Origin of the sequence: Rubrivirga sp. S365 (assembly GCF_032248475.1) — a bacterium.
Lineage (GTDB): Bacteria > Bacteroidota > Rhodothermia > Rhodothermales > Rubricoccaceae > Rubrivirga > Rubrivirga litoralis.
This window is the reverse complement of the sequence record NZ_JAVTTN010000001.1, coordinates 3,462,092-3,516,495: the sequence shown is the minus strand read 5'-3', so window position 1 is coordinate 3,516,495 and position 54,404 is coordinate 3,462,092. Positions and strand designations below refer to the sequence as shown.

At 74.1% G+C, this 54,404-nt stretch carries 43 protein-coding genes (1 of these 43 cut by a window edge); 22 read left to right on the top strand and 21 right to left on the bottom strand.

Annotation, left to right across the window (positions count from 1 at the left end):
• Nucleotides 1–431: 431 nt before the first annotated feature.
• Nucleotides 432–3,671 carry a carboxypeptidase regulatory-like domain-containing protein gene (locus RQM47_RS15400; protein WP_314009430.1) on the bottom strand — a complete coding sequence of 1,080 codons (3,240 nt, stop codon included), beginning with the start codon at nucleotides 3,669–3,671 and terminating at the stop codon, nucleotides 432–434.
• A 171-nt stretch (nucleotides 3,672–3,842) separates the two neighbouring features.
• Between RQM47_RS15400 and RQM47_RS15395 the strand changes: the two genes are divergently transcribed.
• Nucleotides 3,843–5,174, top strand: coding sequence for an ectonucleotide pyrophosphatase/phosphodiesterase (locus RQM47_RS15395; protein WP_311662327.1), 1,332 nt, complete (start codon nucleotides 3,843–3,845; stop codon nucleotides 5,172–5,174).
• 139 nt (nucleotides 5,175–5,313) lie between these two features.
• Here the strand turns inward: RQM47_RS15395 and RQM47_RS15390 are convergent, their stop codons facing one another.
• The 4 genes from RQM47_RS15390 to thyA all read right to left on the bottom strand — a co-directional run bounded on the left by RQM47_RS15390 (nucleotide 5,314) and on the right by thyA (nucleotide 9,395).
• Nucleotides 5,314–6,486 (bottom strand): dipeptidase, encoded by a 1,173-nt coding sequence (locus tag RQM47_RS15390; protein ID WP_311662326.1) that lies wholly within the window; start codon nucleotides 6,484–6,486, stop codon nucleotides 5,314–5,316.
• A gap of 209 nt (nucleotides 6,487–6,695) precedes the next feature.
• Nucleotides 6,696–7,601 (bottom strand): SDR family oxidoreductase, encoded by a 906-nt coding sequence (locus tag RQM47_RS15385; RefSeq protein ID WP_311662325.1) that lies wholly within the window; start codon nucleotides 7,599–7,601, stop codon nucleotides 6,696–6,698.
• A 165-nt stretch (nucleotides 7,602–7,766) separates the two neighbouring features.
• Entirely contained in the window at nucleotides 7,767–8,321 is a 555-nt protein-coding gene (locus RQM47_RS15380) for a dihydrofolate reductase (protein WP_311662324.1), read from the bottom strand.
• A gap of 120 nt (nucleotides 8,322–8,441) precedes the next feature.
• Nucleotides 8,442–9,395 (bottom strand): thymidylate synthase, encoded by a 954-nt coding sequence (gene thyA / locus RQM47_RS15375; protein WP_311662323.1) that lies wholly within the window; start codon nucleotides 9,393–9,395, stop codon nucleotides 8,442–8,444.
• A gap of 188 nt (nucleotides 9,396–9,583) precedes the next feature.
• Here thyA and RQM47_RS15370 point away from each other — a divergent pair, with 188 nt between their 5' ends.
• Together RQM47_RS15370 and lysA are read left to right on the top strand one after the other, a co-directional pair.
• The gene (locus RQM47_RS15370) at nucleotides 9,584–9,847 is read left to right on the top strand and encodes a hypothetical protein (RefSeq protein ID WP_311662322.1); all 264 of its coding nucleotides are present in this window, start codon (nucleotides 9,584–9,586) and stop codon (nucleotides 9,845–9,847) included.
• 61 nt (nucleotides 9,848–9,908) lie between these two features.
• The gene (gene lysA / locus RQM47_RS15365; RefSeq protein ID WP_314009429.1) at nucleotides 9,909–11,150 is read left to right on the top strand and encodes a diaminopimelate decarboxylase; all 1,242 of its coding nucleotides are present in this window, start codon (nucleotides 9,909–9,911) and stop codon (nucleotides 11,148–11,150) included.
• Between the two features lie 238 nt (nucleotides 11,151–11,388).
• Here lysA and RQM47_RS15360 read toward each other — a convergent pair whose 3' ends face one another.
• The 3 genes from RQM47_RS15360 to RQM47_RS15350 are packed head-to-tail and all read right to left on the bottom strand — an operon-like array spanning nucleotide 11,389 to nucleotide 12,949.
• Nucleotides 11,389–11,763, bottom strand: a complete 375-nt coding sequence (locus tag RQM47_RS15360) for a hypothetical protein (protein ID WP_314009428.1) — start codon at nucleotides 11,761–11,763, stop codon at nucleotides 11,389–11,391.
• Between the two features lie 23 nt (nucleotides 11,764–11,786).
• The gene (gene apaG / locus RQM47_RS15355; RefSeq protein ID WP_314009427.1) at nucleotides 11,787–12,170 is read right to left on the bottom strand and encodes a Co2+/Mg2+ efflux protein ApaG; all 384 of its coding nucleotides are present in this window, start codon (nucleotides 12,168–12,170) and stop codon (nucleotides 11,787–11,789) included.
• The gene (locus RQM47_RS15350; protein ID WP_314009426.1) at nucleotides 12,170–12,949 is read right to left on the bottom strand and encodes a BtpA/SgcQ family protein; all 780 of its coding nucleotides are present in this window, start codon (nucleotides 12,947–12,949) and stop codon (nucleotides 12,170–12,172) included. Before RQM47_RS15350 ends, apaG begins: the two co-directional genes overlap by 1 nt.
• Nucleotides 12,950–13,176: 227 nt before the next feature.
• Here RQM47_RS15350 and RQM47_RS15345 point away from each other — a divergent pair, with 227 nt between their 5' ends.
• The 4 genes from RQM47_RS15345 to dut all read left to right on the top strand — a co-directional run bounded on the left by RQM47_RS15345 (nucleotide 13,177) and on the right by dut (nucleotide 19,065).
• Nucleotides 13,177–15,075 carry a 2-oxoacid:acceptor oxidoreductase subunit alpha gene (locus RQM47_RS15345; protein WP_311662317.1) on the top strand — a complete coding sequence of 633 codons (1,899 nt, stop codon included), beginning with the start codon at nucleotides 13,177–13,179 and terminating at the stop codon, nucleotides 15,073–15,075.
• Nucleotides 15,076–15,603: 528 nt separating this feature from the next.
• A complete protein-coding gene (locus RQM47_RS15340) occupies nucleotides 15,604–16,641 on the top strand; it encodes a 2-oxoacid:ferredoxin oxidoreductase subunit beta (RefSeq protein ID WP_349256296.1) in 1,038 nt (345 codons plus the stop codon).
• 281 nt (nucleotides 16,642–16,922) lie between these two features.
• On the top strand, nucleotides 16,923–18,548 hold the full coding sequence (locus RQM47_RS15335; RefSeq protein ID WP_314009425.1) for a peptide MFS transporter: 1,626 nt from the start codon (nucleotides 16,923–16,925) through the stop codon (nucleotides 18,546–18,548).
• 64 nt (nucleotides 18,549–18,612) lie between these two features.
• Complete coding sequence (dut, locus tag RQM47_RS15330) at nucleotides 18,613–19,065, top strand: dUTP diphosphatase (RefSeq protein WP_314009424.1); 453 nt, start codon at nucleotides 18,613–18,615, stop codon at nucleotides 19,063–19,065.
• Here the strand turns inward: dut and RQM47_RS15325 are convergent.
• Nucleotides 19,062–19,817, bottom strand: coding sequence for a class I SAM-dependent methyltransferase (locus RQM47_RS15325; protein ID WP_314009423.1), 756 nt, complete (start codon nucleotides 19,815–19,817; stop codon nucleotides 19,062–19,064). The genes dut and RQM47_RS15325 overlap by 4 nt on opposite strands.
• A 134-nt stretch (nucleotides 19,818–19,951) precedes the next feature.
• Here RQM47_RS15325 and RQM47_RS15320 point away from each other — a divergent pair, with 134 nt between their 5' ends.
• Entirely contained in the window at nucleotides 19,952–20,995 is a 1,044-nt protein-coding gene (locus tag RQM47_RS15320; RefSeq protein WP_314009422.1) for a hypothetical protein, read from the top strand.
• Nucleotides 20,996–21,011: 16 nt separating this feature from the next.
• Here the strand turns inward: RQM47_RS15320 and RQM47_RS15315 are convergent, their stop codons facing one another.
• From RQM47_RS15315 to RQM47_RS15280, 8 genes are all read right to left on the bottom strand, one after another.
• Nucleotides 21,012–21,971, bottom strand: coding sequence for a class I SAM-dependent methyltransferase (locus RQM47_RS15315; protein ID WP_311665805.1), 960 nt, complete (start codon nucleotides 21,969–21,971; stop codon nucleotides 21,012–21,014).
• 47 nt (nucleotides 21,972–22,018) lie between these two features.
• A complete protein-coding gene (locus RQM47_RS15310) occupies nucleotides 22,019–23,140 on the bottom strand; it encodes a glycosyltransferase (RefSeq protein WP_314009421.1) in 1,122 nt (373 codons plus the stop codon).
• 23 nt (nucleotides 23,141–23,163) lie between these two features.
• Complete coding sequence (locus RQM47_RS15305) at nucleotides 23,164–24,384, bottom strand: glycosyltransferase (RefSeq protein WP_314009420.1); 1,221 nt, start codon at nucleotides 24,382–24,384, stop codon at nucleotides 23,164–23,166.
• Nucleotides 24,371–25,273, bottom strand: a complete 903-nt coding sequence (locus RQM47_RS15300) for a glycosyltransferase family 2 protein (RefSeq protein ID WP_311665811.1) — start codon at nucleotides 25,271–25,273, stop codon at nucleotides 24,371–24,373. The genes RQM47_RS15305 and RQM47_RS15300 overlap by 14 nt, the downstream gene beginning before the upstream one ends.
• 25 nt (nucleotides 25,274–25,298) lie before the next feature.
• A complete protein-coding gene (locus RQM47_RS15295) occupies nucleotides 25,299–26,729 on the bottom strand; it encodes an oligosaccharide flippase family protein (RefSeq protein WP_311665813.1) in 1,431 nt (476 codons plus the stop codon).
• An 84-nt stretch (nucleotides 26,730–26,813) separates the two neighbouring features.
• A complete protein-coding gene (locus tag RQM47_RS15290; RefSeq protein WP_311665815.1) occupies nucleotides 26,814–28,256 on the bottom strand; it encodes an O-antigen ligase family protein in 1,443 nt (480 codons plus the stop codon).
• Nucleotides 28,256–29,506: a Wzz/FepE/Etk N-terminal domain-containing protein gene (locus RQM47_RS15285; RefSeq protein ID WP_311665817.1), complete on the bottom strand. Its 1,251-nt coding sequence runs from the start codon at nucleotides 29,504–29,506 to the stop codon at nucleotides 28,256–28,258. Before RQM47_RS15285 ends, RQM47_RS15290 begins: the two co-directional genes overlap by 1 nt.
• 128 nt (nucleotides 29,507–29,634) lie before the next feature.
• The gene (locus RQM47_RS15280) at nucleotides 29,635–31,221 is read right to left on the bottom strand and encodes an SLBB domain-containing protein (RefSeq protein WP_311665819.1); all 1,587 of its coding nucleotides are present in this window, start codon (nucleotides 31,219–31,221) and stop codon (nucleotides 29,635–29,637) included.
• A 107-nt stretch (nucleotides 31,222–31,328) separates the two neighbouring features.
• Here RQM47_RS15280 and RQM47_RS15275 point away from each other — a divergent pair, with 107 nt between their 5' ends.
• Nucleotides 31,329–32,312 carry a 4-(cytidine 5'-diphospho)-2-C-methyl-D-erythritol kinase gene (locus tag RQM47_RS15275; protein WP_314009419.1) on the top strand — a complete coding sequence of 328 codons (984 nt, stop codon included), beginning with the start codon at nucleotides 31,329–31,331 and terminating at the stop codon, nucleotides 32,310–32,312.
• 159 nt (nucleotides 32,313–32,471) lie between these two features.
• On the opposite strand, the gene RQM47_RS15270 is transcribed toward RQM47_RS15275, so the two are convergent.
• From RQM47_RS15270 to RQM47_RS15260, 3 genes are all read right to left on the bottom strand, one after another.
• Complete coding sequence (locus RQM47_RS15270; protein WP_311664448.1) at nucleotides 32,472–33,743, bottom strand: exonuclease SbcCD subunit D; 1,272 nt, start codon at nucleotides 33,741–33,743, stop codon at nucleotides 32,472–32,474.
• A 134-nt stretch (nucleotides 33,744–33,877) separates the two neighbouring features.
• Nucleotides 33,878–36,646: a penicillin-binding protein 1A gene (locus tag RQM47_RS15265; RefSeq protein ID WP_311664445.1), complete on the bottom strand. Its 2,769-nt coding sequence runs from the start codon at nucleotides 36,644–36,646 to the stop codon at nucleotides 33,878–33,880.
• 15 nt (nucleotides 36,647–36,661) lie between these two features.
• Nucleotides 36,662–37,498 carry a UDP-2,3-diacylglucosamine diphosphatase gene (locus RQM47_RS15260; protein ID WP_311664443.1) on the bottom strand — a complete coding sequence of 279 codons (837 nt, stop codon included), beginning with the start codon at nucleotides 37,496–37,498 and terminating at the stop codon, nucleotides 36,662–36,664.
• A gap of 316 nt (nucleotides 37,499–37,814) precedes the next feature.
• On the opposite strand from RQM47_RS15260, the gene RQM47_RS15255 reads away from it, so the two are divergent.
• From RQM47_RS15255 to RQM47_RS15235, 5 genes are all read left to right on the top strand, one after another.
• Nucleotides 37,815–38,528: a rhomboid family intramembrane serine protease gene (locus RQM47_RS15255; RefSeq protein ID WP_311664441.1), complete on the top strand. Its 714-nt coding sequence runs from the start codon at nucleotides 37,815–37,817 to the stop codon at nucleotides 38,526–38,528.
• 98 nt (nucleotides 38,529–38,626) lie between these two features.
• On the top strand, nucleotides 38,627–39,511 hold the full coding sequence (locus RQM47_RS15250; protein ID WP_311664438.1) for a rhomboid family intramembrane serine protease: 885 nt from the start codon (nucleotides 38,627–38,629) through the stop codon (nucleotides 39,509–39,511).
• Nucleotides 39,504–40,682 carry an endonuclease/exonuclease/phosphatase family protein gene (locus RQM47_RS15245; RefSeq protein ID WP_311664436.1) on the top strand — a complete coding sequence of 393 codons (1,179 nt, stop codon included), beginning with the start codon at nucleotides 39,504–39,506 and terminating at the stop codon, nucleotides 40,680–40,682. Before RQM47_RS15250 ends, RQM47_RS15245 begins: the two co-directional genes overlap by 8 nt.
• Before the next feature lie 373 nt (nucleotides 40,683–41,055).
• Nucleotides 41,056–42,393, top strand: a complete 1,338-nt coding sequence (nhaA, locus tag RQM47_RS15240) for a Na+/H+ antiporter NhaA (RefSeq protein ID WP_311664434.1) — start codon at nucleotides 41,056–41,058, stop codon at nucleotides 42,391–42,393.
• Nucleotides 42,394–42,616: 223 nt separating this feature from the next.
• Complete coding sequence (locus RQM47_RS15235; protein WP_311664432.1) at nucleotides 42,617–43,471, top strand: hypothetical protein; 855 nt, start codon at nucleotides 42,617–42,619, stop codon at nucleotides 43,469–43,471.
• Here the strand turns inward: RQM47_RS15235 and RQM47_RS15230 are convergent.
• On the bottom strand, nucleotides 43,460–43,840 hold the full coding sequence (locus tag RQM47_RS15230; protein WP_311664430.1) for a cation:proton antiporter: 381 nt from the start codon (nucleotides 43,838–43,840) through the stop codon (nucleotides 43,460–43,462). The two genes, RQM47_RS15235 and RQM47_RS15230, sit on opposite strands and share 12 nt — an antisense overlap.
• 208 nt (nucleotides 43,841–44,048) lie before the next feature.
• Between RQM47_RS15230 and RQM47_RS15225 the strand changes: the two genes are divergently transcribed.
• The 8 genes from RQM47_RS15225 to floA all read left to right on the top strand — a co-directional run.
• Nucleotides 44,049–45,011, top strand: coding sequence for a calcium/sodium antiporter (locus RQM47_RS15225; protein WP_311664428.1), 963 nt, complete (start codon nucleotides 44,049–44,051; stop codon nucleotides 45,009–45,011).
• A 354-nt stretch (nucleotides 45,012–45,365) separates the two neighbouring features.
• Entirely contained in the window at nucleotides 45,366–46,343 is a 978-nt protein-coding gene (locus tag RQM47_RS15220; RefSeq protein ID WP_311664426.1) for a L,D-transpeptidase, read from the top strand.
• Between the two features lie 153 nt (nucleotides 46,344–46,496).
• A complete protein-coding gene (locus tag RQM47_RS15215; RefSeq protein ID WP_314009418.1) occupies nucleotides 46,497–48,581 on the top strand; it encodes a cation:proton antiporter in 2,085 nt (694 codons plus the stop codon).
• Nucleotides 48,582–48,853: 272 nt separating this feature from the next.
• The gene (locus tag RQM47_RS15210; protein WP_311664422.1) at nucleotides 48,854–50,584 is read left to right on the top strand and encodes a DEDD exonuclease domain-containing protein; all 1,731 of its coding nucleotides are present in this window, start codon (nucleotides 48,854–48,856) and stop codon (nucleotides 50,582–50,584) included.
• A 177-nt stretch (nucleotides 50,585–50,761) separates the two neighbouring features.
• A complete protein-coding gene (locus RQM47_RS15205; protein ID WP_311664420.1) occupies nucleotides 50,762–51,637 on the top strand; it encodes a hypothetical protein in 876 nt (291 codons plus the stop codon).
• A gap of 87 nt (nucleotides 51,638–51,724) precedes the next feature.
• The gene (locus tag RQM47_RS15200) at nucleotides 51,725–53,266 is read left to right on the top strand and encodes a transglycosylase SLT domain-containing protein (protein ID WP_311664418.1); all 1,542 of its coding nucleotides are present in this window, start codon (nucleotides 51,725–51,727) and stop codon (nucleotides 53,264–53,266) included.
• Between the two features lie 116 nt (nucleotides 53,267–53,382).
• On the top strand, nucleotides 53,383–53,592 hold the full coding sequence (locus RQM47_RS15195) for a hypothetical protein (RefSeq protein WP_311664416.1): 210 nt from the start codon (nucleotides 53,383–53,385) through the stop codon (nucleotides 53,590–53,592).
• A 481-nt stretch (nucleotides 53,593–54,073) separates the two neighbouring features.
• Nucleotides 54,074–54,404: the 5' end (the start) of a flotillin-like protein FloA gene (gene floA, locus RQM47_RS15190; protein ID WP_311664414.1), read on the top strand. It continues 644 nt past the right edge of the window; the window shows 331 of its 975 coding nt (coding positions 1–331); the start codon lies at nucleotides 54,074–54,076; the stop codon falls past the right edge of the window.

The window sequence follows — 54,404 nt, the reverse complement described above, 5'->3', positions numbered from 1 at the left end:
GGGCCGCGTCGACGCCATCCGCGTCCGCTACGGCGGGGCCGACGAGACGGTCGACCCGTCGGGCCTGGACACGATCCGCGCCGCCCGCGCCGGCCGCGTCTACACGGGCGGGGCGGACCCGCGCGGTCAGGACGCGGCGGTCGGGTACTAGCCGCCCCGCCCAGGGAAAGGGGGCGGGGTGGGGGAAGGGCGTGCGCCCACCCCGCCCCGCTGCCGTTCGCAGACCGCCCACCGCGCCGCGGGCGGGGCGGGGGCGCCTGTCGTTTCGCCCCGCCCCGCGCCGGGCACGCCGCCCCGCTCTGCCGCCGTAGGGGCGACCGGCGGTCGCCCAAGCCTGACCGCCCCGCCCGGACGTAGCGCGGCCCCGCCAGACGTGCTGACGGGGCCGCGCCGGTCCTACCTGCCGAGGCGTACGCCTCGGGCGGGGCGGTCTAGAACGTGTACCGGACGCCGAGCTGGAGCTGCCAGCGGCTCGCGATGTTCGACCGCGAGAACAGGTCGTCCCGGTCGATCTCGCCGTCCGCGTTCTCATCTTCGAGCTCGTTGAACGCGACGACCGGCTTGCCCAGATCGGCTTCTGTAATCGTCACGCCGTTCACCTCCGTCCCGATGTCGTCTTGGTCGACGTAGCCGAAGAAGTCGAGGAATCGGTAGTTGTTGAACGCCGGGAACAGCACGTGACCCCACTCGCTGTTGAACAGGTTGAGCACGTTGAGCAGGTTGGCCGTCAACTCCACCTTCTGGCCACGCACGGTCTCGATCTCCTGCGTGAGCTGGAGGTCGAGGATGTTCCGCCACGAGGAGCGCGCCGAGTTCCGCTCGGCCACCGTCCCGCGGTTGTCGGCCAGCGACGGCTCGCCTTCGATAAACGCGTCCAAGGCATCGTAGTTATTCGTCACCAGGACGATGTCGCTCGGCGACGCCGGGATGTAGGCGAGGTCGTTGTCGTCGCGGGTGTCGGCGTTCGCGTTCCCGTCGTAGATCCACGAGAACGGCTCGCCCGAGCGCCCGTCGTAGACGAGCCCGATCGTCGTCGCGAAGCGGTCGGCGTAGGCCGCCCGGTAGGCGAGGTTGCCGAGCACGCGGTGGCGGACCTCGAAGTCCGCCGTCCCAACCTCCTGGGCGTTCGGGTTGAAGCTCTCGTTGTACTGGAAGTTCGAGATCGCCCGGCTGGACGACCCGTTGTTCACGTTCGTCGCGCGGCCGTAGGTGTACGAGAGGCCGGCGTCGAGGCCTTCAGACCGCTTCCGCAGCGCGGCCGTGAGGAAGTACTCGTACCCCTCCGACGTGTTTTCGAGCAGGATCACGTTCGTGAACCGATCGTCCACGAGGCTTGTCCGGCCGCGGATGGGGCGGCCAGGCGTGAAGCCGTCGAACTCAGCGGTGCCGAAGACCGGGCGGCCGTCGAAAGCCGTCCCCGTCTGTTCCAGGTTGAGGTTCCTGAACGCGACATCGTTGATGTTCTTGGTGTAGAGCCCTTCGAGCGTCGCGACCACATCGCCTGGGAGCCGCTGGTCGAACGCGAGGTTCGAGCGCCACACCTGGGGGAACTTGAAGCCGTCGGCGAGCAGGTTGATCTCCGACGTGTCGCCAATCGGCAGGTTCTGCGCCGCGCCCTGCTGCGCCGAGGGGTCCGCCGAGGGCACGAAAAAGCCGGCGTCCCGGGTGTCGACGCGCGCAAAGTCGACGCCCGTGTTCGAGTAGACGTTCGAGACCCACACGAAGGGCGCGCGGCCGGAGAAGATGCCGGTCCCGCCGCGGACTTGCGTCGACCGCGTCTCGTCGACGGCGTAGTTGAACCCGACGCGCGGCGAGAACAGGACCTGCCCGTTCGGGACGTCCGTCGTGCTCAGCCCAAAGGCGTCGACCGAGGCGGGGTTGTCGAGCGGCGTGTCGAGGAAGACAGGGAGATCGACGCGGAGCCCGCCTGTGAGCGCGAGCGTCGGCGAGACCTGGTACTCGTCCTGGGCGTAGAGCCCGAACTGGAGCGCCGAGAACGCGGCCCGCGGCTGCTCGTCGTCGAGGAGCGAGTAGCTGAGGTTGAACCGGGCCGGGTCGCCCGCGGCGAAGTCGTTGATCGAGTCGAACTCGTACGCCCCGTAGTAATCCTGAATAAACAGGTTCGAGAAGCGGTAGTACTGGTTGCTCGTCCCCAGCGTGACCGTGTGGGCGCCGCGCGTAAGCGTGAGGTTGTCGGTGAACTCCAGGATGTCCTGGTCGAGCGCGTTGGCCTGACTAAAACGGTCGATCCCGAGGTTGACGGTCCCGCGGTCGGGCTGGTCCGGGTCGCCCGACGGCGACGTCACGTCGATCTCGACCTGGGGGAACGGGTTGGACTGGACGTCGCGGCTGTCGCGGATGCGGGTGTAGACGAGGCGGGCCTCGTTGTACGCGTCGGCCCCGAAGTTCGAGCGGAGCTCGGCGACGCTGGAGAGCGTCTTCGAGGCGAAGTTGTACTGGCGGTTCGAGAGGTCGAAGCTCCGCCGGCCCCGGCCGACGCCGGCCTCGTCGGTCGCGTCGACGTAGTTGACGCGGAAGCTGGCCCGGTTGGCGTCGCTCACGTTCCAGTCGAGCTTGCCGAGCAGCTTGAGGTTGTCGGTGTCGGCCGAGAAGGCGTCGAAGGTGCCCGGGTCGTAGCCGTACTGGTTCTGGGCGATGTCGATGATCCGCTGGAGCGAGTCGGCCGCGATCGGGAAGATGTTCGACGAGGACGACCCGAGGACGCCTGCATCGAGCGGGGTCGTGATCGTCTGGACCTCGGCGTTGGCGAAGAAGAACAGCTTGTCCTGGATGATCGGGCCGCCGAGCGTCCCGACGAAGAACTGGTTGCTGAAGTCGCCGAACTCGTCGGTCTCCCCGATGGCGTCGGTGCTCGGAAGGCTGCCGACGAGCGCCTCGTTGCGGCCGAGGTAGCGGACCGAACCGGAGAAGTTGTTCGTCCCGCTCTTCGTGACCGCGTTGATCTGGGCGCCCGTGAACCCGTTGTACCGGACGTCGAACGGCGCGATGTCAACGTTGAACGTCTCGACAGCGTCGAGCGAGATCGGCTGCGCGTTGGCCTGACCGCCCGGGGCGCCTGTGCCCGAGAGCCCGAACACGTCGTTCAGCGTGGCCCCGTCGACCTGGATGTTGTTGTAACGGTTGTTCCGCCCCGCCACCGAGACCTGGTCGTCGGTGCCCGTCGCCGCCTGCGGCGTGAGGCGGGCAAAGTCGGCGAGCGAGCGGTTGATGGTCGGGAGCCGTTCGATCTGCTCCTCGTCGACCGTCGTCCGGGCGCCGGTCCGGCTCCCGCTGAGAATCGGGTCGTCGATGGCGATGACCGAGACCTCCCCCAACTGGGCCGTGTCCTCGGCGAGCTCGAAGTCGACCGTCTCAGTCTGGCCCAGCGTGAGCTGGAGGCCCGTGACCGAGGTCGCCCCGTAGCCGACGAACCGGGCCGTGACCGTGTACGGCCCGCCGACGCGGAGGCCGCGGATGCTGTACCGGCCGTCGGCCTGCGTCGCCGCGCCGTACGGGGTGCCCGAGGGCTCGTGGACGGCGACGACGTTGGCGCCTGGGATCGGGACGCCAGCGACGTCGGTGACGGTGCCCGTCAGGGTCGACGTCGTGGTGCCCTGGGCCATCGCGGCGGCCGGGGCCAGCACGAGGAGAGCGAGTAGCAGGTTGCGCATGGAAGGAGGTGGGTGAGGAGGCCGCCGCGAAGCTAGGAGCGGGGTCCGTGGAGTTGGGTAAAACCCCGATGCAGACACACTCGCTTAATGCGAAGGATGCGCCCCGCCGCGTCCTGCGCGGGCGTCCGCATATTTTTGCCCTTCCTGCCCCGCCCGCCCTTCCCGCTCCCCATGCGCCACCCCGCCCCGGCCTTACCGACCCGACTTGGGTTCGCCGTCCTCCTCGCCGCCGCCCTCGCCGCGTGCGCGCCGACCCGCCCCGCCCCCGACGCCGCCCCGCCCGAGCGGGGCGGGGTGGAAGCCGTTCCGTCCGCCGAGCACGCCCTCGTGCTCGTCTCCATCGACGGGTTCCGCTGGGACTACCTCGACCGCGGCGACGTCGCCGCGCCCACGCTCCGGCGGTTGGTAGCCGAGGGCGTCCGCGCCGAGCGCCTCGTCCCGGTCTACCCCTCGAAGACGTTCCCCAACCACTACTCGCTCGTGACGGGCCTGCACCCCGAGGACCACGGGATCGTGAACAACACGATGCACGACGCGGCCGTGCCCGATTCGGCGGGCGGGGCGGGGCGGTTCTCGCTCTCGGACCGGGCGGCCATCGCCGACGTCCGGTGGTGGGGCGGCGAACCCATCTGGGTGACGGCCGAGCGCCAGGGCGTGCGCGCCGGGACCGTGTTCTGGCCCGGGTCGGAGGCCGCGATCGGGGGCGTCCGCCCGAGCGACTGGCTGGTCTACGACGGCGACCTGCCGTACGCGGCGCGCGTGGACTCGGCGCTCGTGTGGACGGGCCGCCCCGCTCCGCGCCGCGACCGCTTTGTGACACTCTACTTCGAGGGCGTCGACACGGCGGGCCACCGCTTCGGGCCGGACGCGCCCGAGACGGCGGCGGCCATCGAGGAGGTCGACGCCGCGCTCGCGCGCCTCGTCGCCGGCCTGGAGGCGCGCGGCGCGCTCGACCAGACCGACCTCGTGATCGTCAGCGACCACGGCATGACGGCGCTGGCGCCCGACCGCGTCGTGGTCCTGGACGACGTCGCGGACCTGGAGACCGAGGTCGAGGAGGCCGTCTGGGGCCAGACCGCCGGCGTCTGGCCCGCGGCCGGCGTCGACGTGGACGAGCTCGTGGCCCGGATCGACGCCGTCCCCCACGTCCGCGCGACCCGCCGCGAGGCGACGCCGGAGCGGTTCCGTTACCGCGCGAGCCGCCGTATCCCGCCCGTCGTCATCGTCCCCGACGAGGGGTGGACGGTTTCGTCGCGGGAGTACGTCGAGCGGTACCCGGACCGCCCGTCCGGCGGCGGCCACGGCTACGACAACGAGCTGGCCGACATGGGCGCCCTGTTCGTCGCGCGCGGCCCGAGCTTCGCCCGCGGCGTGACGGTGGCGCCGTTCTCGGCCGTCGACGTGTACGACGTGCTGGCCGAGGCGCTCGGGATCCGCCCCGCCCCCAACAGCGGCGACCCGGCCGTGGCCGACCGCGTGCTGCGGGCGCCGGCCGAGCGGTAGGACCCGATCGCTGAGCTGTTGCGACGTCGTCCACCCCGCTCTCAGTGTCACTACGAGGTCCCCTCTCCTTCTGGGAGAGGGACAGAGTGAGGGCGGGGTGGCGCACAACCCTTCAGAACCGGTACAAAGGCGGGGCGTCCTACTGCTCGGCCACCCGCTCCGCCGCCTCCAGCACGCGGAGCGCGTTCTCGCCCAGGATCTTGCGGACGTCGGCCTCGGAGAAGCCGCGCCGGAGGAGGCCGTACGTGACCCAGGGCAGCCGCGTCACGTCCTCCAACCCCTCGGGCAGCGTCGGGACGCCGTCGAAGTCGCTCCCCAGCCCGACGTGGTCGACGCCGGCCACGCGGGCGATGTGCTCGATGTGGTCGAGGACGTGGCCGGTCGTGACGCGGCCGCTCCCCACGTACTCCGGGTAGAAGTTGACGAGGACCACGCCGCCGTTGTCCGCGACGGCCCGGAGCATGTCGTCGGTCACGTTGCGGACGTGGTCGTGGAGCGCCCGCGCGGACGAGTGGCTGAGAATGACCGGCGCCTCCGTGGTCTCCAGGGCGTCGTAGAACGCCTCGTCGCTCACGTGCGAGAGGTCGACGAGCACGCCCAGCCGGTTCATCTCGCGGACGAGCGCCCGCCCGGTCTCGTTCAGCCCGCCCCACCGCGCCGAGTCGGTCGAGGCGTCGGCCCAGGCGTTCGTGTTCGTGTGCGTGAGCGTGACGTAGCGGACGCCCCGCCCGACTAGCGCCTGCAGCACCTCGGGGCTCGCCTGGAGCGCGTGGCCGCCTTCGAGCCCGAGCAGAACGGCCGTCCGCCCCGCCCGCGCGAGGCGGCGGACGTCGGCGGCCGTGCGCGCGACCTCGGCGCCGTCGAGAGCCGCCACCTGGCGCTCGATCTCGTCGGCCTGGAGGAGCGCTCGCGCCGTCGCCTCCGGCCCCTCGCCGAAGGTGCGGCTGACGTAGAGCGCGAAGAACGCGGCGTCCAGCCCGCCCTCGACCATCCGCGGCAGGTCGACGTGCGCGCGCCCAGCCTCGGGCGCGTGGCGCTCGCCGAACGCGTACCCCTCGTCGACCATGAGCGACGGCGTGTCGACGTGGCCGTCGACCACGACGGCGTCGTAGTGGATGCGGAGGGCGTCGGCCCACAGCGGGTCCTCGGCGACGAGCCGGCGGACGGCCGCGTCGGGGAGCCGAATGGCCGCGCTCGGGCGCGCGGGCGGGGCGGAGGGGGCGGGGCGGGGCGCGTCGGCGCACGCAGCACCGGCGAGGGCGGCGGTCAGGAGCACGGCGGCGCGGAGCCAGGGGGGCGACGCGGTCGGCATCGGCGACGGGGAGCGGGCGGGCAGTGTACGCCGACCGCCCCGCCCTCAGCCGTGGGCGGGGAGCATCGGGCGGGGCGGCCCACCCCGCCCGTTCAGCGTCCGCCCCGAAGCGCGCCTAGATCATCCTTCGGGTGGATACGGGGTACGAGGTATGGCTCACTCTGAGCTGGGCGCCCGTACCTCGTACCGAGTACCCGTACCCCCTTGCTCTAGGTCGTCGGGTTGCCGCCGGTCACGCCGAACACCTCGCCCGTGATGTAGCCGGCCTCCTGGGTGGCGAGGAACACGTAGGTCGGCGCGATCTCGGCCGGCTGTCCCGGGCGCCCGAGCGGGACCTCGGACCCGAACTGCTCGACCTTGTCCTGCGGCTGGCCGCCCGACGGCTGGAGCGGCGTCCAGAACGGGCCGGGCGCGACCGCGTTGACGCGGATGCCCTTTTCGGCGAGCTGCTTGGCGAGCGACTTCGTGAACCCGATGATGGCCCACTTGGTCGAGGCGTAGTCGAGCAGGTTGTCGGACGGCTTGAACCCCTGGATCGAGGTCGTGTTGATGATCGACGCGCCGGCCGGGAGCAGCGGGATGGCCTCCTTCGACAGCCAGAACATGGCGTAGACGTTCGTCTTGAACGTCCGGTCGAACTGCTCGGTCGTGATGTCCGCGATCGACGGCTGCGACGTCTGCTTGCCCGCGTTGTTGACGAGCACGTCGAGCCCACCCAGCGCCTCGTGGGCGTCGTGGATCAGCTTTTTGCAGAACGCCTCGTCCGTGAGGTCGCCGGGGAGCGTGACGATCGTGCCGCCCTCGCCCTCGATCAGGTCCACGAGCGAGCGGACGTCGGGCGCCTGCTCCTCCGACAGGTAGTTGATGGCGACGGCCGCGCCCTCGCGGGCGTAGGCGATCGCCGCCGCCCGGCCGATGCCGGAGTCGCCGCCGGTGATGAGCGCCTTGCGGCCCTCCATGCGCCCGAACCCGCGGTAGCTCTCCTCGCCGTGGTCGGGGCGGGGGTCCATGTCCGCGATCGACCCCGGCGCCTCCTGCGGCTGGCGGGGGAAGGGCGGGCGGGGGTACTGCGTGAGCGGGTCCTGGATCGCGTACTGGTTCGGCGTGTCGGCCATGGGGGTGAGGGGGCGGGGTGGAAGGGGACGCGTCCGACGGCGCGGCGGCGCGGCGGGTTCGGCCCCCACGCGCGCTTCAGGGAACGCACGGCCCGCCCCGCCCCCGCTTCCGCACAGAGTCCGGGCCTGAGCCGCCCCGCCCTCGGGGCTGCACGGGCGGGGTGGTCAGGCGCGGACGTAGGTCTCGAACCGGAACGCGGGGCGGTCGCCCTCGGCCGCGTGCCGCTCCGAGGCGTCGAGCCGGAACGGGCCGCCCTCGGCCTCCAGGAGGTGCCGGTAGGGCGGGAAAAACGTGTCGCCCTCGAAGGCGCCCTCGACGAGCGTGAGCTCGAGGCGGTCGGCGAGGACCGGGCCGCCGCCCTCGCCCAGAACCTCGCCGTAGACCGACGCCCCGCCCCCGACGAACACGCGCTCGCGGTCGGCGAAGGCGTCGAGCGCCAGGTCGAGCCCGCCGTAGACGTGGATGCCCGGGTGGTCGACCTGGGTCGGGTGCCGCGTGAGGACCACGTTCTCGCGGTCGGGGAGCGGGCGGCCAAACTGGTGCAGCAGGCTCTCGAACGTCCGCCGCCCCATCACGAGCGGCGAGCCGACGGTGAGCGCCTTGAACCGGCGGAGGTCGGCCGGCAGGTGCCACGGCAGGTCCATCCCGTCGCCGATGAGCCGGTCGGACGGGGAGCCGGGCGCCTCGGCGACGGCGGCGATGACGACGAGTTCGGACATGGGCGGGGTACGGGGTACGGGGTACGGGGTACGGGCAAGATGACCGCCCCGCCCCGCTCGCGCCACAGGCCGCTCCGCCCTCGGCCCGTCCCTGTCCGTATTTCCTGCGCGCAGCGCGCCCTACACCGCGACCGGGAAGCGGATGGCGGGGGCGGGGCGGTAGCCCTCGACCGAGAAGTCCTCGAAGGCGAGGTCGTCCAGGCCCTTGGGGGAGCCGTCGGCGTGGCGGGCGATGGAAAGGCGCGGGGCGGGGCGGGGCGTGCGCGACAGCTGCTCCTCCAGGCCCTCGACGTGGTCGACGTAGACGTGGGCGTCGACGAGCGTGTGGGCGAAGCGGCCCGGCGCCATGCCGACGATCTGGGCCAGCGCCTGCGTGAGCAGCGCGTAGCAGGCGAGGTTGAACGGGACGCCCAGCGCGAGGTCCGCGCTCCGCTGCGTGAGGTGGCAGTGGAGCCGGTCCGCCCCGCCCTCGACCGGCTCGACGTTGAAGCAGAACGTGTAGTGGCACGGCGGGAGCCGGCTGACGGCCGCGTTCGCCGGGTGCCACGCGCTCACCACGAGCCGCCGGCTCATGGGGTCCGTGCGCAGCGTGTCGACGACGTAGCCCAGCTGGTCGAACGCGAGCGCCCCGCCCGACTCGCGGCGGACGTTCGGGTGCTCGGCGTCGGCCCAGACCTCCCCGCCCACGGTAGCGCCCGCGTCGGGGACTGGGAAGCGGCGCCAGAACCGGCCGTAGGCCGTCTGGAGGTCGCCGGCGTCGTCGGCCCAGGCGTCCCAGATCTTCGTGTGCCGCTGCAGCTCGCGGACGTGCTCGGCGCCGGAGAGGTACCACAGGACCTCGCGGAGCATGGAGTCGAAAAAGACCTTCTTCGTCGTGAGCAGCGGGTAGCCCTCGGCCAGGTCCACGCTGTAGTGCTCGGCGAAGAGCGAGAGCGTGTCGGTCCCCGTCCGGTTCGCCTTACGCACGCCCCGCTCCAGCACGCGGCGGACCACGCCGAGGTACGCCTCCTCGGCGGCCGTCGTGGTCGCGTCGGTCGACGGGGGCGGGGCGGCGGCGGGCGGGGCGGCGGGCATCGGGTACGGGGTACGGGGTACGGGAAGATGGCCACCCCGCCCCGACGGCGCCACCGGGAGTGCGGCGAGTTGTTCAGGAGTTGTCCACCCCGCCCCGACGGCCGGGACCTTTCCGCCCCGCCCGGCCATTCCCCCTTCGCCGTTGGCGCCTCCGGCCTTCGGCTCATCGCTCGTCATTCCGCATACTCATGGATCCTGGCCTCCACGTCAAGCAGGCGATCAACCACCTCAACAAGGTCCTCGCCTACTACCCCTACGTCACCGAAGGCGGCGAGGCCGTCGTCGCGCTGACGCCCGAGGACTGGGGCGTCGTCGCCGACGCCCTGTTCCACATGGGGACCCCGCCCGAGGTGTTCCCCGACGCGATCGCGTCGTACGGGCAGAGCGACGACGGCCGCGAGATCCTGCTGACGGCCAACGACGGAACGCTCATCCACGTCCAGGCGGGGTAGCCGGCGGCGTACACTGGGGCGGGGCGGCTCTTCTCCCGCCCCGCCCGCCGGGTCTGCCCGCATGGACGCCACCCCGCCCCCCAAGCCCGCGCCCCACGCCGACGCCCTCCGCGAGGCCGCCGAGCGGTTCGGGACGCCGACCTACGTCTACGTCGAGGCGACGGTGCGCGAGCGGTGCCGGGCGCTCGTGGACGCGCTCGACGGGCTCCCGACACGGCTGCTCTACGCGCTCAAGGCCAACCCGACGCCCGCGCTCCTGCGCGTGATCGCCGACGAGGGGTTCGGGTTCGACGCCGTGTCGCTGGGCGAGGTGGCCCTGCTCCGGGCGCTCGGCGTGGCGCCGGACCGCGTCCTGTTCACGACCACGAGCACGACCGACGCCGAGCTCGACGCCGCCGCCGAGGCCGGCGTGCTCCTCAACCTCGACGACGCCGAGCGCGTGGCCACGTTCGGCGACCGCCACCCGGGCGCCGAGGTGTGCGTCCGGTTCAACCCGGGCGTCGGGGCCGGCCACCACCGGCACGTGGTCACGGGCGGGGCGGCGTCCAAGTTCGGCGTGGCGCTGGGCCAGGCCGAGGCGGTCGCCGAGGCCGCCGCGCGGCGCGGGCTCCGGGTGGCCGGCGTGCACCAGCACGTGGGGAGCGGCGTGCGCTCGGCCGCCGAGCTGTGGCCGGCCGTCGATGCGCTGCTCGGCGTGGTCCCGCACTTTCCCGACCTCCGGTTCGTCGACGGCGGCGGCGGCATGGGCGTGGCGTACCGGCCGGGCGAGGCCGGCTTCGAGCCGGCGGCCCTCCGCGACCGCGTCGCCCGCCCCGCCCTCGACCGCCTGGCGCGGGCGGGGCGGGGCGACGTCGACGTGTGGTTCGAGCCCGGCCGCTACCTCGTCGCCGAGGCCGGCGTGCTGCTCACGCGCGTGCACACGCTCAAGGACACGGGCGAGCGCGTGTTCGCGGGGACCGACTCGGGGTTCAACCACCTCCTGCGGCCGGCGCTCTACGACGCGTACCACGCGCTCGTCAACCTCTCGAACCCGGGCGGGCCGCCCCGCCCGTACGACGTGGCCGGCAACGTGTGCGAGTCGGGCGACCTGTTCGCGCGCGGGCGCGAGGTCCCCGAGATCCGCCGCGGCGACCTGCTCGCGGTCCTCGACGCCGGCGCCTATGGGGCGTCGATGGGGTCGACGTACAACCTCCGCCCGCCGCCGGCCGCCGTCGTCCTCCGCCCCGACGGAGCGCTCCACCTCGTGCGGCCGCGGCGGACGCCCGAGGACGTGGCCCGCGACGTCCTCGGCGGGGCGGGGTGACGGGCCGCCCCGCCCCCGTCGCGCGTGGGCGGGGTGGGCGCTGCGGTCGGCCGGGGAGTCCCCCTCCTGGCCACCGCGAAGCGACGGCGCAGCCAGGAGGGGACAGGGGTGGTTGTCGACGCGGGCGGGGCGGTCCAGACCTGCGCCGCCCCGCTCCCCCCGCCCCGCCCGAGGTGCGGGCGGGGCGGTCCAACCTCGCGCCACCCCGCCCCCGACGACCGCCCCGCCCTGATGGCCGCTACGGGAGCCGAGCCTGCAAGACCTCAATCCGCTCGTGGACGTCGAACGGGACCGCCCCGCCCGACGCCAGCACCGCCTCGTAGAGCCACAGCGCCCGCCGCTGCCCGGCCGCGGAGTCCGTCTCCCGGAGGAGGTCCGCGACCGCGACGGCTCTTTCGTCCGAGCGCGCGCCGTCGGGCAGGCACAGCGCGAGCACCTCCTCGCGCGGGAGCCGGCACAGCACCTCCAGCTCCAGCCCCAAGGCGCTCTCCAGGCCGGCGGCGAGAGCCCCCTGAGCCTGCTCCGACTGGTCCGCCCGCTTGTGGAAGAGCGCCTGCGCAAGCGCCTGCGCGAGCTGCTGGACCTGGCGGAGAACGAAGTCTTGCTGGACCACGAGGCCTTCGGGCAGGGCGGCGCCTAGTTGGCGAGCGCCCGCAGGTGGAACCGCGGGATCTGCGCGTGGAACCGGGCGCCGTTCTCGCGCTGCATGAGGTACGACCCGTGCATGGTGCCCCCGAACGTCGGGAGCACGCAGAACGACTGGTACTCGTGGTCGCCGCCCGGCGCGATCGTCGGCTGGACCCCGACCACGCCCGCCCCCTCAACCTCCTGGACGTGCCCGCGCCCGTCGGTGATCACCCACCGCCGGCGGAGGAGTTGGACCTCGTCGGCGCCGCCGTTCTCGATGCGGACCACGTAGGCGAACACGAACCGCCCCGCCAGCACGTCGGACTGGTCGTCGAGGTAGGCCGGGCGGACGGAGACGGTGACCGCCTCGGTCGTGGCGTCGTAGGAGAACATTACTGGCGGACCTCCTGGCCTCGGGCGTATTCGGCGGCGCCGACGAGCGCGCGCACGCGGGGCTCGCACACCGGCCCCTGCCAGCGGCCCCGCTCCTTGAGCCCGCTCCCCACGAGGAACCCGTCGGCCAAGTCGACGACGGCGGGGAAGGCGTCGGCGTCCACCCCGCCCCCGAAGAACAGGGGGAGCGCCGCGTGCTCGCGGGCCGCCTCGACGACGCCCGGGCGGGGCGGCACGCCGACGCGGGGGCCGAGCACGAGGAGCACGTCGGGCCGCCCGGCCTCGACGGCGGCGACGACGGCGGCCACGTCGTCGAGCCCGTCCGGGCGGACGTCGGCGAGGGCGGGGAGGTCCGTCTGGAGGAGCGCGCGGTAGCGGTGGAAGCGGGCGGGCTCGCCCGGGTCCTCGGCCCACCCGTCGACGCGCACGAAGTGGCAGCCGGCCCCGTGCGCGACGGCCAGCGCGGCCCGCGACGAGTGGAGCACGCGGACGCCGACCGGCAGACGACCGGCGTGGCGGCGGACGCCGGCGGCCACGCGCGTCAGGAAGGCGACGACCTCAGGGCCGACCTCGTCGCCCGTCAGCGCCGGCGCGTCGTGGGCGTTCTCGACCAGGAGCCCGTCGACGCCCAGGTCCACGAGCAGCCGGGCCTCGGCGACCGCGCGGTCGACCGCCGCGCTGACGCCGCGGCACCCCGGCACGCCCGGCGACGGCCCCACGTGGAGGACCGCCACAACCGGCTTGGGCCGGGGGAACAGGTCGCAGAAAGGGTGGGGCATGGGGCCGGGACCCGCGGGGGACCCCTGACGGGGACCGTGGTACCCGACGGCGCCCCCACCCTGTTCCCCCCGAGCGGGGCGGGCGCAGCGAATCGCCCCGCCCCGCCCGAAGACGTTGCCGCCAAGGCGCCGTTAAAAGGGCGCGAAACGGGCGCCACGGGCGCCCTCCCCCCTCCCACCCCGCCCGCGCCGTGAATCTCCGGGCGGCGCGGCGCGGTACCGGACCCATGACCGACACCGACTCCGCCCCGCCCCCCGAGGGCACGCGCCCGACCGAGAGCCGCGACGACGTGGTCGTCCTGTTCGCCGGCGACTCGGGCGACGGGATGCAGCTCACGGGGTCCCAGTTCACGCTCGCGACGGCCCACGCGCGCAACGACCTCGCCACGCTCCCCGACTTCCCGGCCGAGATCCGCGCGCCGGCCGGGACGCTCTACGGCGTCTCCGGCTTCCAGCTCCACTTCGGGTCCACGCCCGTCCTCACGCCGGGCGACGCCGTCGACCTGCTGGTCGCCATGAACCCGGCGGCGCTCAAGGTGAACCTGCCGCGCGTGCGGCCGGGCGGGGCGGTGCTCGTGAACGCCAACGCGTTCGGCGACCGCGACCTGGGGCTGGCCGGCTACGACCAGAACCCGCTGGAGGACGGCACGCTCGACGGCTACGAGCGCCACGACGTCGAGCTCACGCGGCTCACGCACGAGGCGCTCGCGGACACCGGGCTGAGCAAGCAGGAGATCGACCGGGCCAAGAACATGTTCGCGCTCGGGCTCGCGCTCTGGCTCTACACGCGGCCCGTCGAGCCGGCGCGGGCGTGGATCCGGTCCAAGTTCTCGAAGGTCCCCGCGATCCGCGACGCCAACCTCCGCGCGCTCGACAAGGGCTACCACTACGGCGACGTCTCGGAAAGCTTCGTCGCGCGCTACGAGGTGGCGCCGGCCGACCTCCCGCCCGGGACCTACCGGGCCATCACAGGCAACGAGGCGCTCGCGCTCGGGCTCGTGGCGGCGTCCGTGAAGTCGGGCCGCGACCTGTTCTACGGGACGTACCCCATCACGCCGGCGTCGGACGTGCTCCACGCGCTCGCCAAGTACAAGAGCTTCGGCGTGCGGACGGTCCAGGCCGAGGACGAGATCGCGGCGGTCGGCAGCGCGGTCGGCGCCTCGTTCGGAGGGGCGCTGGGCGTGACGGCGACGTCGGGGCCGGGCATGGAGCTCAAGAGCGAGTTCATGGGGCTGGCCACGATGGTCGAGCTCCCGCTCGTGGTCGTCGACGTGCAGCGGGCGGGGCCGTCGACCGGGATGCCGACGAAGACGGAGCAGTCGGACCTCCTCATGGCCCTCTACGGCCGCAACGGCGACGCGCCGACGCCGGTCCTGGCGCCGAAGACGCCGGGCGAGTGCTTCTACGCCGCCTTCCACGCCGCCCGCATCGCCCTCCGCTACATGACGCCGGTCGTCCTGCTCTCGGACGGCTACCTGGGCAACGGGTCCGAGCCGTGGCTCGTCCCCGACGCCGCCGCGCTCCCCGACATCGACGTCGCCTTCGCCGAGCCCGACACGGCGGCCCGCGCCGAGGACGGCGCGTTCCTCCCCTACGTCCGCGACGAGGCCACGCTCGCGCGCGGCTGGGCGCCGCCGGGCACGCCGGGCCTGGAGCACCGGATCGGCGGGCTCGAAAAGGACGCGCGCACGGGCGGCGTCAGCTACGACCCCGAAAACCACCAGCGGATGACCGAGACGCGGGCGGAGAAGGTGGCCCGGATCGCCCGAGACTTCCCGCCCGTCGAGGTCGAGGGCGACCCGGCCGACGACGGCGCCGGCGACGTCCTCGTGGTCGGCTGGGGCTCGACGTACGGCGCCATCAAAAAGGCCGTCGCGAGCGCGAACGCCGACGGCCTCCGCGTGGGGCACGTCCACCTGCGGTGGCTCAATCCGCTCTCGCCTGGGCTGGAGGAGGCGTTCGGCCGCTACCAGCACGTCCTGGTGCCCGAGCTCAACAACGGCCAGCTCGTCCGCGTCCTCCGCGACCGTTTTCTGGTGGACGCCCAGAGCCTCGCCAAAGTGCAGGGGCTGCCGTTCCAGGCCCGCGAGATCGAGGCGGCGATCCGGGCGATGGGTGAGGTGTAACGAGTAACGGGCGACGGGTAATGAGCAAGAGGCTCTCCACCCCGCCCGCAGTGCTTGTCACCCCGCCCGCAGCGCTTGCAGGGACGGGCGGGGCGGTGGACCGACCGCGCGCCCGCCTCGCCCTGTACCGCCCCGCCCGAAGCTTTACGCAGTTGCCCATCACCCGTCACTCATCACCCTTTACCCATGACTGACGACCCCCGCCCCGGTGGCGAGCCGCCCCAGCCGCGCGGACAGAAAGGCGCCCGGCCCGACACGCCCGAGCCCGCCGGCAAAGAGTACCCCGTCGAGGCGCCGGCTTCGCCCTCGGCCGGCGACGGCCCGGACCTCCCGGCGATCCCCGAGACCGGCCCCGACGACGCCACCCCGCCCACGACCGAGGGCGGGGCGGGCCGCAAACCGGCGGACCGCAAACCGACGCTCCCGCCAGGGGCGGGGCGGGGCGGCGCCAAACCTGCGGGGCCGCCCGTGCGGAAGCCGGCGCGACCGCCCGGGGCGCCGCGGCCCGCCGCCCCGCCCGCGGCGCGCGTGGTCGATCCCGAGGGCGACGGCGCGGCGCTCGGGCTCCCGGTGCTGTCGCGGAAGGACTTCGTGAGCGGGGCGGACGTCCGGTGGTGCCCCGGCTGCGGCGACTACGCCGTGCTGGCCGCCGTGCAGCGGGCGCTGCCCGAGCTGGCCGAGCGCAAGGAGGACGTCGTGTTCCTGTCGGGCATCGGGTGCTCGTCGCGCTTCCCGTACTACATGGACACGTACGGCTTCCACTCCATCCACGGCCGCGCGCCGGCCGTCGCGCTCGGCCTCAAGTCGACGCGGCCCGAGCTCGACGTGTGGGTCGTCACCGGCGACGGCGACGCGCTCTCCATTGGGGCTGGCCACACGGCGCACATGCTCCGCCGCAACGTGGACCTGCAAGTCCTCCTGTTCAACAACCAGATCTACGGGCTCACCAAGGGCCAGTACTCGCCGACGTCCGAGGTGGGCAAGGTCACGAAGTCGAGCCCGTACGGGTCGCTCGACCACCCGTTCAACCCGGCCGCCCTCGCGCTCGGCGCCGACGGCACGTTCGTCGCGCGGACGCTCGACCGCGACCCGAAGCACATGCAGACGGTCCTCAAGGCGGCCCACGCCCACCGCGGCACGTCGTTCGTCGAGGTCTACCAGAACTGCAACATCTTCAACGACGGCGCCTTCTTCGACTTTACCGAGCGCGACTCGAAGCCGCTCAGGACGGTCTTCGTCGAGGACGGTCAGCCGATGACGTACGCGAACGGCGACAAGGGGATCGTGCTCGACGGCCTCCGCCTGCGGTCGGCGGACCTGGGCGGGGCGGTGACGGCCGACGACTGCGTCGTCTACGACTCGACCGACAAGGCGCTCGCGCTCCTCGTCACGAGCCAGATGTTCTGGGACCCCGACCTGCCGCGCCCGTTCGGCGTCCTCTACCGCGAGGACCGGCCGACGTACGACGCGCTCCTCAACGAGCAGGTGGCGGCGGTGACGGCCGAGAAGGGGCCGGGCGACCTCGCCGCGCTCCTGGCGTCGGGCGAGACGTGGACCATCGAGTAGGCTAGGCGGCGCGGGGCCAGCCGGCGCCACCCCGCTCGGGCGGGGTGGGGCAGAGTGCGGTCGCCCTGCCCGTGGTCCGGCCGAGCGCGGGCGGGGTGGAGGCGCCGCCCCGCCCCAACTTCACCGGCCGCTCCGGTGGAGCGGGGCGGCGGCGGGTGGCGAACGAGGCGGACCGGCTCGGGGCGTGACGCCGCGGCCGGGCGGGGCGGCTGGGGGAGCAGCCTACCCCGCCCCGCCTCTATCTTCACGCCCTAGGAACGCCACCCCGCCCCACCGACAACATGAGCAAAGGACCCGACGCCGAGGCCTCGACCGACCTCGCGGCCCACGAGATCGCCGCCGCCGGCGGCGCGGCGGCCGCCCCGGTCGCGATCGGCGCGAACGACACGCGCTTTTTCGGGCACCCGCTCGGCCTCTCGAACCTGTTCTTTACGGAGCTCTTCGAGCGGTTCTCGTACTACGGGATGCGGGCGCTCCTCGTCCTGTTTATGACGGCCCAGACGGTCGACGGCGGGCTGGGCTACGACGTGGCGACCTCGGCGCTCATCTACGGGTTCTACACGTCGCTCGTTTACCTCGTCAACCTCCCCGGCGGGTGGATCGCCGACCGGCTCCTGGGCCAGCGGCGGAGCGTGCTCATCGGCGGGACGGTGATCGCCCTCGGCCACTTCACGATGGCCGTACCGACGACGGCGTTCTTCTACGCCGGGCTCGGGCTGATCGTGCTCGGGACCGGCCTGCTCAAGCCGAACATCTCGGTCATGGTCGGCCAGCTCTACCCGGCCGAGGACGCCCGCCGCGACGCCGGGTTCACGATCTTCTACATGGGGATCAACATGGGCGCGTTCGCCGCCCCGCTCGTCTGCGGCGCGCTCGCGGTCAACTACGGGTGGCACTACGGGTTCGCGGCGGCCGGCGTCGGGATGGCCGTCGGGATGATCGTCTACGTCCTGTTCGGGAAGCAGCTCGGCAACGTCGGCGCGCTGACGGCCGAGGCGGTGGCCGAGAAGAGCGCGGCGCGCGGGTCGTTCCTGAAAGGGCTCGGGGCCGTCGTCGTGCTCGTCGCCGTCCTGGGCGGCCTGATGGCGGCGGGCGTCATCGCGCAGACGGCCGAAGCCATCACGACGGTCTACACGGTCGTCCTGCTCGCCATCGTGCTCGGCCTGTTCGGGTGGCTGTTCTCGCGCGACTACTGGACGGAGGCCGAGCGGAAGCGGCTCTACCTCATCGGCCTCCTGTTCGTCGGCGCCGCCATCTTCTGGGCCGCCTTCGAGCAGGCCGGGACGAGCCTCAACCTGTTCGCGCAGGAGTCGACCGACCGCGTCCTGCCCAGCTGGCTCGCGTGGATCCCCGGCCTCGAGCTCCTGCCGTCGGGGCTCAGAGCGGTCCCGGCGGCCTGGTTCCAGTCGGCCAACGCCTTCTTCATCTTCACGATCGCGCCCGTCGTGGCCGCCATCTGGGTCTCGCTCGGGCGGCGCGGGAAGGACCCGGCGAGCCCGACCAAGTTCGGGATCGGCCTCGTGCTCCTCGGGCTCGGGTTCGTGGTCATGGTCGGGGCCGGGATCGCGGCCGGCAGCGGCGCCCAGGTCTCGCCGTGGTGGCTGGTCCTGACCTACCTCCTCCACACGCTCGGCGAGCTCACGCTCTCGCCGGTCGGCCTGAGCGCGATGACGAAGCTGGCCCCGGCCCGCGTGTCGTCGCTCATGATGGGCGTGTGGTTCCTGGGCGCGTCGGTCGGCAACTTTATCGCCGGCTTTATCGCGTCGTTCTACGAGACGATGGAGCTCCCGTCGTTCATGGGCCTCGTGGCCGCCATCGCGATCGCCGCCGGCGTCGTGTTCTTCTTCGTCGCCGGCCCGTTCAAGCGGATGATGGCCAAGGCCGAGTCCGCGTCCGTCGCCGCCTAACCACCCCGCCCGCGCCCCCTCCGCCCCGCCCGTGCGGTTGGGGCGGGGCGGGGTGGAGACTCCGATGACCGACGTTTCTGTGACCGTCCTCCCCCACGGCGAGGGCCTCGACCTCCCCGCCCACGCCGAACCGGGCTCGGCGGGCCTCGACCTCCGCGCGGCCGTCCCCGAGGGCGAGCCGATCACGCTGGCGCCGGGCGCCTTCGCGCTCGTCCCGACCGGGCTCCAGGTCGCGCTCCCGGAGGGGACCGAGGGCCAGGTCCGCCCGCGCTCGGGGCTCGCGTTCCGCCACGGTGTGACGGTCCTGAACAGCCCGGGCACTCTCGACAGCTCGTACCGCGGCGAGGTCGGCGTGCTCCTCGTCAACCACGGGCCGGAGCCGTTCCGGGTCGAGCGGGGCGAGCGGATTGCCCAACTCGTCGTGGCCCGCTACGAGCGCGTCCGCCTCGTGCGCGCCGACGCCCTCGGCGCGACCGCGCGCGGGGCCGGCGGGTTCGGCTCGACGGGGACCGCCTAGCGCCGGCCGACGCGCCGCGCGACCGCGTTCCGCACCGCGTGCGGGAGCGCGGCGAGCACGCCCCGGAGCGGCTGGCGCCGCGGGTCGTTGGCCTCGGCCCACTTCCGCGGGTGGACCCGGTCGAGCGTCGGGTCGGCGGGGTCCACGACGAACGGGGCGAGGGCGGGGTGGTCGCCGAGCGCGCCCTCGCGGACGAAGAGGAAGGCGTTCTGGGCGTAGTAGTACGCCACGCGGTCGTCGTCCCAGAACGCGGGGCGGAGCCGGTCGACCGTGAGGTAGCCCTCGTCGGCGAACCGGCGGGTCCAGTACCTCGGCCACTGCTCGTTGACGTGGTCGGTGCCGCCCTGGTGCGGGATGGCCGCCGAGAACAGGACGACGGGCGCGCGGGCCGTGAGCGAGCGGACGAGCGTCCGCGCGGCGCGGGCGGGGAGGTGCTCGCCCACCTCCATCGACACGGCGAGGTCGAACGTCTGGGGCAGCCGGTCGGGGAGCGCGAGCGGCCGCGTGAGGTCGGCCGCGACGAAACGCTCGGCCGGGACCAGGAGCCGGCCCGCGTCGACGTAGGGGCCGTCGACGCCGACGAGCGCCTCGGCGCCGGCGTCCCCGAACGCCCGGAGCCAGGTCCCGATGCCGCACCCGACGTCGAGGACGCTTCGCGGCCCCAGCTCGCCCGCGAGGAGCGCGGCGAAGGCGGCGGCCGAGCGGGCGGACTCGCCGCGGTAGGTGTCGTAGAACGGGCCGTCGTAGGGCATGGCGGGGCGGGGTGGGGGCGCGCGAACCTAGCGCCGCCCGTTACCTTCCCGCTCTCCGCCCCGCCCGCGGCCGCCCCGCCCGGGCCACCGGCGTGGGCCGCCCCGCCCGCTCTCCGCCGCGGCCGCCCCGCCCGATGCTCACGCTCACGACCTGGCTCTACGCCGAGCCGCCGGGCGAGGAGAGCGTCTACCCGCAGGTGGTGGGGCAGGGGGCGCCGTCGTCGACGCGGTTCCAAGCCGTCTACTGGCGGTGCGTGGCCGTCTTCTTCGCGTCCGCCCGGCGGTGGGCGCCCGACGCGCGGCTCGTGCTGGCGACGAACGTGGAGGCGGTCCCGGCGGTCGACGGCCGCGATCTGGGCACGTTCCTCGACCGGCTGGGCGTCGAGGTCGTGCGGCTGCCGTACACGTTCCGGCCGCCGCCCGGCTACTACGGGGCGTGGCGCAACCAGTTTTACGTGTTCGACGTGGTCCGCTGGCTGGCGGCCGAGGTGGAGCCAGGCGGCGTAGGCATGGTCCTCGACTCGGACTGCGTGTGGGCGCGGCCGCCCGACCGCATGGCGGCCATGACGCGCCGCCACGGAGCGCTGACGTACGACCTCGGGCTGCCTGAGGGCGGCGAGCAAAACGGGCTCACGCTCGCCCAGATGGGCGCGCTCTACGCCGACCTCGCGCCGACGCTGGGCGGGGAGGCGCCCGAGACCGCCCCGCCCTACGTCGGCGGCGAGCTGGTGGCGGCGACGGGCGACGTGCTGGGCCAGATCGACGCGCTCGCCGCCCGGCTGTGGCCCGAGATGCTCCGCCGGCACGGGGCGGGGCGGCCGCACTTTAACGAGGAGGCGCAGGCGCTGAGCTGGATCTACCACCGCCTGGGGATCGCCTACGGGACCGCCAACCCGTTCCTCCGCCGCATCTGGACGACGCTCCTCCAGGGCGACGACGCCCGCGCGCCGGACCTCGACCTCACCGTGTGGCACGTGCCGGGCGAAAAGCGATACGGGCTCCGCCGCGCGTTCGCCGAGGCCGTCGACCCGGGCTCGCGGTTCTGGACGCTCGGCGGCGACGCCTGGCGCGGGCACGTCGGCGGGCAGCTCGGGCTGCCGGGGCGGTCGCTCCGCAAGCTGGCGCTCGACGTGCCGGTGGCGGTCCGCGACAAGCTCCGCGGTCGGCTCGGGCGGTAGCCGCCCCGCCCGCGCGCTAGCGGGCGGGGCGGGCGAGGGTGAAGCACGCCTGATCGCCGTGGCCGGCCCGGTTGAGCGCAGCGGCTTGGCGCTCGAAGGCCTCGACGTCGGCCGGCGAAAAGGGCGAGGCGGCGGGGTCGACCTCGTAGGACCGCGGGTCGCGGAGGGCGATGTCCTGCCGGTACTGCTCGCTCCCCCACAGCCCGAACGCCGACGAGTCGCAGGTCACGGCGCGCACCTCCAGCCCCGCCCCGGCGGCCAGTCGGCCGATGCTGTCGCGGGTGTGGAGGAACAGGTGGCGCGGGGCGTCGAGCTGGACCCAGGCGGCCCCGTAGGTGCGGAAGGCGTACGAGTCGGCCACGGGAATGCGCAGGAGCACCTGCCCGCCCGACCGGAGGAGCCGCTCGGCCGACGCCAGCGTCTCGGCAGGATCCGCGAGGTGCTCGAACGTGTGGTGGAGCATGACGAGGTCGAACGTTCCCTCGACCTCGTGGATGCTCTGCTGGAGGATCCGCACCCCGCCCGAATCCACCTCGTCGGGCGCGTATGGGTCGGCCCCGGTCAGCGACGTGAAGCCGGCGTCGCGGAGCTCGAAGAGGACGTGCCCCGCCCCGCTCCCCACGTCCAGGATGCGGCTGTCGAGGGCGGGGCGGAGCGGGGCCAGCCACCGCCCGACGTAGGGCGCGCCGTAGCGCCGCGTGAGGAGCGCGCCGCCGAGGCTCGGGAGCCCGAGCGCGTGCCGGAGCCGCTGCCGCTTCGCGAGCCGACGGAGCGGCCCAGGCGCCTCGGCCCCGAACGAGTAGTAATCGGCCGGGTAGTACGCCGACAAGTCCGCCGGGACGTGGGCGATCTGGAGGCACCCGCACACCGCGCACGCGAAGTACTCGAACCGCTCGCGCGTCCCGTACATCATCTCGCGGGCGACGAGGGCGGGGTGGGGGCCGGGGGCGCCGCAGACGCGGCAGGCTGCGCTCATAAATCCAAACCTACGGCCGCACGCGCCTCGGCCGGGGCGGGGCGGCGTCAGGGGAGCCGAGCCAGGAGCGCCCGCCACCGCGCGCCGACGACGGCCGGGCTGAACTGGCGCTCGAACCGCGCCCGCGCCGCCGTCGACGCCGCCGCCCACGTCCCGCCCCGCCCGAGCGCCTGGACCGCGTCGGCGATCTCGGCCGGCGCTCCGGCGCGGACGAACCGGCCGCCCCGCCCCTCGTCGACCATCTCGGGCAGCCCGGCGTGCCGCGTGACCACGACCGGCGTCCCGGCCGCGAGCGCCTCGATCACCGTCAGCGGCTGGGCCTCGACCGGGTACGCTGTCGGGAGCACGAACGCGTCGGCGTCGAGGTACAGGCGGCGGACTTCGGTTCGGTCGGACACGCCGCCCAGGACGCGCACCGCCCCGCCCACGCCGAGCGCGTCGACCCGGGCGCGGAACGCGGATTCGGCCGCGCTCGACGGCCACCGACCGGCAAACGTGGCCGAGGCGTCGACGCCCCGCCCGCGGAGCACGGCGAGCGCGTCGAGCACGTCGGCGTAGCCCTTCGACGGGATCATGCCCGACAGGTAGAGGAGGCGGACACCAGGCCGCCCCGCCCGGTCCGCCCGCGCCGCCTCGACCTCGGGCGGGGCGGGGATGGCCGCGTCGTCGATCGTGTTGGGGACCACCCAGCGCTTGGCCGCCGGGACGAACGGCGCGCACCGCGCAGCCAGCCCCTCCGTCAGAAACACGACGCCGGCGAGGCGGCGGACGAGCGCGCGCCCGGTGGCGGCCGTCAGCGGCGACCGGAACAGGCGCTCGACGTCGCCCCGGTGGACGACGGCGACGACCGGCCGCCGGCCGAACGCGGGCGCCACCGTGAGCAGGTCGCGCGCGTGGCCGAGCGGCGACGGCGACACGGACGGCCACAGGACCGGCGCCCCGGGCCACGCCGCGAGCGCCCGTCGCAAGCGGGCGGGGAGGCGTAGGAAGTGGGCTGCCCGCGCCACCCCGCCCCCACTCGTCACGAGCGCCTCGCCCTCGGGCGCGCCGACGTCGACGCGTCCCACGTCGGCCGCCCCGCCCAGCGGGCTCGCCAGGAGGTCGGCCAGGCGCGCCGTCGCCAGGGCCTGCCCGTCGAGCGGCGGCGGGAACCGGCCGACGACGACCACGGGGGGCGGGGCGGGGCGCATCCTTAGGCCTCGACAGAGTGGAACGCGTGGTGGTCTCGGCCCGCGACCGCGAGGGCGCCGAGGACGGCGCGGGCGGCCGGGCTCAGCGGCCGCCCCGACCCCGGCCGCCCCGCCCGCACCGCGTTCCACAGGCCGTCGGCGAACGCTTCGGGCGTGTACGACGCGATGATGGATTGCGATGCCTGGCCCATCGCGTCCCGGTCCGTCCGGTCCGACGCGACGTGCGCCAGGAGGTCGGCCAGCGCGCCCGGGTCGTCAGGGGCGAACCGGAACCCGTTCTCGCCCTCTCGGACGAGGTCGCGCGCGCACCCCGCCCCGCTCGACACGAGCACGGGCAGCCCGCTCGCCATCGCCTCGTTCACGACCAGCCCCCACTGGTCCGCCCGGGCGGGGTGGACGTAGGCGCCCGCCGCGCCGTAGTGCGCCGGGAGCGCCTCGATCTGGGCGAACCCGGCGAACGTGACGCCCTCCCCAGCCGCCCGTTCGAGGGCGGGGCGGAGCGGGCCGTCGCCCACCAGGACGAGCGGCCACGGTGCCTCGGCGGCGGCCCGGTAGCGCCGGTACGCCTCGACCAGGAGCCCGACGTTCTTGCGCTCCGTAAAGCGGTTGACGCTGAGGAAGCCCACCCCGCCCCGCCCGCGCTCCCGGGCGGCGCCGTCGCGGAAAAACGCGTTGTCGACCACGTCGAGCGGCGTGAACACGCGCCGCCGCGGGACGCCGAGCGCGACGGCGTAGGCGGCCTGCGGCGTCCCGGCGACGAGCGCCGCGTCGTACTGCGCGACGAGCGTACGCTTGACGCGCTCGCGCCACGGCGAGCGCTCGGCGTCCTCGGCGCGGCTGTCGAAGAGGAGCACGGCCACGCGGCTGCGGCGGCGGCACCACGCGAGCGCGGCGTGGGCGTCGGGCGTGCTGTAGCTCGTGATGGCGACGGCGTCGGCGTCGATCCGGTCGAGCGCCGAGGTCACGGCCCGGCGCGTCTGGACGGGCGGGGTGGCCGCCATCGACCGGCCGGGGAGGGCGCACACGCGGTCGTACGGCGTCGGCCCCGCCTCCTCGCGCCACGCGTACGTCGTGTCGACGGTGGCCGTCTCGAGCGCCGTCAGCGCGACGCCCTCGGCGCCGAGGCGCGCGTGGAGCGCCCGGAGCCGCGCCAGGTGGTACGGCCCGAGGCGCGGCCACTGCACGCACACGCGGCCGATGGGGCGGGGGCTAGGAGTAGTCAAAGACGGCCCACGTCCAGATGGCGGCGGCGGCGTCGCCCCGGCGGCGGTAGTCGGCGGCCCGCGCCGGCCGGAGCCGGGCCAGCGCCCGGAAGGCGACCGCGCGCGCGCCGTACCCGACCGCGCTCCCCGCCCGGTGGAACCGGGCGAGCGCCGGCGACCCGTGGCGCCGCAGGAACGCGGCGTGGCTCCTCGACGCCACCACCTGCTGCTCGGCGTACCGCCCGGCGCTCGCGGCGCCGCCGATGTGCGTGACGACGGCGTCGGGCACGAACGCATTCTGCCGCCCCGCCCGCGCGAGCGCCAGGCACAGCTCGTTCTCCTCAGCGTACATGAAGTACCGCTCGTCCCACCCGCCGACGGCGTCGAACACCTCGCGGCGGAGGGCCAGCGCGCACCCCTTGACCACGTCAACGGGGGCGGGGCGGTCCAGCGGCGGGCGCGGGGCGGGCAGCGCCAGCAGGTGCCGGGCGATCGACTGGGCGGTGTCGAAGGGGCTCGTGCTCACCTGGTCCGTCCCGTCGCCGTTGAGCACGCGCGGGCCGACGGCCCCGGCCTCGGGGTGGCCGTCGAGGTAGGCCACGAGCCGGGCCACGGCGTCGCCGTGCACGACGGTGTCGGGGTTGAGGAAGAACAGGACGCGCCCCGACGACCGCCCCGCCCCCACGTTGTTGGCGGCCGCGAAGCCGACGTTCCCCCCGCTCTCGACGACCCGGACGCGGGCGTCGCCGGCGAACGCCGCGCGGAGACGGGCGGCGCTCCCGTCCGGCGAGTCGTTGTCGACCACGACGACCTCGTGGCGCAGCCCAGGCGCCGCCTCCAGCGCCGACCGCACGGCCTCGCGCGTAAGGTCGAACGTGTCGTAGCTGACGATGATGGTCGAGCAGTCCACGGGGCGGGAGGGTCCGCTGACAGAGCTACGCGGCCCCCGTCAGGGGCTTGATGAGCGGCCGGAGCTGGACGTACCCCGTCCATCCCGCGACGGCGAACAAGGTCGCGCCGAGGACCAGCGACGGGGTGAATCCCAGACCGAGAACGGCGACCGCGAGGGCCGCGGCGACCAACGCCCCTGCGCCGAACACGCTCCGTATCGTGCGGGCCGGGACCCTGCTCAGCACGCTCAGGACCACCGTGTCCACGATCGCGCGGGCGCTCCACGCGGCGGCGGCCCCGGCGGCTCCGTACTCGTGGAGGGCCAGCCAGAGCAGGAGGAGGTACGGCACCAGCTCCGCGGCGTGGACCTTTGCGACGAGGTCTGGCCTGCCGCTGCCCTGGAGCATCGCGAACGGGACGTAGGCGAGGCAGTTGAACCAGACGCCGGGGAGGAGAAGGATGCCCACCAGCCCCGCCGCCTCCGCGAAAGCCGGGCTGATCCACCACGCGATCAGCGGGTCCACGAGGAGCAGGCTGGCCACGACCGCCGGCGTCACGACGGCCGCGACGCTCCGCATCCCCTTGGCCTGGAGCGCGTGCTGCTCGCCAAGCGCCGCCCGCGCCGAGAACCGGGGGAACAGGGCGTTTGTCAGGCTGCCCGGCACGAGCGTGATCTGGGTCACGACGCCGAACGGAACCGTGTAGTACGACACGGCCCGGACGCCGGACACGGCCCCGATGACCACGCGGTCGAGCGTCGAGAGCAGGGGGTTGATCGCGCTCGTCACCGTCACCCACCCCCCGTAGACGAAGAGCGGGCGGACCTCGCGCCGGTCCAGGCGGGGGTGGAGCCCGACGGGCAGGCGACGGACGCACAGGGCGAAAAGGGCGAGACTGCTCGCGGTCCGAACGGCGAGGACGGCCAGGACGAGCCCCGACAGCTGCGGACCCGCGGTGAGGGCGACGGCGAGGGGCACCAGCTGCACCAGCGCGCCCTCCCCAACCCGGACCACGTTCTGGCGGAGAAACTCCTCCCGTCCCATGAGCGCACCGGCCATCACGCTCGACGCGAGGAGGAGGGGAAAGGCCAGAGCCAAAAAGGGGAGGGCCGCCTTCACCTCGCCAGCGAGAGCGCTGGGTACGTCGACAACGAGCCCGAACACGAGCGTCGCCGCCGCCCACAGAGCGAGGCCGGCGCCGAGACCGAGGGCGAGGTTGAGGAGGAGGGCCGTCCAGAACACGGCTTCACGCCGCTCTGCAGAGGCACCGTGCAGTGCCGCGACGCGGTTCGTGACCGCCCGGCCCAGCCCGAGGTCGAACAAACCGAAGTACCCCAGCAGCGTCCAGAGCACGGCCAGGACCCCGTATCGTGCCTCCCCGATTGCGGCCAGGTACGGCGGAACAGCGAGGACCATCACGGCCAGCGGGACCGCGGACCCTACGGCGTTGTAGGCCGTGTTGCGGGGGACGCTCACAGCCGCGGCCCCCCGACCGCCCCGCCCGCCCCCCACGAGACGGGAGCCCGAGCGGGGCGGGGCGGGTGCTCCCCAGGGGACGGGCTACTGTGCTGCACTACGCCGGGACGCCGCATCGGGCGGGGCGGACAGCGCCCGCGCCCGGTCGGCCACGCCGTGGGCAAGCGCGAGCGTGAGCGTGACGACGAGCATCTGGTCCAGGATCGAAAACGGTCCTGACGTGATGGCCGCAAGTGAAAAGGCCACGAGCGTCGCCATCGCCCCCAGCGCGCACGCGCGCTCGCGCGCCGCAAGCCGGGGCGACCGGCCCGCCGCCGCCCCGCGGACCACCCCGCCCGTCCAGACGGTCATCATCAGGAGGAGGCCCCACAGGCCCGTCTTGTACCACAGCGAGACGTACCCGTTGTGCAGGAACGCCCAGGTAATGGTCTCGTGGGAGATCAGCCCGTAGTACGAGAACTGGACGCCCCACCCGTACCCGAGCACGGGGTTCGCCCGGATGCGCTCCCACGCCGCGTCGGTTTCGGCAAAGCGGTTCAGGAGCGAGATGTCCTGCCCGGCCGTCGCGAGCGTCGCGAGCCGGTTGAGCGACCCGTCGACGATGAGCGAGATCTGGTCCGCGAACAGGAGGAGGCTGAGGGCGACGAGGGCCGTCGTGCCCAAGACGGCGGCCAGGACCAGCCGCCTCCGGTCCGCCGAGCGGCCGACGACTCCGAGGGCCACGAGGCCGAGAACGGCGGCGACCCAGAACCCCCGGGACTTCGACAGGATGAGGCCTCCGAGGAGCCCGCCCGCGAGGGCGAGAGCCACCGCTCGCGTGGTCCGACCTCGCGCCGTGGCGAAGGTGGCGACGCTGAGCAGGAGGCCCGCCGTCACGGATGTCTCGCTCGACGCGAACCGGGCGTCAGCGATCTCCCACACGGCGGTAGCGCCCGTGACGACCTCGCGCAAGAAGAGCGCGCTCTGCACCGACGCGATGACGCCGTACGCTACGAGCGCGCCGGCCAGCAGCAGCGACCCATAGCGGTGGCGGGCGCACAGGTCCTTGGCAGGCAGGTAGAGGAGGAACGGGATCGTCGCGAGCACGTCGGCTCGGAAGTCGTAGGCGCTGGCTCCGAACAACTGCCCGAGCACCATGCCCGCCACCAACCCGCCCGCCCCCCAGGTGAGAGCAGCCACGTCGAACATCGACGTGACCACGCGCCGCCGGTAGAGCCACACGTCGACGTACCAGTGGGCGAGGTACACGACGAGCGCGAGCCCAGAAACCACTTCCAGCGCCGTCGTCCCCTGCTCGCCGCGGAACTGGAAGGTGAGCAGAACGAGAACGGCCGTGAGCCGGGCGAGCGGGGTGGGCCGTGCGACGGCCAGCCACAAGCCCACGGCGATCACCACCGGCACGGCCCACACCGCCAGCGACCCGATGGCGGCGAGCCAGACGGCGAGCCCGAGGACGGCCGCCCCGCCCGCGAGGACGGCCGCCGACGCGAGAGGCGTCGGGGGCGGGGCGGGGCGGGCCGCCTGCACTACGCCTCTGCCCGGAGCCGCGCGAGCACCGACGGCCCGCCCCGCCCGAGCGCCGCGAGCAGCAGCGTCACCGCCACGGCGACGAGGAACGCCGAGAGCGTGGCCCCGATGACCAGGAGCGACCGCCGCGGCTCGGCCTTCCGCGCGGGCGGGGTGGCCGGGTCCAGGACCTGCACGGCGTCGGCGTCGCGCTGCTCCTGGAGCCGGGCCTGCTCGTAGAGCGGCTGCACGGTCTCGATCACGGCCTGCTGGATCGTCACCTCCTGGAGCACCTGCGCGTACTCGCGCTGGACGCGCGGGAGGTCGCGGAGCGGGAGGGGGAGGGCCGCCTCCGCCCCGCCCGCGAGCCGCGCCACCTGCTGGCGCGCGGCCTCGACGGCCGCCGCTGCGGCCCGGACGTCGGTGTTCTCGGGGCCGTACTGCGACAGGAGCGCCTGGTACTGGACCTCGGCGCCGGCCGCCTCGGCTTGGGCTGAGGCCAGCGCTTCGAACAGGGCCGAGGCCTGGGCCTCAGGCTGGACCACGCCTGACCGCTCCTGGAGCGCCTGGAGCACGGCCTGCGTCGAGTCGAGGTCGGCGTACGACTGTTCCAGGCGCGCCTGGAGCGACCGGCGGTACTCGCCCGCGCTGCTCGACTGGAACTCGATGTTCCGCTCGTTTAGGCGCTCGACGAAAAAATTTGCCATCTGCGCCGCCCGCTCGGGATCCTCGTCGAGCACGCTCACCGCGAGGTAGTCGTACTCGACGCTGACCTCGAACTCGGCCCGGTCGTACAGCTCGGCGAGGGTCCGAGCCTGGGGGAAGTCGGCGTCTTCCAGGTCGTACGCGGCGACGAGGTCGAACCGCTCGACGACGTCTTCGAGCGTCGAGGGGCTCGTCAGGATCGCCATGTAGCGCGTGAACCCGCCGCCGCCGCCGCCGAGCAGGGCCGCCGCCGCGGGCGAGACCGCGCTGATCGCGGCCGAGACCAGGCCCCCGCCCTCGTCGGGGAGCAGCACGCGCGTTTCGGCGCGGTACTGGTTCGGGAGCTGGAGCGTGATCGCGACCGCCGCGATGGCCACGAGTGCCGTGACCGCCGTGATGGTCCACCGTCGCCGGTAGAGGGCGGCGGCGGCCCACCACAGCCGCTCCCGCGTCCGCTCGTTGCTCGCCAGGAGCTCGGCCTCGACCGAGCGGGGCGGGACCGGGCCGTCCCCGTCACCACCGGGAACGGACAGGTCGATGTCGGCGCGCTCGCGTGCGGGGTCCATAGGTCGAGTCAGAAAAACGCTCCCGGCGGGGCCGGGCGGGGCGGACGGAGCAGCAAACGCGGCAGAGGCACGGGGGGCGGGGCGGACTCGAAGCTACCGCCCCGCCCTCAAGGAGCGCTCGGGGCGGGCTAGTTCGTGATCGCGTCATAGGCGAAGATGAGCGTCGCGACGGTGCTGATGGCGGCGAACGCCGTCTGGATCACCTGGAGCGTCCGGTTCCGGCGATCCGATTCGAGGGCGAGCTCGAGCTGGCGGAGCTCGGGCGTGTCGGCCCGCGGGGCGCGCTCGACGAACACGCGGTCGCCGGGGCCGACCGGCGTCGCCGGCCCCTCGACGTAGCGGCCTGTGCCGGCCTCGATGACGAACGTGGTCTCGGCCCCCGACGCCGCCCCGCCCGCCGCGGCCACGTAGGCCCCGGCCGTCTGGCCCGCCGCGAACGGGACGAGCCCGGGCCGGAGCACCTGCCCAAACACGTAGACCGTCCCCGCCCCCGACGGGACCACGAGCCGGTCGCCGGTGCGGACGACGACCGACTCGCCCTCGCCGCGGAGCGCGGCCGCGAGGTCGATCGAGACCTGGGCTGGCCGCGACGCCTCCTGCTGGAGGTAGGCCCGGCGGAGCACGTCGAACTCGCTCAGGCGCGTGGCGTCCGGGGCCAGCGACTGCGTCCCGGCCGCCTCGGGCTGCCGGTACAGGACGGCCGCGCGCGGGAGCGCCTCGGGGAGCACGCCCCCCGCCCGCCGGACCAACTCGCGGACCGTCGTCTCGCCGTCGCGGATCGGGTACACCCCGGGGTAGCGCACGAGCCCGAGCGCCTCGGCCGTGCCGGCGTCCTCGTCGCGCGCGAGCACGTAGAGCTGGTCGCCCGGCTGGACCGCGACGGTGCCCAGCTCGCCGGGCGCCAGGAGCCGGTCGGCAATCGCGCCGTCGGCCGCCGCGCGTGTCAGGCGCACGCCCGTGACGGAGGCCTCGGGGCCGCCCGCGATGAGCACGAGGTCGCGGACGGTGTCGCCCGGCTTGAGGTCGTACGGGCCGGGCCGGGCGACGACGCCGCCCACGAGCGCACCCTCGCTCAGCGGGTCGAACGTGGGGAGGTAGACGACGTCGCCGTCGAGCAGGCGCGGGTTGCCGTCGAGGTCGCCGGTGGCGAGGTATCGGCGGTAGTCGACAGTGAGGTCCGCCCCGCCCTCGCGCCGCACGACGACGGCGCGGGCGGCCGGCTGGAGGCCGCCGACCTCGGCGAGCCCGCCCGCCGCCGCGAGCGCGTCCTCCAGCCGCGGGACCGGCCCGACGAGCCGCCGGCCCGGCGCCGCGACGGCGCCGGAGACGTGGACGAAGTACCGCCGCGGCGCGGTCAGCACGAGGTCCGTCGGGACGTTCCGGTACTGGCGGTCGAGCGCGGCGCGGACTGCCCGCTGGACGTCGGCGAGCGTCCGGCCGCTGGCTTGGAACGTGCCGGCCTCGGGGATCACGAGCAGGCCGTCGGCCGACACCTGCGCTTCGAGGACGCGCGGGCTCTGGCCGCCCAGGGTCGCCGCGAGCACGTCGCCCGGGCCGAGCGTGTACGTCGACGGGTCGACCGTCCCCTCGATCGAGATCGCCGGCCCCACGCGGCGGTCGGTCCGAACGGGGCCGAGGGTCGGCGCCTGCGCGCTGGCGACGGCGGACAGGCAGACGAGCGCGACCAGGGACAGGCCGCGGGGGAGACGGTACATTCGGCGGCGCGGCAGGCGATCGGGGGCGACGGCCGAAAGTACGGCGGGGCGGGGGGGCGTCCGAGGCGTTTCCCCGTCCCCCGGCCCCTTTGCACGCTCTTCCCGCCGTGACCGCCCTCGCCCGCCCCGCCCCGGCCAAGCTCAACCTCGGCCTCCACGTCCTCCGGCGCCGCGCGGACGGGTTCCACGACCTCGAAACGGTCTTTCTGCCCATCGGCTGGGCCGACACGCTCGCGGCGGCGCCGGCCTCGGACCTGGCGCTGACCACGACCGACCCGGCGCTCCCGACCGACGGCCGCAACCTGGTCGTGCGCGCGGCGCGGGCACTGGCCGCGTGGGGCGGGGTGGAGGCCGGCGCCCGACTCCACCTGGACAAGCGCGTGCCCTACGGTGCCGGGCTAGGCGGCGGCTCGTCGGACGCCGCCGCCGCGCTCCGCCTGCTCGCCGAGCTGTGGGAGTTGGCCGTCCCCGACGACGTGCTGGTCGACCTCGCGCTGGGCCTGGGCTCCGACGTCCCGTTCTTCCTCGACGGCCGCCCCGCCCTCGCGACTGGGCAGGGCGAGCGGCTCGCGCCGCTCCTGGGCGCCGCCGGCGCCCCGTACCGCTGCCCGTTTTGGATTGTCGTCGCCGTCCCCGACGTGCACGTGGGCACGGCCGAGGCCTACGGGCTCGTGACGCCGAGGGACCGCGACCGCCCCGCCCTCGCCGACGTCGTGCGCTCGAACGATCTCGCGCGCTGGCGGGCCGAGCTCGCCAACGACTTCCAGGCGCCGGTCGAGGCGGCCCACCCCGCCATCGCCGCCGCGCGCCGCGCGCTCGTCGCGGGCGGGGCGGGGTACGCGTCGCTCTCGGGATCGGGGAGCGCCGTGTTCGGGGCGTTCGAGTCCGAGGCGGCGGCGCGAGCGGCGGCGCGCTCGGCGACGGGCTGCCGCGTGTGGGTGGAGGCGCGGGGCGGAGAGCAGGTAGAGCAGGTAGAGCAGGTAGAGCAGGTAGAGCAGGTAGAGCAGGTAGAGCAGGTAGAGCAGGTAGAGCAGGGGGCGGGGCGGCGGCCGAAAAGTTCCGCGGCGCTCCCGCCCCGCCCTGTTGCGTGAGCGGGGTGGGGCGGGCACCTTGCTCTCTCCGCTCTCTCCGCTCTCTCCGCTCTCTCCGCTCTCTCCGCTCTCTCCGCTCTCTCCGCTCTCTCCGCTCTCTCCGCTCTCTCCGCTCTCTCCGCTCTCTCCGCTCTCTCCGCTCTCTCCGCTCTCTCCGCTCTACGCCGCCTCGTCCACCTCGCGCTCGATCTCCAGGGCCGCGGCCACGAGGTCGTCTTTGATCGTGCCCAGCGCCTCGTGCTGGTCGACGTAGCGCTCGACGGCGTCCTTCAGCGACGTGTCGCGGCGGACGACCGTGCGCTGGCGGCGCTCGGCGGGGTCCACGTCGCGCTCGATGGCGGCCACGACGTCGGCGTCGGCGAGCGCCGCGCGGAGGGCGCCGGCGTCGACCGCCCCCGCCTGGTCCTCGTCGACCTGGTAGCGGACGCGGACGACGGCGCCGGCGATGTCGTGGCGGCCGACCTGGGCCAGCAGCGCGGCCGTCGGGTCGTCGGCGCCGCGGACGTCGGCGTCGACCGAGACGAACCGGCGGGCCGGCGTGGGCACGAACTCGTACGCCGTCCGCTGGCCCGCCACCCCGCCCGCGTCGATGTCGACGAGCACGAACCCTTTTTCGTCGTCGGCCTCCTTGAACGAGACGCGCTCGATGGACGACGAGTAGACGACGGGCGGCCCCTCGCCCCGCTCGAACGCCTCGCGGTTCCGGTCCTGAAAGCGGTGGATGTGCCCGAGCGCGACGTAGTCCACGTTCGGCCGCGCCAGCTGGGCCGCCGTCAGGATGGGCTCGTGGGCGATCAGGCTGGCCCGCTCGCTCCCCGACGGGTCGGCGCCCTTGACCGTCAGGTGGGCGCAGACGACGAGCGGGACGGCCGGGTCGGCCTCGGCCGCGCACGTCGCCACAAAGTCGGCGTAGAGCCCCTCGACGAGGTCGCGGATCTCGAGCGGCGTCTTGCCGCGGTGCTCGTCGCGCGAGAGGATCTTCGAGCGGATGGGCCACGGGAGCGCGACGAGCTGGAGCGGGCCGGCCTTCGTCTGCACCGCCCCGCCCGGGTGCCCCTCGGCCCGGAACGTGGGCACGGCGAACACCTCGACGTCGCCCCCGAGCACGCCGAAGATGTCGACCGACGACGCCTTCCCGAAGCTGACCGGGTGGTCGTGGTTGCCGACCACCATGACGACCGGGATGCCAGCGTCGACGACCGGACGGAGCGCCTCGGCAAACTGCTTCTGCTGCGTCGGCGTGGGGTCGGCCGTGCGGTAGGCGTCGCCCGCGAACAGGAACAGGTCGACCTCCTCGGCCACGGCCCGCTCGACCATGAAGTCGAACGAGCGCCGGAAGTCGAGGAGCCGCGTGCTCAGGCCCGTCGCCGGGTCCAGCCGCCCGTGCGTCTCGTACCCCAGGTGGATGTCGGCGCAGTGGAGGATTTTCATGGGGAGGGATGGAGGGATACGAGATGGGAGAGGGATGGGCGGGCGGGGTGGGTCCCGCCGCCCCGCCCCTGCGGGCCGAGGCGGACGCCTGGTTGCCCATCCCTCCATCCCCTATCCCTCTCCCATCCCTCCCGCTACCACCCGATCCGGCCGCCGGTCTCGGGGCGCTCGGCGGGGGCGGGGCGGTCCTGCATCCGGTCGAGGATCTCGCGGGCCGGCGAGGGCGCCGTCTGGTTCCGGGAGCCCCCGCCCGACGACGAGCGGCTCCGCGAGCGGCTCCGCGACGAGCCGCCGGGGAGGTAGCCCGACGTCCCGATCCGGCCGCGGCGCGTCGGCGGCTGGTAGTCGGCCGGCTCCTCGAACTCGATGTCGGGGTCCAGGCGGACCGTCGAGTCTCCCTCGGTCTGGAGCCGTTCGAGGAACGCGCCCACGTTGAGGAGCCCGGTCCGCCCGCCCTGGCCGATGGCCGTGTTGGGGTAGGTGATCCGGCGGTCGTCGAACCCGGTCCAACTCCCGACGACGAGCTGCGGCGTCATGGCGATAAACCAGCCGTCGGCGTTCTCCTGCGTGGTCCCGGTCTTGCCGGCTAGGTCGAGCCCGCGGATGTCGGGGAACCGCGACGTCAGGCCGCGCGCCGTCCCGCCGGTCACGACCGCGCGCATGGCGTCGTAGACGGTGTAGGCCGTCGACGGGTTGAGGACCTCGCGGGCGACCGGCGTAAAGTCCTCGATCACGTTCCCGTAGCGGTCCTCGATCCGGTCGACGGCGAGCACGATGTGGGGCGGGACCGCCGTGTCGGCCGGGCGGTCCTCCTCGACCGTCGGGCCGTGGTAGACGCCGTAGTTGGCGATCGTGGCGTAGGCCGTGACCATCTCCAGCAGGCTCACGTCGGCGGTCCCGAGCGCGATCGAGCGGGCGTAGCAGTCGTTGGCCCGGGCCTCGAACGGCTCGCACTCCCGTTCCCACCGCTCGCGGGGGACGGACACGAACGTCTGGCCGGCCTCGCAGGACACGTCGAACTGGCGGAGCGTCCGGTTGTGCGTGCAGTCGATGAGCGGGGGCGGGAGCTCGAGCGGCGTGCGGATCCCCATCTGGTACGCCGTCCGCGCGAGCTCAGCCTGCCCGAAGTGCTGCGTGACCCGGGCGGCCACGACGTTCCGCGACTGCTGGAGCCCCTCGGCGAGCGTGGTCCACCCGCGGTAGCTGCCGCCCGAGTTCTGGGGCTGCCAGTCGCCCCAGGCGAACCGGCCGTCGAGGACCGGCGACTGCGGCGAGTACCCGTTGTCGAAGGCCGTCGTGTAGGCGAAGAGCTTGAACGTGGAGCCGGGCTGGCGCCGGGCTTGGCCGCCGTGGTCGAACTTGTTGGCGATAAAGTCGCGGCCGCCCACCCACGCCTTGACGCGGCCGCTCGTCGGGTCCATCGCGATGAGGCCGGCCTCGAGCTGGGTCCGCGCCGTCTTCAGCGAGTCCATGAACTCGCCGTCGCGGCGGAGCTCGGCGACGGCGTCGTCGGGGTCGAGCCCCTCGGCCCGGAGCCGCGCGAAGTGGTCGGTCCCGCGGACGTACTCGTCGACGATCTGGCGGTTGCGGCCCCACCAGCGCCCGAACGGGTCCGAGGCCGAGCCCCAGCCCCGCCCGACGACCTCCTGGAGCCCGTCCATCTGCTCCTGGACCGCCGCCGTCGCCAGCGCCTGCATCTCCGAGTCGATGGTCGTGCGGATGACGAGCCCGTCGCGGTACGGGTCGCGCCCGTTCTCGACGGCCCACTCGCGGAACCACAGGCGGAGGACCTCGGCAAAGTGCGGGGCCACGTTGTCCTCGTGGCTGTACGGGTTGAACGTGGCGGCCACGTCGACCGGGTCAGCGCGTGCGTCGCCGTAGGCGGCCTGGTCGAGGACGTCCTGGTTCCGCATGTTGAGCAGGACCACGTTCCGCCGCCGCGTGCTGTTCTCGGGGTTGCGGACGGGGTCGTAGAACGAGTTGGCGGCCAGCATCCCGACCAGCGTGGCCGACTCGGCGGGCGAGAGGGCGGCGGCCGGCTTCGAGAAGAACGTCTCGGCGGCCGCCTCGATGCCGTAGGCGTTGTACAGGAACGGGACCGTGTTGAGGTAGGCCTCGAGGATCTCGTCCTTGGTGTAGGTCCGCTCGATGCGGACGGCCGTCAGGATCTCCTTCGCCTTGCGGACGACCGAGCGGTCGCCGATCGTGAACTCGACCTGGTCGCGGTAGAGGTTCCGCGCCAGCTGCATGGTGATCGTCGAGGCGCCGCGGAGCCCGTTGCCGCGGAGCGCGTCGACGACGACGGCGCCGAACCCGTAGAGGTCCATGCCCCAGTGGTCGTAGAACCGGCGGTCCTCCGTCGCGATGAGGGCGGCCGGGACGTAGGGGCTCATCTGGTCGAGCGAGACCCACGTCCGGTTCTCGCCGTCGTAGTACCTGGCCAGCTCCTGGCCGTCGGCTGTGAGGACCTGTGTGGCGAGCAGGTTCTGAGGGTTCTCGATCTGCTCGAGCGACGGGAGGTCCTGCGAGAGCCACGCGACGACGGCGACGGCGCCCAGCGCGCCGAGCACGACGAGCCCGCACACGACGGCCAGCGCCCGCGTCGTCCGGCGGCGGCGGTCGGCGGCCGGGCCGGTGGGGCGGGGTGGGGCGGCCGGGCCGGGAGGCGGCGCCGTCGCGGCGCCGTCGCCCGAGGCCCCGCCGCGGCGGGCGCGCGGGGCGTCGGGGGAGCCGAAAAAGGTGCCGAGGTCGGCGTCCTCGCCCGTCAGCGGAGCGCTCCGCCAGGCGTCGTCGTCCGCGGCCGCCCCGCCCTCCGGGCGTCGGGCGTCCTGGCCGGCGCGGCGCGCGGCGGGCGAGGAGAAAAACTCCTGGAGGTCGTCGTCGGTGTACGTCGGGTCGTCCATGTCGGGCCGGGGCCGTTAGAGGGCGCGCGCCGCGTCGAGCGGGGCGGGGCGGGCGAGGGGGACGGCGGCGCCGTCGGCCCAGCGGGAGAGGGCGGGGCCGTCGGCGTCGAGCGTGGCGAACGTCCGGGCGCCGAACCAGTAGCCCGGGTTGAGGTAGACGCCGCCCCGCCCGCCGGCGTCCGGGCGGGGCGGGGCGGCTTCGAGGGCGGCCGTGTGCGAGTGGCCAAAGGCGACGACGTCGGCGCCCGTCGTCTGGAGCCGGTCGTGGGCGGCGGCCGAGAGGCGGCGGGCGACGGCGGGGTCCGGCGTGCCGTCGGTCCCGAACCGCTGGGCGACCCAGCGCGCGAGGCCGTAGCCGGCGTCGCCGGGCAGGCCCATGCGGTAGAAACGCGCCATACGGGGGGAGCGGAGGAGCGGCTGGAGGCGGTGCGTGAGCTGGCTAGAAGGGCCGCGGGGGGCGCCGTGGCCGTCTCCATGCGCAATATACAGGGACCGCCCCGCCCTCCGCGTCTCCCAGGCGTCGACGACGCGGGCGCCCACCTCGCCCTCGAAAAAGTCGACGTGCCACGGGTCCCGGTTGCCGACCACGTAGACGACCTCGGCCCCGCGGTCGGCCCACTCGGCGAGGAGCCCGACGAGGCGGGCGGCGCCCTTGGGGACGAGGTGCCGGTACTCGATAAACTGGTCGTAGACGTCGCCCAGGAGCACGAGCGCCGCCCCGCCCGCGGCCCCGGCGTCGGGGACGAGCGCGCCCTCGTGCGCCCGGAGCAGGGCGACCGCGTCGCGCTCGGCGGCGCGCGTCTGGTCGCGCGTGCCGCGGCCGAGGTGGAGGTCGGAGAGGAGGAGGAGCAAGCGTCTGGGGGGCGAGCCGGCCAAACGGGGGGCGGGGCGGGGTGGTCTGCGCTCCCGCCATTCTTCGACGCGGCGCGGCGCCACGGGGGCACTGCGGCGTGTCCCGGGCGGAGCGGTCGGCCGGGGTGGCACCCGCCGGGGCGGCCGTGCAACTTCGGCCCCGGCGACCCGTTCTGCCGCCCCGCCCCGCGCGCCGACCCCGGGCGGGGCGGTCGAGACGCCCCCGCGACCCGGGGCAGGACCCGCGCGCGTCCGTCCCCGATGCCGCCCCGCCCGCCCCTCCGGTCTGGGTCCGCCCCGCCCCCGACTCCTCCCTGTGCAGAACGCCTACCGCTCCCCCTCGTCGTTCGGCCTGTTCCCGCCGGTCGTCAAGAACCTGCTCATCATCAATGGGCTGGTGTTCCTGGCCCAGATGGTGTTGGACGCCCGGTCGGCAACCATCTACGACACGTTCGACCGGCTGTTCATGCTGTGGCCGCTGGGCGGGCCGGAGGCCGTCCAGTTCCGCGACGGCGTGGTCCAGTTCGGGACGTTCCAGCCGTGGCAGCTCGTGACGAGCGCGTTTATGCACGGGGGCTTCGGCCACATCTTCTTCAACCTGTTCGGGCTGTGGATGTTTGGGGCCGTGGTCGAGCGGACGCTGGGGTCGACGCGGTTTTTCTGGTTCTACCTCGTGTGCGTGCTCGGGGCCAGCGTGCTCCAGCTTGTCGTCGCGTCGTGGCCGTTCTGGGCGGGCGTCGGGGGCATCCCTGTCCCCACGCTCGGGGCGTCGGGCGGGGTGCTGGGCGTGCTCGCGGCGTTCGGCGTGTTGTACCCTGAGGAGAAGATCTTCCTGTTGTTCCTGCCCGTTCCGATTCCGGCCAAGTGGTTCGTGCTCGGGTACGCCGCGTTCAGCCTGTTCGCCGGGTCCGCGGGCGTGCAGGCGGGCGTGGCCCACTTTGCGCACCTCGGCGGGATGCTCACTGGGGCGCTCCTCATCCTTTACTGGCGCGGGCGGCTCCCGGTAAAGCCGTCGCGGCGCCTCGCCTGAGGGACGGGGCGGCCTCCGTTCGAGGTACCATCTTTCCGCCTCCGTCGTAACTCCGTGGGCGCGCACCCGGCGCCCCTCACCCGCACCTGCTCCAGGGCATGGCCGACCCGTCCTCCCCGCTCTTCCGGTTCCAGCTCTGGCGCGCCGGCCTGCCGCCGGCGCTCCGGCTGCTGCTGACGGTCAACATCGCGACCTACGTGCTGTTCGTCGTGCTGAGCATCTTCGGCGCGGGCGGGCTGCTGGCCGTGCTCGCGCTCCCGGCCACGCCAGAGGGCCTCCTGCGGACGCCGTGGACGCCGCTCACGTTCGCGTTCGCGAACCTGTACCCGGGCTTCCTGGGGCTGATCTCGTTCGTGTTCGGGTTCCTCTGGCTCAGCTGGATGGGGCGGGACTACGAGGAGAGCTACGGGCCGCACCGGCTGTTCGGGACGTACGTGCTGGGCGCCTTGGGCGGGGCGGCGGTGGCCGTCGCCGTGGGCGCGGCCTCGGGGGGCGGGGCGGTCGTGTCGCCGTTCGGCGTCTACTACGGGCTCTGGATCCCGGTCACAGCCGTGCTCTGCGCCTACGCCACGTTCCACCCGGACCGCGGGATCGGGCTGTTCTTGCTCGGCGTGGTCCCGATGAAGTGGGTGGCCGTCGGGTTCGTGGTCCTCAGCCTCGCGTTCTCGCCGGAGCGGATGGCCATCCTCGGCGCCGCGCTGACGGGCGTGCTCATCGCGCGCATGGCGGGGCGGGACGTCGACCTGACGGCGTGGGCGCGCCCGCTCTTCGACCGCCGCCGGCGCCCAAAGGCGGCGAAGGCCCCCAAGCGGAGCCCGTTCGCGCGGCCGACGCCCGTCCCCTCGGGCGGCCGGCGCTCGAGCTCGGGCGGGCGGGCGCCGGCCCCGAGCGTGGACCAGATCCTCGACAAGATCCTCGACGAGGGCTACGACAGCCTGACCGACGAGGAGCGCACGATCCTGGACCGGGCCAGCCGTGGCTGAGGTCGCCGCCCCGCCCCGCCGGCGGGGTCCGCTGGCCCGAACTGCGTGGGCGCTCTTCGCGGTCGTCGACGCGCCCGTGGCGCTCGCCGTGGCCGTCGGGTTGGGCGCCGCGGTGCTCCCGCCCCGCCCGTTCTGGTGGGCGCAGCTGGCGGCCGTCGTACTCCCGTATGCCACGCTCGCGCTCGTCGCGCTGACGGTCGTGCCGCTGGCGGCGCGGCGGTGGGGGTGGGCGCTCGTCCACCTCGTCCTGATCGGGTCGGTCGCGGCGCGGGCGCTCCCGAGCGGCCGGTTCGCCGGCCCAGAGCCCAGCCCGGACGACCTCGTGGTGACCTCGTTCAACGTGCCGCAGACCGGCCCGAGCGCCGACGTCCTGGGCGACTCGATGGCCGCCTTCGTCGGCCGCATTCGGCCCGACGTGCTCGCGCTCCAGGACTCGTGGGTGTTCCCCGAGCGGTTCGCCGGCGACGCGGCGGTCCTCCCCGCCCAGGTCTCGGCGCTCCTCGACCGGCTCCCCTACGACCTCGCCGTGCCCGGCTCGCTCGTGCAGTACCCCGGGCGGAAGCGCGTGGGCACGAGCGTCCCGCTGTTCGTCCGGCGCGGGGGCGGGGTGGAGGTCCTCGATCAGGAGCCTGTCCACGTGGGGCCGCCCGGCGACGCGGCCGTCTCGGTGGCCCTCCGCACGCGGCTCCGGTGGCAGGGCCGCGAGGCCGTGCTCTACAACGTCCACCTGCGGTCGTTCGGCGAGGACAAGCCGTGGGAGGACGACGCGGTGCGGTGGGACGCCCCGCGGTCCTGGGTCCCGTACCTCCGCCAGTACCGGGCGGTCTACGCCGGCCGCCGCGCCGACGTGACCGACCTCGCCGAGCGAATCGAGGCCGAGACGCTCCCGGTCGTGGTCGTGGGCGACTTTAACTCGACGGCCGACAACTGGAGCTACTGGCGCCTCCGCCGCGCCGGGCTCGGGGGCGGCGTCGTGGGGCCGTCGCGGCTCGACGCCTTCCGGGAGGGCGGCGGCCTAGTGTGGGGCCGGACCTACCGGGCCGACCGCCCGCTCGTCCGCATCGACTTCGTGCTCGCGGACCCGGCGTTCGTGGTGACACAGGCCGAGACGTTCCCGGTCGGGTTCTCGGACCACCGGCCGGTCCGCGTCCGGCTCCGCTGGCGCGAGTAGGGGGAGGGGCGGCCGGTTCCCGCGCCGTGACCGACCCCGCCGCCCCGCCCCCGCCTTCTACGGGCGGGGCGACTAACGCTCGGCTGCCCGATGAAACCGGCTTCACAGAGCAACAGACCGGATCTTCACGGGTAGCAAGTGGCTCAGAGCGCTGCGCTCCTTCGACGCCTCATGCCCTCGACCCAGACCCCGATCTCCACAGCGCGAACGCGCGGCCGTGCGGTTTGTGGGCGCCGTCGGTGGCTGGGCCTGCTGACCGTCTCAGAACGGTAGGGGCGCGCCCGCCCCGCCCTGTCGCACGCCGCCGGAGTCCCGGCGGCCTCCCCCGAGTCCTCTGCCGTCGCACTCCGGTGCGGTGGCCGCTCCCCCCGTCATGCAGACCCTCCTCCGTCCGTTCCAGACCTTCTTCAAGACCGAGGCCGCCGGCGGCGTCCTGCTCCTCGTGGCGGCGGCGGCGGCGCTGGTCTGGGCCAACAGTCCGTTCGCCGGGGTCTACGCCGACCTGTGGGGCACCTACGTGACTGTGGGCGCCGGGGCGTTCGAGATCTCGAAGCCGCTGCTGCTCTGGATCAACGACGGCCTGATGGCCATCTTCTTCTTCGTCGTCGGCCTCGAAATCAAGCGGGAGGTCCTGGCCGGCGAGCTGTCGGAGCCTAGGAAGGCGGCCCTCGCGATCGCCGCGGCGCTCGGCGGCATGGTCGTCCCGGCCGTCCTCTACACGGTCGCCAACCTGGGCACGGACCGGCTCGACGGGTGGGGCATCCCGATGGCGACCGACATCGCGTTCGCGCTCGGCGTGCTGGCCCTGCTCGGGAGCCGAGCCCCGCTCGCGCTCAAGGTGTTCCTGACGGCCGTCGCCATCGTCGACGACCTCGGCGCAGTCATCGTGATCGCCGTGTTCTACACGGCCCAGATCAACGTCTCGGCGCTGCTGTGGTCGCTGGCGCTCGTCGGCCTGCTGGCGGTCGTGAACCGGCTCGGCGTCCAGCGGACGGCGGTCTACGCGATCGTCGGCGTGGCGGCGTGGGTGTTCATGCTGAAGTCCGGCGTCCACGCGACGATCGCGGGCGTCCTCGTGGCCCTGACCATCCCGGCCAACCGCAAGATCCACGAGGTCGAGTTCGCCGACCGCGTGACCGGCCTGCTGGCCCGGTTCCGCGAGGGGATCGCGGGCTCACCGACGGACCCGACGCCCGAGCAGGCGGCGGCGGTCCATAGCATCGAGGTGGCGTGTCAGAAGGTCGAGACGCCGCTGGCGCGGCTGGAGCACGGGCTCCACGGGTTCGTGGCGTTCTTCATCATGCCCGTCTTCGCGCTCGCCAACGCCGGCGTGGCCCTCGGCGCCGACGCCGCTGCCCTCGTCACCGACACCGTGGCGCTGGGCGTCATGCTCGGGCTCGTGGTCGGCAAGCCGATCGGCGTCATGGGCATGGCGTTCGTGGCCGTCAAGACCGGGCTGGCGGCGCTGCCGACGGGCGTGACGTGGCGCCACGTGCTGGGGGTCAGCTTCCTGACCGGCATCGGGTTCACGATGTCCATCTTCATCGCCAACCTAGCCTTCGGGCCGGGTCCGCTCCTGGACAGCGCGAAGACGGGCATCCTGGCGGCCTCGGTGATCTCGGGCGCCCTCGGCGCCGTGGTCCTCTCGCGGGCCGCCGCCGCTCCGCCGACGGTCGAGGAGGAGCGCCCGCTGGAGGCGGTGGGCGCCTAGCCCGCCCCCGGAGCGCCCGCCGCCCCGCCCGTGCCTGGGGGCGGGGCGGTCTTTCTCGTTGCGCGGGCGGGGCGGCGGGGTCCGGCGTTCGGCGCGGGCGGGTCCACAGGACCACCGGCTGGCGCGAGCTTCCTCTGGAGAGACCGCGGGCCAGGGCCGACACCACGGCCGCCCCGCCCTCAGCGCCGAGCCCCGCCGCGGCGGCCCGAGACCGCCCGAGCGAATGCCCACCTGCGCCTTCCTGACGACGGACCACACCAGCCACTTCGCGGTCTACGACCGCGACGCCGTCGCCCCGCTCGCGGCCCGCGGGTGGACGGTCGACGAGGTGCCGTGGCGCCGCCCCACCGACTGGAGCCTCTACGGGGTGGTTGTGGTGCGGTCGCGGTGGGACTACCAGGACGCGCCGGCCGAGTTTTTCGAGGTGCTCGCCGACATCGGCCGCCAGACGCGGCTGGAGAACCCGCTGCCGGTGATGCGCTGGAACGTCGAGAAAACCTACCTCCGCGACCTGGAGGCCGCCGGCGTCCCCGCCGTCCCGACGGTCTGGCTCGACGGGCTCACCGGGGACGCGCTGGCCGACGCCGTCCGCCGGTGGGGCGAGGTCGTCGTCGAGCCCCAGGTGAGCGCCAACGCCGACGGCACGTTCCGGCTGGCGGCCGAGCCCCGCGCCTGGGCGGAGGCGCTGTCCGCGCTGGCCGACCGGCCGTGCATGGTCCAGCCGTTCGTGCGCTCGGTGGTGGAGGAGGGGGAGACGTCCGCGTTCGTGTTCGGCGGCGACGTCAGCCACGCGGTCCTGAAGACGCCGGCCGCGGGCGACTTCCGAGTTCAGGAGGAGCACGGGGGCCGCATCCGGGCCGTCTCGCCGGGCGACGACCTGCTCGCGCTCACCCGCGCCGCGCTCGCCGCCGTGCCCTGGCTCGAGCCGCTGCTCTACGCCCGCGTCGACGCGGGCCGCCTGGCCGACGGGGCGCTGGCGGTGATCGAGCTGGAGCTGATCGAGCCGTCGCTCTACTTCCCGCACGCCCCCGGCTCGGCCGAGCGGTTCGCCGCCGCGCTCGACCGCCTAGCAGGCTAGGCCCCGCCACCCCGCCGTAAACGGCAGGAACGCCGTGAGGACGTACACGGCCACGCTGACGAGCGCGAACGTGGCGACGAGGATGCCGCCGGCGCTGGACAGGATCTGCCGCAGCCGCGGGCGGATCTCCTTGAGGTAGAGCTCGCTGCCGGCCACGAACGCGATCACCGCTAGCGACAGCTCGTCGACGAACCGGAGGCTCTCGGCCGCCGCCGACGGCAGGAACTCGAGCCCGAACGACCCAACGAGCGCGCCGGCGAAGAGGTACCCCGTGATCGTCGGGAGTCGGATCCGCTTGAACCCCTCTCCGATGAGGTAGGACGCGAGGCAGACGACGGCGAAGGCGAGGGCGTACTCGAACGTCTGCATTCGCAGGAGGGGGGCTATGCGCGCGTTCCGCGGGCGGCCGGACCCGTCACCAGCCGGCGGCGGAGGGCGTCCCCGCACCGGGAAACTATGCGCCCGCTCCCGGCAGGCGCTCTCGGACCCCGCCCCGCGCCCGCCGGCCGGGCGGGCGCGGCGGGTCCCAGACGGGCCGCCCCGCCCGTACCTTTTCGGCGCGTCCCCCGCTCCCCCCGTGACCCTCACCCAAAGCCTGCTCTCGATGGCCGGCGGCGTCGTGCTGCTGCTGGCCGGCGCCGAGGGCCTCGTGCGCGGGGCGTCGGCGCTCGCGCTCCGGCTCGGGATCACCCCGCTCGTGGTCGGGCTGACGGTCGTCGCGGTGGGCACGTCGAGCCCCGAGCTCGTGGTCAGCGTGCAGGCCGCGCTGGCGGGGCGGGGCGGGGTGGCGATCGGGAACGTGGTCGGGTCGAACGTGGCCAACCTCGGCCTCATCGTCGGGCTCTCGGCCGCGCTCAGCCCCATGCGCGTCGACCGCGGGCTGACGCGGCAGGACATGCCGGTCATGCTGGGGGGGATGGTCGTGCTCTCGGCCTTCCTCCTCGACGGGACGCTGGAGCAGTGGGAGGGCGGGCTGCTCCTGGTCGGGGCCGTCGTTTACACGGTCCTGAAGATTGCCGCCTCGCGCCGCTCGGTCCGCGCCGAGCGCGAGGCGCTCCCGCCCGAGATCGAGTCCGCGCTCGCCGACACGCAGGCCGGCTTTAAGCGGCACGTCCTGTTCGTCGTCGGCGGCATCGCCCTGCTCGTGTGGGGCTCGGACCTGCTCCTCGACGGGGCCGTCGAGCTCGCCACGACGCTGGGCGTGAGCGAGGCCGTGGTCGGGCTCACGATCGTGGCGCTGGGGACGAGCCTGCCGGAGCTGGCGACGACGGTCGTGGCCGCGCTCCGCGGCGAGGGCGAGATCGCGCTCGGCAACGCCGTCGGGTCCAACATCTACAACGTGCTGAGCGTGCTCGGCCCGGCCGCGCTCGCCGCGCCCATGGCGGCGGTCGGCGTGGGCGTCGACGTGCTCGTGGTGATGCTCGGGTTCGGGCTGCTCACGCTGACGTTCCTGCTCACGGGCGGCAAGACGCAGCGGTGGGAGGGGGCCGTCCTGCTCCTGGCCTACGTGGGCTACCTGTGGTGGGTCGCGACGGGGTGAGGACTGGGGACTGGGAGCGCGCGGGCGGGGTGGCGCCCGATTTGTTCCGCCCCGCCCAGGCACGGGCGGGGTGGTGAACGACGCGGGCGGGGCGGCCGGACAAAGGCGCCGCGCCGCCGCATCCACCTCGGGGGGAGACGCGCCGTACCACAATGCGGACACCCCGCCCCGTCCGCGCCGTGGGTGGGGCACGCTGCCCGCAGCCCAAACCTGATATGTTCATGAGGAATGGGGCCGCCCCGCTCCCAACGGCGCTCTGGTGGGCGGGGCGGTGGAAATAGGCGCGGTTCTGGAGCGTTCTTCCGGTCCGCCCCTGTGGGCTCGCCCCCTGAGCCCGCCCTTCCCCCGGTTCGCATGCGTTTTCGTCTCCTCGCCCTCCTAGCCCTCGCCCTCGTGACCGGCCCGGCGTCGGCCCAGTCCGAGCGCCAGCTGTTCAACCAGGACCGGCTGGCCGAGCTCCTCTACGCCCACCGGAGCGACCTCGAAGACATCCCCGAGGTCACGTTCCGGTACTACACGCTCAGCGACTCGATCGGGAACTCGATCCTCGCTCGCCACGGCCTCTACGAGATGGTCGGCGACGGCGACGCCCGGGCGGGGCGGGAAAAGCTGGGCATGACCACGTTCCTCAACGGGGTCTTCCTCGAGACGCTCGACACCGGCGACACGATCGTCATCCCGGACCACTTCGACCTCGACCCCCGCGCCTACAGCCCGTTCCCGCGCGTCTACGAGGGCGCCCGCGACTTCGACAAGCTGTTCGTCATCGACAAGACGACGCAGGCGTGGGCCGGCTACGAGAACGGCCGGCTCGCCCGCTGGGGGCTCGTCTCGACCGGGGCCGAGGGGACGGAGACGCCGTCGGGCCGGTTCAACTTCAACTGGAAGGAGCTCCACCGCGTCTCGACGCTCTCGCCGCCGGGCGAGTCGTGGGACATGCGGTGGGTGTTCAACTTCCACGACCGCCGCGGCATCCACATCCACCAGTACTACGCGCTGCCCACGTCGGGCGCGGCCAGCCACGGGTGCGTCCGCCTCATGACGGCCGACGCCAAGTGGATCTACGACTGGGCCGACGGCTGGACGACGACGACCGGTGAGGCCGAGGACGCGATGGGCAGCCGCGGCGGCCGCGTGATCGAGCAGGGCACGACGGTCCTCGTCCTCGGTGAGGCCCCGAACGGGACGCCCGAGCGCTTCCGCGACGTCGACGGCCGCCCCGAGCTCGTCCGCGTCGAGCTCCCCGAGGACCCGTACAGCGTGCGCCCGGGGACCGACCAGCAGGTCCGGTTCGACCGGCTCCGCAAGCAGCAGGCGACGAGCACGCCGTAGCCGCCCCGCCCCGCCCGGCCCGCTCTCCGCCCCGCTCTCGCCCGAGGGCGGGGCGGTTTCTTTGCGGTGCGCGCGCACGGGGCGGGGCAGACGGCGCTAGCCTCCGGGACGCCCCGCCCCTAGGGCTCGCCCCCAGAACCGGCCGCCGTGCCCATGCCCGCCCCGCCCCTCGCCGCCGGTCCGCTCCCGTTCGTCGGCGAGCTGGCCGCCCTGTTCGCGGCCGGCGTCGTCGTGGCCTACCTGTGCTACCGGGTCCGGCTGGTCCCGATCGCGGGGTTCCTGCTGGCCGGCGTCGTGATCGGGCCGGAGGCGCTGGGGCTCGTCCGCGACGTGGAGCTCGTGGCGCAGCTGGCCGAGGTCGGCGTCATCATCCTCCTGTTCTCGATCGGCGTCGAATTCTCGCTGGCCCAGATGGCCCGGCTCGCGCGGCCCATCTTCCTCGGCGGCGGGCTCCAGGTGGCGCTCACGATCGGGGCGGTCACGGGCGGACTGCTGCTGCTGGACGTGGGCGTCGGGCCGGCCGTGTTCACGGGTTTTCTCGTCTCGCTCTCGTCGACGGCGATCGTGCTGAAGGTGCTCGGCGAGCGGGCCGAGACGGACACGCCGGTCGGCCGCGTGGTGCTGGCGATGATCCTGTTCCAGGACCTCGTCATCGTCGTGATGGTCCTCCTGATCCCGGCGCTCGCGGGCGAGGGCGGGTCGGCGCTCGACGTGGCGTGGGCCTTGGGGAAGGCGGCCCTCGTGATCGCGGCCGTCCTCGTCGGCGCGCGGCGCGTGGTGCCGGCGCTCCTGGAGCGCGTGGCCGAGACGCGGCGGACCGAGCTGTTCCTGCTAGCCGTCGCGGCGGTCTGCCTGGGGACGGCGTGGGCGGTGTCGCTGGCGGGCGTGAGCCTGGCGATCGGAGCGTTTTTGGCCGGGCTCTTGGTGAGCGAGAGCGACTACGCCGAGCACGCGCTGAGCGAGATCCTCCCGCTCCAGACCCTGTTCACGGCGGCCTTCTTCCTGTCGGTCGGGATGCTCCTGGACCCGGCGTTCCTGTGGGCGAACCTGGGGCTCGTGGCGGCCGTCGCGGCGGTCGTCCTGGTGGCGAAGGCGGCGGTCGCGGCGTTCAGCGCGCGGCTCCTGGGCTCGCCGCTAGGCGTGGCCCTCGCCGTCGGGCTCGCGCTGGCCCAGATCGGCGAGTTCTCGTTCGTGCTCGCGCTCGCCGGCGCGGATGTCGGGCTGCTCCCGGGCGGCGTCGCCTCGGGCGACCAGATCCTCATCGCCGTCACCGTCGTGCTCATGCTGGCCACGCCGGGGCTCGTCGCGCTCGGGCCGCGGCTGTCGGCCCTCGGCCGCCGCGTCGAGACGGCCGCCGGCGTGGGCGGGGCGGGCGGCCCGAACGGCGGGGGCGGGGCGGGCCACGGGCACGGTGTCGACCTCCAGGACCACACGGTCGTCGTGGGGTACGGGCTGGCGGGGCGGCGGCTGGCCCGCGTGCTGGGCGAGAGTGGCATCCCGTACGCCGTGAGCGACCTCAACCCGCGGAGCCTCCGCGAGGCCCACGCCGACGGCGCGGCGACCGTCTACGGCGACGCCTCGCGCGAGCCCATCCTCCGCGGGCTGGGCGTCGAGCGGGCCAAGCTCCTCGTCGTCGCCATCAACGACGGCGACGCCACGCGCCGGATCACGGCCGTCGCCCGTCACCTCAACCCGACGCTCCAGATCCTCGCGCGGACCCGGTTCGTGGCCGACGTCGAGCCGCTCACGCGGGCCGGCGCCGACGTGGTGGTCCCCGAGGAGATGGAGACGACGGTCCGCCTGTTCACGCACGTCCTGGGCGCCTACCTCGTGCCCCGCGACGAGATCGAGCGCCAAGCTGCCCTCGTGCGCCAGGACGACTACGGCGTGCTCCGCGGCTCCATCCAGGAGGCGCACCTCATGGTGCTCCAGGGGCTCGACGAGGAGGGCCTCCACACGCGCGCGGTCGCCGTCCGCGACGGCGCCCCGGCGGCGGGGCGGACGCTGGCCGAGCTCCGGCTGCGCCAGGACCACGGGCTGACCGTCATGGCCGTCCGCCGCGGCCGCGAGACGGTCGGGAGCCCGGCCGGCGAGTTCCGCGTCGAGCCCGGCGACCGCCTCGTCATGGTGGGCTCGGCGGACCAGTTTGCCCACTCGGCCGACCTGTTCCGCGCCCCGCCCCCCGACGGGCCGCCCCGCCCCGCCCCGCTCGCTGCCGAGGGCGGGGCGGGCGCCTAGAGCGCCCCTCGGGTGGGTACGGGGTACCAGGTACGAGGTACGGCCCGATCTGGTCTCGGCGCTCGCGTACCTCGTACCGAGTACCCTGCCTACCTGCACGTTGCTCTAGGCGCGCCGGCCGGGCGAGCGTAAGGGCGGGGCGGGGGCAGGGCGTCGGCGGAGGAGCCGGAGCCGCCACCCCGCCCGGCGCGGCTTCGCCCGGAGCCGCCCCGCCCCGTGTGACGCGCCGGCGTCACGGGGCGGCCCGCACCTTGTGCGACCTTCCACGCGCCATGACCCTCGACCGCACGCCCTTCGTCATCGTCGACACCGAGACCACCGGGTCCCGGGCGGGCGACGACCGGATCATCGAGGTCGGCGCGGCGCGGCTCGTGGGCGGGGAGGTGGTCGACACGTTCCAGGAGCTCGTCGACCCGGGGCGCCACGTGCCGGCGCGGATCACGCGGCTGACGGGCATCTCGACGGGCATGGTCTACGGGCAGCCGACGGCGACCGAGGTCATGCCCCGGTTCCTCGACTTCCTGGGCGACGCCGTGCTGGTCGCCCACAACCTCCCGTTCGACGCCCGCTTCCTCGACGTGGCGCTCGCCGAGGCCGGGCTGCCGCCGCTCCAGAACCCCAGCCTCGACACGCTCCGCCTTGCCCGGCGCCTCCTGTCGTCGCTGCCGTCGAAGGGGCTCTCGAAGCTCACGCAGCACTTCGGGATCGACGTCCAGGGCCGGCACCGCGCGCTGGGCGACGCCGTCGCCACGGCCGAGCTGCTGGTCATCCTGATCGACCGGCTCAAGATCGAGTTCGGGGCCGAGACCGCCGAGGACGTGCTCGCCTTCCAGCGGCGGCGGTACAAGGACACGCGGCGCGAGCCGTCGCACCTCAAGGCGATCCGCGAAGAGACGCTCCCGCGGCTCCCCGACCGCCCCGGCGTCTACTTTATGCGCGACGGGCGGGGCCGGGTGGTCTACGTGGGCAAGGCGAAGTCGCTCCGCAACCGCGTGCGGAGCTACTTCACGAGCGTCGAGGCCCACGACCCCAAGACGCGCAAGCTCGTCCGCGACGTGCGCGACGTGACGTGGCGCGAGACGGGGACCGAACTGGCGGCGCTCCTCGAAGAGTCGAAGCTGATCAAGAACCACCTGCCCGTCTACAACCGGGCGCAGCGGAAGTACCGCGACTACCCGTTCCTCCGGCTCGACACGACGCACGCCTACCCGACCCTCTCATGGACCCCGCGCATCGCCCACGACGGGGCCGAGTACTACGGCCCGCTCGGGCGGCGCGGGCAGGCCGAGGAGGTCGTCGAGCTGATCTCGCGGCTGTTCCGGCTCCGCGAGTGCGACGACCCCGTGTTCGAGCTCGGCCGCGAGTGCCTGTACCACCAGATGGGCCGGTGCGGCGCGCCGTGCGCGGGCGGGGCGGGCGCCGACGAGTACGGCCTGGAGGTCGAGCGCGTGCGCGCGTTCCTGACGGGCCAGGACACCGAGGCCGTCGACATGGTCGAGGAGGCCATGCGCGAGGCGGCGGCGGCGCGCGAGTACGAGGCGGCGGGGTGGTACCGCGACCAGCTCCGCCGGCTGGAGCGGACGCTGGGCCGCCAGCGGACGGTCGCGAGCGCGGTCCACGAGCACGACGCGGTCCTCGTCGAGCCGCTCGCCCCGGGCTACGACGGCCTGCCGGCCCCCGCGCAGGCGGCGGGCGGCGTGCAGCTGTTCCTCATCCGCCACGGCCGCCTCGCCGGCCGCGTGGACCTGCCCCGCGACCCCGGCCCGGACGAGACGGCCGACCTCGCGGCGGCGCTCGCCGAGACGTTCGACCCCGGCCTCGCCCCGCCCGAGTCGCACCTCCGCCCCGACGTGGACGAGATGCGGATGCTGGCGAGCTGGATGCGGCTCCACGACGACGCCGCGCGCCACGTCCGCTGGGCGCCGGACGGCGACCCCGAGGCGTTCCTCGACGCCGTCCTCGCCGCCGCCCGCGCGGCGGCCCCGGCGACGGAGGAGGCGTAGGGCGGGGTGGGGGAGGAGGCGCCGCCCCGCCCGCGGTCCGGTCGCTCGGGCGGGGTGGCTCCGTGCCCCCACCCCGCTCGGCCGCGCGCCGGCCGCCCCGCCCGAGCGTCGGGGGCGGGGTGGGCACGCGTCTTGCTCTGGCCGCGTTGGACCGAGCCCGCCTGCTCCGCCCCGCCCATGCGCCTCGCCGTTTTTGCCGTCCCGCTCGTCGCCGTCGCCGCGTGCGCCCAGCCGGCCTCGCCCGCCGAGGGACACGGGCGGCGGGCCGACTCCGCGATCGTCCGCCCCGCCCCGCCCACAACGGACTCGCTGCGCGTGGCCGAGGAGGCCGTGCCGCTCGGGGACGACGTCGTGACGGTCCGCGTGTGGACGGCGCCGATCCCGGACCCGCTCGGGTCGCCGGGGTTCGAGACGTTCCCGCTCAACGCCCTCAACCTCCACGACGACGAGGGCACGTCGGTCGAGGCGGCGCTCGCCGTGCTCCGCGAGCGGGGCGGGCGCGTGGTCGAGCTCGTCCACTCGGGCGAGCGGAACGTGACATTCACGACCGGCGGCCGGACCTACACCGCCGACCCCAACCGGATGTTCACGGCGGCCGGCCGCGCCCGCACGCTCGCCGCTCTTTCCGAGGACGACCGGGCGGGGCGGGAGGCGCTGGAGGCGTTCGCCGACCGCGTGCTCGCGCTCTACGCGGCCGTCCCCCCGGCCGTCGTCGTCACGCTCCACGACAACACGGCGGACGGCTACTCGGCCGCGTCGTACGGGCGGGGCGGCGAGTACGAGGCCGACGCCGCGGCCGTCACCGTCCACGACGGGACGGACCCCGACGACTTCTTCTTCGTCACCGACCGCGACCTCTACGACCTCCTCGTGGACGCCGGGTTCAACGCCGTGCTCCAGGACAACGACGCGGCGACCGACGACGGCTCGCTCTCGGTCTGGGCCGCCCGCGAGGGCACGGCCTACGTCAACGTCGAGGCTCAGCGGGGCCACCTCGCCGAGCAGACGCGGATGATCGCGGCGCTCGTCGACGTGCTGAGCGACGGGCCGTAGCGGCGCCCCGTCCCCAGTCCCGCGGCTCCTCCAGGACCCGCCTCACCGCCCCGCCCGTACGACGGGCTGACTCCCGGACTCTCCCTCATGAAGCTTAAGCGTTCGTTCGCTGTCCTCGCCCTCCTCATCGTCGGCGGCCTCGTGGCCGCGTCCGTGCTCGTCACTGCGAACCCGAGCATCGTCGTCCCCGACCCCATCAAGCGCGACCTCGGGGCCATCATCGAGCGGGACACGCTCGTGGCTCTCACGGCCTACACCTCGACGAGCTACTTCCTGTACCGGGGCCAGCCGTTCGGATTCGAGTACGAGCTGCTCCGGGACTTTGCCGAAGAACAGGACGTCGTGTTCCGGATCGAGGTGGTCCCCCAGGACAGCCTCTTGTACTACCTCAACGCCGGGCGGGGCGACATCGCGGCGGGGCGGCTCATCCCGGTCGAGCAGGACACGTCGGCGTTCGGGTTCACGGCGGCCCTTTACGAGACGAGCGCCGTCGTGGTCCAGCAGGAGGCCCCGCTCGACTCGGCCGGCGTGGCGCAGGCCGCGGGCGAGGAGACGCCCCAGCAGATCGCCGAGGCGATGGACCCCGGCGACGCCTCGCTCCAGCCGCTCACGATCCGCGCCCGGCTCGTCCGCCGTCCGGCCGACCTCGCGGGCAGCGACGTGTACCTCCCCGAGGACCACCCCTATGCCGACCGGCTCGTCGAGCTCGAGGACCGAATCTCGGGCGACATCGAGGTCGTCGAGGTCGACACCACGACCGAGTCCCTGATCCGCCAGGTGGCGATCGGGAACATCGAGCTGACGGTGGCGCAGGAGAACGTGGCCGAGCTCGAGGAGGGGTACTACGACAACCTCCTGGTCACGCCCGAGATCGGCGCCCCGCACGACGTGGCGTGGGCCGTCCGCGACAACGCCCCGACGCTGGAGCGGGCGCTCAACGAGTGGATCCTCGCCAACCGCGACACCGGCCGCTGGAACTCGCTCTACCGGAAGTACTTCGTCGACCGCCGCGGTTACCGCGAGCGGATCGAGACCGGCTTCCTCACGGCCGAGACCGGCGTGCTGAGCGACTACGACGAGCTCCTCAAGCGGTACGCCCCGACGGTCGGGTGGGACTGGCGGCTGCTCGGGAGCCAGATGTACCAGGAGAGCCGGTTCAAGCCCCGCGCGCAGTCGTGGGCCGGCGCCATGGGGCTCCTCCAGATCATGCCCGGGACCGCCCGCGACCTCGGCCTGGCCGACCCGTACGACCCCGAGCAGAACGTGGAGGCCGCCGCCCGCTACCTCAAGTGGCTCGAAGACGAGTACTGGGTCGAGCGGGTGCCCGACCCCGAGGAGCGGCTCAAGTTCATCCTCGCCAGCTACAACGCTGGCCCGGGCCACATCTTCGACGCGCAGCGCCTGGCCGCGGCCGAGGGCGGCGACCCCGCTGTGTGGGAGGACGTGGCGTACTGGCTCCTCCAGAAGTCGAACCCCGCCGTGTACAACCGGCCCGAGGTCCGCAACGGCTATGCGCGCGGCCTGGAGCCGGTCCACTACGTCTCGATCATCCTGGAGCGCTATGCCCACTACCAGCAGTTCGTGGACGACGAGGACGCCGCCCCCTCGCGGGACCAGCCCGACGCGTAGATCGCCCCGCCCGCCCCGCCTGCCGAGGGCGGGGCGGGGCACGCGGTCGTGGCCTCCGCGTGCCGTCGGCACCGCGTAGTTTCCTCGCCCTCCGTCCCACCACATCACGACCACGGATGACCTGCACTGATACGCCTAGCAACGACGACCTCAAGGCGGCCCTCGCCGAGGTCCTCCGCGAAAACCAGGACTGGCTCCGGGAGCTCGTGCAGGAGGCGCTCGTCGACGCCGCCGACGCCGAGGCCCGGCGCGAGCAGGACGTCCGCTCGGTCCACGCCCGCGCCGACGCCCACCGCGCGTTCCCGACCGTCTACGGCCGCGCCTGATCGGACCGGTCTGCCCTCTTCCCGCAGCGGGAGCCCTGTAGCGGACTCCGGGGCGGGGTGGCCGAATCGGCAAGGGCCTGTCGGCGACAAGGCGGAGGGCCGTCAGGCCGCGCATGGGGCGAGCGTCGCCCGGTACCAGCTTTGAAGGTTGGTACCCCACCCGAACCACCCCGCCCCCGCAGAGGGCGCGCGGGCGGGGCGGGGCGCGATGCATGAATCAGCGGTTACGAGGCAGGCTTAGCGCTGCGTCAAGCTCCTATCGGCAGGTTCGTGCTCGGCCTCGTCCACCACCCCTAGCCCCTCCTGCGCCCCCGGATCGGCGTCCGGGGCAGGCTCTGCTTCGCGTGTCCAGGAGGGGGACGTCTCGTTCAGCCTGGGCCGCCCCGCCCGGCAGTAGCGGCTTCGCAGAGCACGTAGCGCGTCGGGGTGGGCGAAACGCCGCCGCCCCGCCCCCGTACAGGGACGCCCACACGCGAACACCATGGAAGAGCTCCTCGGCGTCGGCAGCCTCGTCGTGATCTTGGGCGTCGTCCTGCTGGCGATCGTCCTGCTGTACTTCATCCCGGTCCGGCTGTGGCTGACGGCCGTGTTCTCCGGCGTCAAGCTGAGCCTGTTCCGCGACCTCGTCGGGATGCGGCTGCGCAACGTGCCGCCGTCCCACATTGTGAACCCGCTCATCACGGCGCACAAGGCGGGCATCCCCGTCGAGCCGCCGCAGCTGGAGGCCCACTACCTCGCCGGCGGGCACGTGCAGAAGGTGGTCCAGGCGCTGATCTCGGCCGACAAGGCCAACATCCCGCTCACGTTCGAGC

What these genes read in the sequence shown, in the direction of transcription:
- RQM47_RS15200 (WP_311664418.1), top strand. Translation starts at nt 51,725, where the DNA reads ATGAAGCTTAAGCGTTCGTTCGCTGTCCTCGCCCTCCTCATCGTCGGC.
- RQM47_RS15385 (WP_311662325.1), bottom strand. Translation starts at nt 7,601, where the DNA reads ATGGCCGACACGCCGAACCAGTACGCGATCCAGGACCCGCTCACGCAG.
- RQM47_RS15265 (WP_311664445.1), bottom strand. Translation starts at nt 36,646, where the DNA reads ATGGACGACCCGACGTACACCGACGACGACCTCCAGGAGTTTTTCTCC.
- RQM47_RS15380 (WP_311662324.1), bottom strand. Translation starts at nt 8,321, where the DNA reads ATGTCCGAACTCGTCGTCATCGCCGCCGTCGCCGAGGCGCCCGGCTCC.
- RQM47_RS15390 (WP_311662326.1), bottom strand. Translation starts at nt 6,486, where the DNA reads ATGCCGACCGCGTCGCCCCCCTGGCTCCGCGCCGCCGTGCTCCTGACC.
- RQM47_RS15395 (WP_311662327.1), top strand. Translation starts at nt 3,843, where the DNA reads ATGCGCCACCCCGCCCCGGCCTTACCGACCCGACTTGGGTTCGCCGTC.
- RQM47_RS15345 (WP_311662317.1), top strand. Translation starts at nt 13,177, where the DNA reads ATGACCGACACCGACTCCGCCCCGCCCCCCGAGGGCACGCGCCCGACC.
- RQM47_RS15335 (WP_314009425.1), top strand. Translation starts at nt 16,923, where the DNA reads ATGAGCAAAGGACCCGACGCCGAGGCCTCGACCGACCTCGCGGCCCAC.
- RQM47_RS15215 (WP_314009418.1), top strand. Translation starts at nt 46,497, where the DNA reads ATGCCCGCCCCGCCCCTCGCCGCCGGTCCGCTCCCGTTCGTCGGCGAG.
- RQM47_RS15270 (WP_311664448.1), bottom strand. Translation starts at nt 33,743, where the DNA reads ATGAAAATCCTCCACTGCGCCGACATCCACCTGGGGTACGAGACGCAC.
- RQM47_RS15235 (WP_311664432.1), top strand. Translation starts at nt 42,617, where the DNA reads ATGCCCACCTGCGCCTTCCTGACGACGGACCACACCAGCCACTTCGCG.
- dut (WP_314009424.1), top strand. Translation starts at nt 18,613, where the DNA reads ATGACCGACGTTTCTGTGACCGTCCTCCCCCACGGCGAGGGCCTCGAC.
- RQM47_RS15250 (WP_311664438.1), top strand. Translation starts at nt 38,627, where the DNA reads ATGGCCGACCCGTCCTCCCCGCTCTTCCGGTTCCAGCTCTGGCGCGCC.
- RQM47_RS15325 (WP_314009423.1), bottom strand. Translation starts at nt 19,817, where the DNA reads ATGCCCTACGACGGCCCGTTCTACGACACCTACCGCGGCGAGTCCGCC.
- RQM47_RS15400 (WP_314009430.1), bottom strand. Translation starts at nt 3,671, where the DNA reads ATGCGCAACCTGCTACTCGCTCTCCTCGTGCTGGCCCCGGCCGCCGCG.
- RQM47_RS15285 (WP_311665817.1), bottom strand. Translation starts at nt 29,506, where the DNA reads ATGGACCCCGCACGCGAGCGCGCCGACATCGACCTGTCCGTTCCCGGT.
- RQM47_RS15230 (WP_311664430.1), bottom strand. Translation starts at nt 43,840, where the DNA reads ATGCAGACGTTCGAGTACGCCCTCGCCTTCGCCGTCGTCTGCCTCGCG.
- RQM47_RS15205 (WP_311664420.1), top strand. Translation starts at nt 50,762, where the DNA reads ATGCGCCTCGCCGTTTTTGCCGTCCCGCTCGTCGCCGTCGCCGCGTGC.
- RQM47_RS15370 (WP_311662322.1), top strand. Translation starts at nt 9,584, where the DNA reads ATGGATCCTGGCCTCCACGTCAAGCAGGCGATCAACCACCTCAACAAG.
- RQM47_RS15280 (WP_311665819.1), bottom strand. Translation starts at nt 31,221, where the DNA reads ATGTACCGTCTCCCCCGCGGCCTGTCCCTGGTCGCGCTCGTCTGCCTG.
- RQM47_RS15220 (WP_311664426.1), top strand. Translation starts at nt 45,366, where the DNA reads ATGCGTTTTCGTCTCCTCGCCCTCCTAGCCCTCGCCCTCGTGACCGGC.
- lysA (WP_314009429.1), top strand. Translation starts at nt 9,909, where the DNA reads ATGGACGCCACCCCGCCCCCCAAGCCCGCGCCCCACGCCGACGCCCTC.
- nhaA (WP_311664434.1), top strand. Translation starts at nt 41,056, where the DNA reads ATGCAGACCCTCCTCCGTCCGTTCCAGACCTTCTTCAAGACCGAGGCC.
- RQM47_RS15195 (WP_311664416.1), top strand. Translation starts at nt 53,383, where the DNA reads ATGACCTGCACTGATACGCCTAGCAACGACGACCTCAAGGCGGCCCTC.
- RQM47_RS15320 (WP_314009422.1), top strand. Translation starts at nt 19,952, where the DNA reads ATGCTCACGCTCACGACCTGGCTCTACGCCGAGCCGCCGGGCGAGGAG.
- RQM47_RS15350 (WP_314009426.1), bottom strand. Translation starts at nt 12,949, where the DNA reads ATGCCCCACCCTTTCTGCGACCTGTTCCCCCGGCCCAAGCCGGTTGTG.
- apaG (WP_314009427.1), bottom strand. Translation starts at nt 12,170, where the DNA reads ATGTTCTCCTACGACGCCACGACCGAGGCGGTCACCGTCTCCGTCCGC.
- RQM47_RS15315 (WP_311665805.1), bottom strand. Translation starts at nt 21,971, where the DNA reads ATGAGCGCAGCCTGCCGCGTCTGCGGCGCCCCCGGCCCCCACCCCGCC.
- thyA (WP_311662323.1), bottom strand. Translation starts at nt 9,395, where the DNA reads ATGCCCGCCGCCCCGCCCGCCGCCGCCCCGCCCCCGTCGACCGACGCG.
- RQM47_RS15210 (WP_311664422.1), top strand. Translation starts at nt 48,854, where the DNA reads ATGACCCTCGACCGCACGCCCTTCGTCATCGTCGACACCGAGACCACC.